The organism is Adlercreutzia faecimuris (assembly GCF_022669055.1).
Classification (GTDB): Bacteria; Actinomycetota; Coriobacteriia; order Coriobacteriales; family Eggerthellaceae; genus Enterorhabdus; species Enterorhabdus faecimuris.
Genome location: NZ_JAJMLW010000002.1, coordinates 1 through 57,671 on the forward strand (window position 1 = coordinate 1; position 57,671 = coordinate 57,671).

Consider the following 57,671-nt stretch of genomic DNA (forward strand, 5'->3'; position numbering starts at 1 on the left):
ATGAGCGGAACCATGGAGGGGGGGATCACCCGGTCCCATTCCGAACCCGGAAGTTAAGCCCCCCATCGCCGAGAGTACTGCGGGGTAGCCCGTGGGAGGGTAGGGCGTTCCGCTCATGGGGGGTGCTTCCGCGTGCATGCCGCCCGACGGGCGGCCTTTTTGCCTTCGGGCCCAGCCGCCCGCGCCCGCCGCCCCGCTCGCGCCGCCCAGGGGGCGGCTTCTTTGTTTTCTGGGTCTTTGGTGGGCTGGGGCCCTCGGAGGCGCCCTGCTCTTCCCCTGTACTAGAATACTGTCTGCGGCCCTGGGCCGCCTGCTCAAGATGGGGAGAGGGAAACTCGGCACTCATGGGAATCTCGGTTCTGATATCGGTGTACAGCGGGGCGAACCCCGCTCATCTCCGCATTGCCCTGGACAGCATCGTCGGCCAGACGCTGCTGCCCGACGAGATCGTCCTCATGCAGGACGGGCCCCTGACGCCGGAGCAGGAGGAGGTCGTCGCCGGGTATGGCGAGAGTCCCTGCGTCGTCGACCTGTCCGTCGATGAGGACGCCGCGTCCATCGCCTCGCGCCGAGATCGGGTTCTCGCCTCTGGCTCCCCTGTCTCGCCGCAGCTGGTGATAGGCCGCTTCGCCCAGAACGTCCAGCTCGGCCGCGCGCTCGCCGCCGGGGTCGCGCTCTGCCGCAATCCGTACATCGCGCGCATGGACGCGGACGACATCGCCGTACCCGATCGTTTGGCCAAGGAGCTCGCGTTCATGGAGGCCCACCCCGACGTGTCCGTCCTGGGCGGCGCCATCGAGGAGTTCGATGGAGACGTCACCAAGGGCACCAAAACCATCCCCGGGGGCGACGACCTGCGCTCCTACGCGAAGTTCCGCTGCCCGGTGAACCACATGACCGTCATGATGCGCCGCGCGGACATCCTTGCCGCGGGGAACTACCATCACTTCCCCGGCCTGGAGGACTACGAGCTGTGGAGCCGGGTCCTGGCCCAGGGCTTCGTGCTCGACAACATCCCGGACGTGCTGGTGCGCGCCCGCTGCGACAGCGGGTTCTACGACCGGCGCGGCGGCGACGACTACGGGCGCCGCTACCTGGCGCTACGGCGCATGCAGCGGGAATGGGGGCTCCTCAACCCGGCGGAGTACCTCCAGGCCTGCGCGGCGACGGCGGCGATGGTCTACGCGCCCCGGTCGCTGAGGAAGGCCTTCTACAAGATCCTGCGGAGGAGGGGCTGAGAGGTGGAGAAGCTGCTCACGGTGATCGTCCCCGCCTACAACGTCGAGCGCTACCTCGACCAGTGCCTGACGAGCTTCGCGGAGTGCCCTGCCCGCGATGACCTGGAGGTCATCGTGGTCGATGATGGCGCCACGGACGGGTCGCTGGCCCTGGCCCAGCGCTACCGCTTCCAGCATCCGGACCTCTTCCGCGTCTTCCACAAGGACAACGGGGGCCACGGCTCCGTCATCAACTTCGGCGTCGAGCAGGCCCGGGGCCGGTACCTGAAGGTGGTCGATGGCGATGACTGGGTGGACGGGGAGGCCCTCGCGGGGCTGATCGGCTTCCTCCGCTGCGCCGACGCCGACCTGGTGGCCTCTGACTACAACTGCATCGAGGACGGCACCTACCGCCTGATCGAGCGTCGGCACGCGGCGCGGGACGCGGGCCATTACGGGCGAAGCCTCGGCTTCGACGTGGCCGCGGCGGAGGAGGTCATGAAGATCCACTCCCTCACCATCCGCACGGCGCTCCTGCGCGAGAACGGCATCCGCCTCACGGAGAACTGCTTCTACGAGGACGCGGAGTACGCCCTGCTGCCCATCCCGTTCTGCGAGACGGTCGCCTACGACGACCACTGCGTGTACCAGTACCGCCTGGGGCGGGCGGGGCAGAGCGTCGACATCCAGTCGCTCACGGCGCGCCGGGGCGAGCACCTCCGCATCCTGGAGTCGCTCTTCGCCCTGAGCGACCGCTGCGCGGACGCGGATGCGGGGCATCGCGCGTACCTCGACCGGGGCATCGCCCTGTTCGTGCAGAACCAGTACCAGATATACCTGGCGCTGGGCTTCAAGGAGGGCGCCTTCGCCGAGATGCGGGCGTTCGACCGCCGCCTGCGCGCGGAGCAGCCGGGCGTCTACGGCGCCGTCTGGAAGAAGAGCATCTGGGTCATCCGGAAGACCGGCTACCTGGCCTACCCCCTCGGGGTGGCGGCTTACCGGGCGGTGGCGGCGCTCAGGGCCGCACGGGGACGCTAGGGCGGCCCTGAGCGCCTAGCGCCGCGCGTCGCCGTTCTCCTGGCGGGCGCGCTCCTCCTCGGCCCTGCGCGAGGCGAGCTGGTCGGGCAGGTAGTCCTTGCGGCCGCGGGGATGGTAGTGGTGCAGCAGCACCGGGTCGAGCAGGCGCAGCTTCACCACCATGTAGATGGTGATCCCCAGGATGATGAGCATGAACGGGATGCGCATGACGCCGGTGGTCTCGGTGATGAAGATGCCGCAGAGGGCCAGGATGAGCGTCCAACCCCACATGATGAGCACCGTCTTGCGCTGGCTGAAGCCGGCCTGGAGGAGGCGGTGGTGGATGTGTCCCTTGTCGGCCGCGTCGATGGGCTTGTGGGCCCGCACGCGGCGGATGATGGCGAAGGCGGTGTCGAGGACGGGGATACCGGCGGCTAGCACGGGCACGAGCAGCGACATGAACAGCGCCGAGCGGGCGATGGCCATGAGCGAGACGATGCCAAGGGCGAAGCCGAGCGTGAGGGCGCCCGAGTCGCCCATGAAGATGGACGCCGGGTGGAAGTTGTAGCGCAGAAAGCCGATGCAGGCCCCCGCCAGCGCGATGCTGAAGACCGCCGCGTCGTAGCGGTGGGTGATGATGGCGAAGATGAAGATGGTCGAGGCGCTGATGGCGCAGATGCCCGCAGCCAGGCCGTCGAGGCCGTCGATGAGGTTGATGATGTTCGCGAAGGCCACCAGGTAGAAGATGGTGAGCGGGTAGGCGAGCCAGCCGAACTCGATGAAGCCGGGGCCGAAGGGGTTGTGGATGCTCGAGAGCAGAAGCCCCGACGCGGCCACGATGGTGGCGGCGACGACCTGGCCAGCGAATTTGATGCGCGGGCGCAGGCTGATGACGTCGTCGACGAAGCCCACGGCGAACATGAAGAGCACGCCCGCGAGCATCACGAGGTAATTGATGGGCATGCCCGGGTAGGACACGAACGGGGTGCGCCACCCGGCCCAGCGCATGCCAACGAACAGCACCAGGAGGCAGACGAACAGGCCTCCCAGGATGGCCGCGCCGCCGAGGCGGGGGATGGGGCGGTTGTTGACACGCCGCGAGCTGGGGTAGTCGATGGCGTCAAGGCGCACGGCCAGGCGCTTGGCCAGGGGAGTGAGGGCGATGGTTGCGATGAGGGCGACGGTGAAGAGCACCCCGCATTCCAACCAGTCCATGAAGAAGGTCTCCTGTCGTTGAGCGGCCGAGGGTCGCGAGCCTGTGTCGAAACAAGCATTATACTCTATCAGGCTGCCTATTCCGCGCGGCCGCGGTATACAATAGAGCAATTCGGCGACGGCCCCGGATGCGGGTGCCACGGATGAACGGAAGACCCCTCGATGCCCCTGATTTCCCTGGTTGTTCCCTGCTACAACGAAGAGGAGAGCCTGCCCGCCTTCTTCGCGGAGGCTGCCGCGGTGATGGCCGGGATGCGGGAGGAGCATGGCGACGCGTCCTTCGAGGTGGTGCTCGTCGACGACGGGTCGACCGACGGGACCCTGGGCGCCATGCGGGCGCTCGCCGCCGACGGCGAGGCGGGGGCTGAGGTGCGCTGGGTGTCGTTCTCGCGCAACTTCGGCAAGGAGGCCGCCCTGCTCGCGGGCCTGCGCGCCGCGCGCGGCGACTACGTGGCAACCATGGACGCCGACCTGCAGGATCCGCCGGCCCTGCTCCCCGAGATGTACCGCATCCTCCTGGAGGAGGACTACGACAACGTGGCCACGCGCCGCGTCGACCGGGCGGGGGAGCCGCCGGTGCGGTCGTTCTGCGCGCGGGCCTTCTACCGCATCATCAACCGCCTCTCCGACGCCGACATCGTGGACGGCGCGCGGGACTTCCGGCTCATGCGCCGCCGCATGGTGGACGGCATCCTGGAGCTGGGGGAGTACAACCGGTTCTCGAAGGGCATCTACGGCTGGGTGGGCTTCAAGACCCGCTGGCTGCCGTTCGAGAACGTCGAGCGCGTGGCGGGCGAGACGAAGTGGAGCTTCTGGGGCCTGTTCAAGTACTCGCTGGAGGGCATCGTGGCGTTCTCGACGGCGCCGCTTTCCATGGCGTCGCTGGCGGGGATCGTCCTGTGCATCCTCTCGCTCGTGTTCGCGCTGGTCATCGTCGTGAGGACGCTTTTGTTCGGCGATCCGGTGGCCGGCTGGCCGTCGCTGGCGTGCATCGTGCTGTTCGTGGGCGGGCTGCAGCTGTTTTGCCTGGGCATCATCGGGCAGTACCTGGCCAAGACCTACCTGGAGGCGAAGGGGCGGCCCCTCTACCTGGTGCGGGAGAGCAGCGACGATGACGGCTGCTAGGGCGCGGGGCGTCGCGACGGCCGTGGGCTGGGCCGCGCTGGGCTTCGCGCTGCCCGTGGCGATGCTCGCGGCGCTGAGCGCATGGGGCGGGGTGTACCCGTTCGGGCCGGCCTCGTTTCTGACCGAGGACCTGCTCTACCAGTACGTCGACTTCTTCACGTGGTTCCGCGCGGTGCTCTTGGGCGACGAGTCGCTGCTCTACTCGACGGCCCAGGCGCTCGGGGCGAACACCTGGGGGCTGTACAGCTACTACCTGGCGAGCCCCTTCAACCTGCTGGTGGCCCTGTTCCCCGTGGAGGGCGTGACGCTGTTCACCTGGGTGATCACGGCGCTCAAGCTGGGATGCGTGCAGCTGGCCATGACGTGGTTCCTGCGGCGGCGCTTCGGCCTTTCCCGCGGAGCGGCCCTGGCCCTGGCCCTGGCGTTCACCTGGTCGTCGTGGACGGCGACCCAGCTGCGCAACCCGCTGTGGCTCGACGCGCTCATCTGCCTGCCGCTCATGGCGGCGGGCGCCTGGGCGCTCGTGCGCGAGGGGCGCTGGCGGCTGCTCGTGGGGGCGACGGCGGCCTCGATCATCGTGTGCTGGTACACCGGCTACATGACCATCCTGTTCTTGTGCTGCTACGCCGTGTTCGAGTGCTATCTGCGCTGCGTGGACGAGCCGGGGTTCGGCTGGCGGGGCGTGGCGCGCACGGCGGCGCGGTTCGCAGCGGCCATGGCGGGCGCGCTCGCGCTGGCGGCGTTCACGTTCCTGCCGACCGTGCTGGCGATGACGGGGGACGTGAGCGGCCGGATAGCCGGGGAGGCGGCCGCGGGCGGCGTGCGCTGGGCGACGGCGCTCAAGCTGGGTGGTGCGATGCTCGCCCTGGCGGCCGTCGGCGTCGGGGCGGCCCTGGCGGCGCTGCGCTGGACGCGGGCGCCAAAGCGCCGGCGGCTGCGCCCGCGGCTGGCGGCGGGGCTTCTGGCCCTGGCGGCGCTCGCGCTGGTGGCGCTGGCCAAGACGCACCTGCTGGGCGTGACGTGCGCCTTCGGGGAGCTGCTGGCCGGGCTCTTCACGGGCGGCTGGCGGGTGAGCGAGGTGCCGCAGGTCTCGGCGGGGGCCGCGGCCCTGGTGCTGGCCGTGGCCTTCCTCGGGTGCCGCGCGATTGACCCGCGCAAGCGCGTGGCGGCGGCGTGGCTCGGCTTCGCCCTGCTGGCGAGCGTGTGGGTGACGGTGCTCTACTGCGTGTGGTGCGGCTTCAGGGCGCCTAACGGGTTCTACAGCCGCATCGGGTTCTTCTTCGTGTTCCTGCTGGTCTGGATGGCGGCCGCGGCCCTGGCCGAGGGGCGCGCCGGGCGCCTGCCACGTGAGCGGGTCTGGGTGGGCGCCGGGCTGGTGGCGGCCCTGTCCGCGGCGCTCGCGGCCGCGGGGCAGCTGCCGGGAGACGCGGCGCTTATGGACGTGGCGTCTGCGGCCTTGGTGGCGCTGCTGGCGTGCGGGGGACTGCCCCCGGCGCGTCTCGCCTCCGGCGCCGGGGATGGCGGGGCGCCTGCTCCGGCGAGGCGGCGCCTCCTCGCCGCGGGGCTGGCCGTCCTGGTCGCCGCCGAGCTGCTCTTCGGGGCGCATTTGGCCTGGAGCCAGCTCTACGGCGTGTTCTCGCAGGAGGGGCAGGACGCCTACGCGGCCGACTCGCGCTCGGCCCAGGCGGCGCTCGCGGCGGAGGACCCGGGGTTCTACCGGGTGTCCAAGACCTATACGCGGGCCATCGACGTGGCGCTCAACGAGGGGCTCGCCACGGGCTACCGGGACCTGTCGTCCTACTGCTCGGCCCATGACGGTGCGGCCATCTACTTCCTGAACTCGCTGGGCTACAGCCAGGAGGGGCAGTTCTCCACGCGCTATGCCGAGCCGATCCTGCCGAGCGACGCGCTTCTGGGCGTGCGCTACGTCTGGTCGGAGACGGAGCCGGCCGGCTTCGTGCCCACGGCGCAGACATCTGCCCTGACCGGCGCGCGGCTCTACCGCGACCCCTACGCGCTGCCCCTCGGCTACTTGGTGAGCGCTGACGCCGAGGGCTTCACCTTCGATGAGCTGGGCGACCCCTTCACGCGGCAGAACGCCTTCGCGAGCGCGCTCGTCGGCCGGCCGGTCGAGCTGTTCCGCCCCTGCGAGGCGGTGGAGGAGGCGGCGGCTGACGGGACGCGCCGGTGGCGGGCCCAGGTGCCTGCGGGGGCCATCGGCTACGCCTACGTGGAGGCGTCGCGGCGCGCGGGCGAGTGCGAGCTTTCCGTGGACGGAGGCGAGCCGGTGCTGGAGAACGCGCGGTTCCAGCAGTCCGTCCACGCGCTGACGGGGGTGACCGAGGAGCCGGCGGAGGTGTCGGTGGCGCTCGCCTTCACGAACGAGGGCGAGGGCCTGGCGGGCGACGCGGCCGAGGCGCGGCAGGCCCAGGACGCGGCGACGTGCCTGCTGTGGTGCCTGGACCTGGAGGCCCTCCAGGAGCTCGTGGGCGAGCTGGGCGCCCATCCGCTGGAGGTGGAGGCGTTCTCCGGCGCCGGCATCGCCGGCACGGTGGACGCGGGCGCCGAAGGCGGCCTGCTCATGGTGTCGGTGCCCAACGACCCGGGCTGGACCGCGCGCGTGGACGGCCAGGTGGTGGAGACGGCGGACATCGCCGGCGGCGCGCTCACCGGCGTGCCGGTTGGACCAGGGGAGAGCCGGGTGGAGATGACCTACCTCACCCCGGGGCTCGTGCCGGGCTGCGCGGTGTCGGCCGTGGCGCTCGCGGCCGTGGTGACGCTGGCCCTTCGGGGACGGCGGGGTGCTAGATCATTGTAGACGCGGCCTTTGCGAGGATCTCCTTGTCCAGCTCCTGGAAACGCGTGTGATCCCCGAGGAAGGTGATGTGCTCTACGTGGGCGGCCATTCTCTCGGTGTAGTCGATGGCCCTCGCCACGCTATCGAGGTCGCCGGGATCTTCCAGAACGATGAGGGAGTCGGATGCGGCAGCATAGGGGCCCGCGGTGAGCGCATCAAAGGGGTTCCAGATTGAGGAGACGATGAGGTTGCGCGCTGGCTGGGTTCGCTGCGTGATGATCCAATCGTCAATGAGCCCATTTGCGTCGTAGGCGTCTTTACCGCAGAATCGGATGATCTCAAGTCCCGCTTCGCGCAACGGTTCAAGGCAGCTGTCGGGGAAGGACACGTTTCCTCCGAGGACGATGAGGCTCCGGAATGCGCCCGAGGTGAGTGCTGTAAGCGTATCGGGGGCGATAACGCCGTTTCCCTGGTTGAAGAACAGCGGTGCTCGTCTATCCTGCGAGAAGGGGAGGAGCGAGATGATGTCGCCAGTGCAGCCGTCCCAGGTGATGACCGCTGTGTCCCCCCATTGGTTGGACGCGCGATGGGCGGCTAGCGCTAGGCTGTCGATGGATTCTCTGCGCAGAAGCGTGATCTCGTGTTCGCCGTTCTCTCCCTCAAGGCTAGCCAAAACAGCAGGGGAGAGATGCTCGCCACGGTCGAGGGCGATGATGCGCTTCGCGTCGTATTGGCGCAAGGCATGGGCGGTCACGTCGGGAAGGGCCTCGCCGCGGGTGAGCAAGAGCGGGGCGCCGAGAGCACTCCCGAGGCTCGCCCCGATGAGGCAGGCGGAGGCATCTTCACCGGCACAGAGAACGATTGTGTCGCATGGCCCCCCGTAGCAGAGCTCCGCAAGTTTAACGGCGCTTCCGTAGCGATCGTCGGCTGAAAGAGTTTTCACCAGATCTTTGCGAGGGGCCACATCACGGTCGAGCATGTCGAAAACACGTTGCTCGGAGGCCGCAGAGCCGGTGTGTCCTCCGAGCACCCGGTAGATTCGACAGACATCCTGGGCGCTGCCCATCAGGCGGGGGTGCCCCTTCTCGATCCAGATGGCTTTGTTGCAGAGGCGCTCTATCTGATCATTATTGTGGGAGACGATGAGGACGGTGACCTCATGCTCCTTGATGAGCTCCTGGATGCGGCGCTCGCATTTCTGCTGGAACATGAAGTCGCCGACGGAGAGCACCTCGTCAACGATGAGGATCTCCGGAACGATGATGGTGGCAATGGCAAAGGCGATGCGTGCTACCATGCCGGACGAATAGTTCTTCATGGGCATGTCGAGGAACTGCTCAACCTCTGCAAAGGAGACGATGTCGTCAAAATGCTGCTCGATGAACTTCTTCGGATAGCCAAGGAGGGCTCCGTTGAGGTAGATGTTCTCCCGGGCGGTAAGTTCGAGGTCGAAGCCCGCGCCGAGCTCGATGAGGGGGGCGATGTTGCCGTTGATGACGCAGGTCCCCATTGTCGGCTCGAGTACTCCGGCGACAATTTTGAGCAGAGTGGACTTCCCTGACCCGTTGGTGCCAAGGATGCCGAACACATCGCCTTTCCGGACTTCGAGCGACACGTCGTCGAGGGCCTTGAGCTCCTTGAACCGCAGTTCATGCTGCGCGAGCGCTATGGCGTACTCTTTCAAGTTATTCAACTGCTCGCTTGCCATGTTGAACACCATGGACACATGGTCGACCGAGATCATGACGGGGCGCCCTGTCTCTTCCATCGGCGGATGGGAGAGGTCTTGGAGGGAGGTGGTGTTGATGTTCTCGGCCATTTTTCTTCCTGTGCTCTAAACGTAGAGGATGAACTTCTTCTCGTTCTTCTTGAAGATCACGAGACCTAGGACGAGCATGACGAGGGCCATGCCAAGGCAGATCAGGTTTTCTCCCAAGCCGGGGGTGTTGCCCCAGAGGGCGATGTCTCGGAAGTAGGTGACATAGTGGTACATAGGATTGAACTTCTCGAATGCGAGCATCCAGTCTGGAAGAATGTCGATGGGGTAGAACAGAGGCGTGGCATAGGTCCAGGCGGTTATGATGACGCTCCAGAAGTGCAAGACGTCGCGGAAGAACACGGCGAGGGTGGCGAGGATGAGCCCGATACCCGCGCTGAAGATGGTCACGTAAACGATGAGCAGGGGTAGGAGGAGGAGGTTCCACGTGGGGACAATTCGGAAGAAGACCATGACGAGGGCGACCGCGATAAGAGAAATGACGAAGTTCACGAGGGTGAAGAGCACCTTCTCGATGGGGAAGATGAGCTTCTCGATGCGAATCTTCTTGATGAGGGGTGCGGAGTCAATAATGGAGCTCATGGCGCTGCTGGTGGAGTCCGACATGAGCGCGAAGATGGTGTTGCCGAGAATGAGGTAGAGGGGAAAGTTCTCGATCTGGAAGCGGAAGAACGTGCTGAACACAGCGGAGAGCACGCACATCATGAGCAGGGGGTTGAGCACCGACCAGGCGATGCCCAAGACGCTGCGGCGGTATTTGAGCTTGAAGTCCTTAGTCACGAGGGACGTTATAGTGAACCAGTTGCGGTTAAGCGCCGCCTTGTCTGTTGCCGAAAAAGCCATGGGCTCCTCAATGGGTCGAATTGGGTATCGCATTCCATTCTATCGCAGCTCATGGGAAAGGTGCCTATTTCGAGAAAAACAGCAGGGGAGGAGCAATGCTGGTATCCTTAAGAGAAACAAAGGAACGAGAGAGATGAGGAGGAGCGGTGGGCGTCGTGCAGTCTGATGATCGTTCGTCTCCCAGGGTAAGCCTTCTGGTGCCCGTCTACAATGTCGAACGGTACCTGAGGGAATGCCTGGAGTCCGCGCGTACGCAGACACTTGAGGAGATTGAGATTATCTGCGTGAACGATGGCTCGACGGACGGCTCTCGCGCCATCCTCGAGGAGTTCGCCGCCGCTGATTCGCGCTTTCGCGTCATCGATAAGGAAAACTCGGGCTATGGGGCGTCCATGAATCGAGGACTTGAGGTGGCTCGTGGCGAGTTCGTGGGTATTTTGGAATCCGACGACTTTCTCGACCCCGATGCGCTTGAGATGCTTTACAGGTCGGCTCGAGATACGGATGCCGAGGTGGCTAAAGCCGACTTCTACCTGCATTGGTCGCAGCCCGAGCCGCGCGATGAACGCTTTGGCTGGGTTGGGCCTGAAATGGCTGGCATGGTCGATCCTCGTGATTGCCTAGAGGTGTTCTTCCTCAAGCCCTCCATCTGGTCAGCGCTCTACAGACGCTCCTTTCTGGAGCAAAACGGCATTCGATTCCTCGAGACGCCGGGAGCCTCGTATCAAGACTCCGCCTTCAACTTCAAGGTATGGGCCTGCGCTCGACAGGCGGTCTTGGTCGATAGGGCCTTTCTCCACTATCGGCAGGATAACGAATCGTCGTCGGTGAATGCGCCGGGTAAGGTGTTCTGTGTGTGCGACGAGTATGAAGAGATGCTGCGCTATGTGGAGGAGCGAGAGTTTGACGCGGGTTTTTTCCTGCCGGTTCTTGCCAAGATGCGCTATGACTCATATTTGTGGAATTTCGACAGGCTGACGCCTGCTCTGCGTGAGGAGTTTGCCCAGCGCATGGCGGAGGACTTCCGCCGCGAGGATGAGGCGGGTGTTGTGGACTTCTCCTTGTTCGAGCCGTGGAAGATCCCCGAGCGACAGGCGGTAATCGATGATCCATCTGCTTTCTGTCGGCGTCGTGCATCGGGCGGTCGTGACAGCAAGCTGACTATTCTCGCTCGCTGTTGGCGCGCGGGTGGACCATCCCTGGTCGCTCATGTGCTTAAGAGTCGGTTGAGTCGTAGGTAGGGTGTGCCGTGCCGCTTCTGTCCGTCGTTATTCCCGTCTATGGCGTTGAAGACTATCTGGCGCTCAGCGTTGCCTCGGTACGTCGGCAGACGCTCAGTGATATCGAGATTATTTGCGTGAATGATGGCTCTCCCGATGGGTCGAGGGACGTCCTCGCCCTTCTTGAGTCCGTTGATTCGCGCGTCGTGGTGATTGACAAGCCAAATGGCGGCCCCTCCTCCGCGCGCAACGTTGGCATGAAGTATGCAACAGGGGATTACGTGTGCTCTCTCGATGCAGATGACCTCATGGACGAGCGAGCGTGCGAGACGATCGCCGCAGCCTTCGATCACACTGACGCTGACGTGGTGGTGTTCGGCGGTGAGGCATATCCGTCGTTTAGGGGCTATCCGTGGCTGGACCGTGTGCTCAGTCCTCGTGCTGCCGAGTACGAGGGTTTCGATCCCAAGATGCTTTTCGAGGAAGAGACTCATCCCTTTGCCTGGCGTGTTGCGTTTCGCCGAAGCCTTCTCGGGGAGTTCGGCCTTGCCTATGACGAGCGTCTCTCTAACGGCGAGGACGAGGTGTTCCTCTTCTCGCTGTACCCCCGTTCGCGGCGGACAGTACTTTTGGCGGATAAACTGGTGAAGTACCGCATCCAACGTGAGGGCTCGCTCATGGATCAGTACTTCCGGTCTGACATTGGGCAGGTTGGCGACCATCTTTTCACGGTTGAGCTTATCTTCGATGACTGGGCGAAGGGGGGGTTCGTAGAGCGCTGGCCGCAGGAGCTCTTTGATTGGTCAGCTGAATTTCTGCTGCTTGACTTGGCAAAACTTCCTGAACCACATCGCACGGAGGCTGCAGCGCGACTTCGCGACTTATGGGCAAATGCTTTCGGCGAGGAGGGCTCGCGTCGTCTTGCCGCTTTGTCGCGCTTTCATGTTTTGGCGAGGCCGATTGCCTTCGCTGGGGTTCCTCCGTCAGGGGGGCGTCTGGCGAAGATCCGCTACTATCTTAGCCGCTTGACTCTTGCCCGGCTTGCCAAGGTTCTTCATGAGCGGCTGCTTGGTCGGGTGGGGCCATCTGTCGATGCTGCCGATCGGGATTCATGGGAGAAAGAGGACGCCGGGCGTCGCCGTGAGGCGTTGGAGTCGCTTCGGGCGGAGGCGGGGGAGGGACAAGGACGGTGCTTATGAGGGGAACGCATGATCCGGGCTTTGATGTGGTGCGGGTTATCGCAATGATCTTTGTCGTGGCTGTCCACACGCTTTTCGTGGTCGATGTTGCAAGCAGGAGCGGGTATGTGTTCGACTTGACGGGAAGAAGCCTGTTCCTATCGGCTAATGCGCTCTTCTTCCTGCTTTCGGGCAAACTCAATATTCGGGTGATTCCTGATGAGAAGATCGGCGCCTACTACTTCAAGAAAGTGCGAAACATCCTCATTCCCGTCCTTGTGTTTTTTCTTGCCTTCACGCTGTACTCGAGCTATCCGGCATATGACATCGTTGCCACGCTCAAGGCCTTTCTCGTTGGTGCTTTGGGCGGTTATGCTGGGATGGCTTACTGGTTTATGTTTTCGCTTGTGGGCTTTTTGCTCGTGGCTCCCTTTCTCGGGAGGGCATTCGATCGAATGGGGGATCGCACGCTCGCGGCTTTCATCATTCTGGGCTTCGGGTTCTCTGTTGCGCGGACAATAGCAGGCAACATAGGAATTGGCTTTTCCTGGGGTTATCCCTTCGAAGGCTTCTTCTTCACTTTTTGCCTCGGCGCCGTTCTCGATCGTATCATTAGCACGGATCGACGGTTTTGGCTCCTCATGGTTCTGTCGGCCGTCTGCTTCTTGGCGAGCGTTCTTCTCGTTGCGGGAGGATATGGCGTAGGGGCCTACGACGTCTCGCCTCTCTATACAATCTACAGTGTGGGTCTCTTCGTGCTTATAGCGAGGACCGGACGGCGTGTTCTGGAGCGGTTTCCGCTGGCTGAGAGGGCGTGTGCTGTTGTTGCGAAAAGATCGTTTAGCGTATACATGGTGCATGTCATGCTGCTTGTCCCCCTTTCGGCTCCTTTCGTCGGCTATGGTGGCATCGTCTCTATTTTTGCTCAGATGGGCTTCACGATCGTCACCCTGGCTGCGTCCTTGGTGCTCTCGGTGCTTGCCGATCTCCTGGTTGTCGGGCCCCTCCAGAGGTTGCTCGATAGGGCGAGGCGTAGGGCTGCGGTCTAGCGACGCGTTGATCGCGATGTATTACAGACGAGGAAGGGCATGTGCTGGTGTTTGACGCGATAAAAAGATTGTTACCGGTGTCCTCACGTTCGTTTCATGCATTTGAGGAGCATGTTTGCAGAACGCTGGACGAGGAGGGTAGGAGGGAGGCCGATTTCCGCCGTATGATCGCGGAGGAGATTGGCACTTTATCGAAGCGGATGGATGGTCACTCCGAGCGTCTTGATGCCCTCTATGCCCGCGTTGAGCAGGCGGATTATGGCATAAATGGAAATATCGACTACAAGTTCGAGGAGCGCACCCTCCCCGTTCTGCGGAAGGTGGAGGGAACCCTTGATGCCCATGATGCGTTTTCGTCTATGGTGCTCTGGGACGGGTATCGACGAGAGGGGGAGACGCTTCTTGATGCAAAGAAGCGTCTTTTCCGCGAAATGCCACCGGCTACAGGGGGGCTGCGTCTGCATCAGCTCGCCTCTTCGCAGTTGCTGCGGGAGTTCGATGCGCTCTGCCTTGCGGGCGGTATCCGATATTGGATAGCTTTCGGGACGCAACTCGGCGCCGAGCGCCATGGTGGCTTTGTTCCGTGGGATGACGATCTCGATGTGGGAATTCTAAGGGATGACCTGGCCCTTTTGCGGAAGATGGTGGAAGAGGATTCTCGTTACCGCATAACTGACGTCTTTGACGTGTATGTGCACTGCCATCAGATCCGGTTCTTTTTCGCCGATCCTGCCATCCCTTGCTTCATCGATCTGTTTGTCTACGATCTGACGAACGACGTCTCGCGTGAGGTCTTTGACGCGCAGGGTGCTCTGCGTCGTAAGATGGTGGCGGAGCTGGAGTCCGATGGGGGCCTGGCTAGATGGCGTGAAGTCGGCTATCTCCCCGCGGCTGATCCTCTCATGGAGGGGGTGAGCCTGCGCTTCGAGCAACTTGTGGAAGCCGTGCGCGATGTGGGCGTCGGCGTTGACGAGAGGTCGGCGCGAGGAATCATCTGGGGCGCGGACAACATGGACGATCCTGCCCGTGAATGGGTATGTCCCTACGAGGATGTTTTCCCCTTGAAGCGCGTCGAATTCGAGGGGGTGGAGTGCTATGCTCCCCGCTGTTCCCTGAAGATGCTTGAGGAGGGGTACGGGGATATCTACGCATTCCCGGCGGATTTGAAGACGCACTCGGCTCACGTCTCCCGCGAGGCCCTCGGGGATCCCGCCACGCGGGCTCTCATGGAAAGGTTGGCAGAGGAGGGCTCCGCGAACCCGTCTTCGGCGGGCATGCGACCAGAGGAAGAGGGCGGCCTGTGTCAAAGCCAGTAGTTTCCATTATTGTTCCGGTTTTTAACGTTAAGGACTACGTGCGCCGATGTCTCGATAGCCTGAGAGGTCAGACCCTTAGTGATATTGAGGTCATTTGCGTTGACGATGGCTCGTCGGACGGCTCGTCTGACATCTTGGATGAGTATGCGGCGAGTGACGGGCGATTTGCCGTCATCCACAAGGCGAATGCCGGCGTCGCCGCGGCGCGTAACGACGGCATGGCTGCAGCCCGTGGCGAGTTCGTTATGTTCGTGGACTCCGATGACTATATCACCCACGATGCGTGCGCCCGGCTTGTCGAGGCGGCTGCTCGAGAGAATGCCCAGATCGTCGTGTTCGGGGGGAAGTCGTTCCCCTCCTCGTTTTGGGCAGATCGTTGTTTTGCCAAGAATGATCGGGTGTATCGTGGCGATGCGGTGACGGCGCTTTTCTTCGAGGCGGGCAGTCATCCCCTCATGTGCAACAAGATGTACCGGCGCTCCCTCCTTGTCGAGGGGGGGTTGCGCTTCAATGAGGAACTTATTCTGGGCGAGGACAATGCCTTCCAGTTCTCGGTGTTTCCCCGTGCCGATGTTGTCGCCTTCGTTCCTGCGCCGTTCTACTTCTATCGTATGCGGGAAGATTCGGCTATGGGAACGACGGCGGAAGATCACAACCGGCGGATGTGGCTGCACCTCGACTTGGTGAAGCACGTGTGGGGCCTGTGGAGTCGTGAGGGGTGGGCCGCCCGCTGGAAGACAGATCTCGTGTCATGGGGGGTTCCCCTTCTCTACGATGAGGCGGAGCAGGTGTGCTTCGATGAACGTGAGCGGTTGGCTCCCCTCTTTCGTCGGGAGCTCGAGGCCGTTCTGGGGGACACCGACTTGGCTGACGTCGATCTTGACCCGCGTATTGGCCGTCAAGTCAGCTTCCTGCTCGATGCTGAGTCTGCAAGGTCGGATGACCCCTTGGTCACCGTTCTCGTCGAGGGCGGAGGCGGCGTGGGTAAGGCGACGCTTACGTCGATATTGGGGCAAACCATGCAGCGAATAGAGGTGTTCGTGCTGTCGGACGGCGGTCAGATTCCCTCCTGGGCCGAAGGGCTTGCTCGGTCTGATCAGCGCATTCGTCCTGTTGCGTCCTGTGACATGGCGAGCGTTCTCTCCGAGGCTCGAGGGCGATACGTGATAGGCGTTTCCAGCGCGGTTTCCTATGAGCCGCGAGCTTTTGAGCTCTTGTTGGGATGCGCGGCTGTTCTCGACGATCCTGCTGCGCCTAAAGATGGGCGATCCCGGCCCACTCCTGACCCGGATGTCGTGGCGGGTGCCGACTCAGCTGGGTTGCTGCACGCCTGCGATCCCTTCTGTCGCTTTGAGCCCGATCCTGAGGTTGGAATTGAGGAGAAGGCGGTTTTCTCGGCTGAGGAGCTGCGGGGAGCTGCGATCCTTTCCTGCTCAGCTGCGCCGTTCAACAAACTTATCCGCATCGACTTGGCGAGGGAATGCGCCGGGACGCTTCAATCGTGCGCCGGCTATCAGGCCGTTGCCCTGCTGGCGATCCTTAGAAGCCAGCGTTTGATGCAGACGATGATTCCGTTCGTGACAGTTCTTCCAATGCGTCTTGACGCGGATGCTGCCTTTCGCTTGGTTGATCAGGTCAGTTCGGGAGCTTGCGCTGTCGTTCGACCAAACGCCGGCGCCGACGGTGATCTCCTTCAAGATGATGCTTGTCGTGCGGTTGTTCGCTACCTTATGCTGGTGACGGGCCTTGTCTTTGGCGACGCCTCGCGTCGGGCGGCCTATGAGGCCGCTCGTGGCTTCTGCCTCGCTGGGGCCTGCGCGAGTCTCGATGGTGAGGAGGGTCGTTGGGCGCGTCTGCTGTCAGAGGAAGACTACCAGGCTCTCGATGAAGAGCACGGTGCCGATCTTCTGGAGACGGTGCTTTCCACGAACCAGCGCAACCTTCTTCAAGTGGGCGATGAGGCTGCCGAAGTGGCGCTACTCAACCGTCGTCTCGATCACTTCAACAGCTCCGTGAGCTTTAGGGTGGGCAGGGCCGTCACCTGCATGCCTCGAAAGGCCGTGGCCTTTCTGAAGGAAAGACGAGCCAGGCACCGCTAGGCGGAGGGCTTGCGTGCTGGGCTAACAAACGAAAGGAATCGACAGTGTTTTCTCGCAACGGTCAATCTCCCAAAGTCTCGGTGCTCGTTCCCGTGTACAACGTGGAGCGCTATTTACCGCAATGCCTCGACAGCCTTCTTGCTCAGAGCCTCAAGGACATACAGATCATCTGCATCAACGACGGCTCGACGGACTCGTCCCCTGATATTCTGCGCGACTACGCTGCTCGCGACGCTCGAATCGAGGTGATTGACAAGGCAAACTCCGGTTACGGCGCCTCCATGAATCGTGGCCTTCAGGCGGCAAGGGGAGAGTATGTGGGCATTGTGGAGTCGGATGACTATGCGAGTCGTGATATGTTTCGGTCGATGTACCGGTTCGCTCGGCGGCACGATTGCGATGTAGTCAAGTCCAACTACTTCGAATTCAGCGATGAGGCCGGGGATTTCTTCCAGGAGCCCTTTGCGGGATTTCCCTATCGGAAGGTCTTTGACCCGAGGTGCGACAGAGGTATTCTGAACACCATCCCCATTATATGGGCCGCCATCTATCGGCGCTCTCTGATTGAGGAGAACGGCATTCGCTTCAACGAGACGCCGGGTGCCTCCTACCAGGACACTTCTTTTGTCCACCAGGTTTGGATGTCTGCCCGGCGTGTGGCGATACTGAAGAAGGGGTTCCTCCATTACCGAGTGGACAACAGCGGATCCTCTGTTAAGTCGGCGGCGAAGGTATTTGCGGTTTGCGACGAGTATGCTCTTACCGAGGATTTCATGGCGCGCGATCCTCAGAGGGCGGAGGCGTTTGCCGATACGCTCAATTTGGTCAAGTTCTGCACGTATCGATGGAACTATAACCGCTTGACGGGAGATGCCCGTCGTGAGTTCGGCGCTAAGATGGCGGCCGAGTTCGCCCGCGCCCGCGATGAGGGGACGCTCAAAGAGGGATTCTTTTACCCTGAGGACTGGCATATGCTCGGAGTGATGATGGACGACTACGAGACGTTTTGCGATGGCTACCTCGAGAAGGGCATGTGATTTCAAGCGCCTTTTCCCATGGCGATCGCTGACTTTAGGAGAGACATGACAAATCCCTCGCTTTCCATTCTGATTCCCGTGTACAACGTGGAGCCTTATCTGCGACAGTGCTTGGAGAGCATTGTCGCTCAGGCCTTTGAGGACTATGAGGTTCTGTGCGTCGATGACGGATCCACTGATGGCTCGGGCGCGCTTCTTGACGAGTTCTGCGCGCTTAACGAGCGCTTCGTCGTTCTGCATAAGGAGAATGGGGGATACGGCGCCGCCGTTAACTATGCGCTTGATCGCGCTAGGGGAGAGTATGTCGGCATCGTTGAGCCCGACGACTACCTTGTTCCGAACGCATACGAGCTTCTTATGGACGCTGCCCGGCAGACGGGTTCGCCGGATATTGTGAAGGGCGCCTATTGGCGGGTCTTGCCGGCAGACGCGGACGGCAAATGCGCGCTGCTGCCGGCTAATTACCTGCACTGCGTCGAGAAGGTGGGGGCGCCTTTCACCCTCAAAGATGACGCTGAGTTTCTCTATCATCATCCAAGCATCTGGTCGGCTGTCTATCGCAAGGACTTTCTCGTCGGCAAGGGAATCAGGATGAGGGAGATTCCGGGTGCTGGCTGGGCTGACAATCCCTTTTTGATCGAAACCCTCGCTCAGGCGAAATCCATCGTCTATGTGGACGAGCCGGTCTACTGTTATCGTGAGTTCAACGTGGGGTCTTCGAGCAACGTGAAGGATCCTTCGATCATTTGGAATCGCTGGTTCGACATGGATGAAATCTTGGCGAATCTCGGTATCTCAGATCCGAAGATCCTGGAAGGGCACTACAATCGCGGCTTGTACTATGCGCATATGCTCGAAGAGGAATTCGGTGACGACCCAGTGGCTCGGCAGGCCATAACGAATATGGTCAAACGCATGGACTACAATGCAGTGACGCGTTCGAGCAAGATAGGGGTCGATCTCAAAGAAGTGATGCGCCGAAACACGGGTGTGGTAAGACGAGCCTTATGCAAAGTGCTTCGAGTTTTCGGGTAGGCCTTGCCGCCGAGAAGCTAGTTCGGCAAATGGGCTGACAAGAGGGAGGACGGCCGTGTGGCTTAACTTTGCGCTCTGCTTTGCGGCGGGCGCTTTTATCCTGCTGTTGCCGGGGGCGTTGATTACGCGCTCATTTCGCTTTCCGTGGGTGTATACTCTTGCGATTGCGCCTGGCTGCTCAGTTGCTCTCTATACTCTGATAGGGGCCGTCTTGCCGCTGGCGGGTGTCTCGGCAAATGGCTTCGTCGTTGCCGGTCTCGCCTTTGCGATTGGGGTGCTGTCCTTCGTCGCTTCACTTTGCCTTGCTTGGAGGAGAGGGGAGCTCTCGTCGTTCTGGGTCGATCGTCGGCTCCAGGGCTCTCTGCCTTCATGGGAGATGGCTGTCTATCTGCTACTCGGTTTCGTTGTTTCCGTGGGGCTGCTCGTGAGATCCTTCGATGGTCCCGAGTCGCTTACGCAAACCTATGACAATGTTCTCCACTATGGTGCGGTAAGGGCGTTTCTCGACTCGGGCAACTGGTCTTTTCTGTCCATGGGGCAGTACGGAACGGGTGAGGACGCCGCCCTTGATCCCTTAAGTACCGCGGGTTTCTATCCTGCGGCGTGGCATGTGATGGCGGCGTTGGTTTCCGATGTGACGGGAGCTTCCCCGGCTTTGGCCTCCAACGTGGTGAATACGGCTTTCTGCTCGCTCGTGTTCCCCCTGGGCATGTTTGCGCTTCTGTCGGCCCTGTTTCCTGAGAGACGTCTCGTTGTTTTGTCGGGGGCGTTCGTCTCGGCGGCGTTTGCCGCTTTTCCTTGGGCGCTTTACATGAGTTGGCCCCTGTTTCCCTACGGTTCGGCTTTGAGCGTCGTTCCCTCCGTTGTCTTCTGTTTCGTGGGCTTCTTCTCTCGATTCGCTCAGGTGAGAAGAGCTGGCTATCTTGTGGTCTTTCTAATCTCGTGCGTGGCCGTTGCCTTGCTCCAGCCAAGCGGCATTTTCGTCGCGGCTGTACTTTTGGCTCCCTACTGCGTTTGCCTGGCAGTCTTTGCGGCGGGCAAGATCAAGGTTCGAGGTTGGCGTCTTTGCGCTCTGAGATTGCTGGCTGGGGTGGTGGCCACTGCTTTCGTAGCGGGCATCTGGGTTGCTCTCTACAAGGCTCCGTTCCTGCAAGCGGTGGTCAACTTTCAGTGGGTGACCACGCTTGAGCCTTCGCGCGCGGTTGCGGACGCGTTGTTGTTTGCGGTCGAGGGAAACCCCCCGCAGTGGATTCTCTCGGCACTTGTTTTTCTGGGGATGGCCCGATCGCTGTGTGATTCCTCATTGCGCTGGCTGCCGTTCTCCTTCATATTCGCGGTGGTCATTTTTGTGGCGGCTGCCTCCCTGGAGGGGGAGGCGCGGCATCTCCTCTCAGGCTTCTGGTATACCGATCCCTATAGAGTAGGTGCCTTTGTTGCCCTTGGCGGAATGCCGCTTGCTGCGCTTGGGGCCGCTGTGGTGGCTAAGGGGCTTGCTCTTGCCATTCCCCGTAGGAAGGCGGTCGGTGCGACCCTCCTCGCCTTCATGGTTGGCGCTGCCTCCTGCGCCGGCGCTTATCTGGTTTCTTTTCAGGGGACGACGAACTACTCCTTCCTTCTCGAGCAGGGGGAGACAAATGCGTCGACAGGCGACGACCGTCCCTTTGGCGAAAAAAAGAGGCTTTTCGTGGAGAAGGCAAAGGCCATCGTGGGTGATGACGGCCTGGTACTCAATAACCCCTTCGACGGATCTATGTACGCCTATGGCGCGACGGGGTTGAGAACCTATTATCGTGACATGGGAGGGTACGGGGCCACGTATGAATCGCCGAAGAGCCTTGCGATCCGAGAGCGACTTGCAAGGATCGGCTCTGATGACGACGTTGCCGAGGCGGTTGAGGCGCTTGGCGCCCGGTACCTCCTCGTACTTAACGACGAGGCGCCTATCGGCTGGTTCTCTCCGGTATATCTGCCCGTCCAGTGGGAGGGGCTGACGCAAATCAACGACGAAACGCCTGGGCTCGAGGTTGTTCTGGCGGAGGACGACATGAGGCTCTATCGTTTGTCGAGAGATAAGGGAGGATCGGACGATGACTGAGGGCTGCCCGGCGGCGCAGGTTTCATCTCAGAAGAAAGTGCGGCTCGGTTACATGGACGTCGCGCGCGGCATCGCCATGGTGTGCATCGTGGCGGGCCATTTCGGCATCGCGACGATAAACAGGGTCGTCTATACCTTCCATGTTCCTCTGTTTTTCCTCATGAGTGGGTTCTTCTTCTCCGTGAAGGGAACCTGGCCTGAATTTCTGCTCGGCAAGGCCCGGCAGCTTCTTCTGCCATACTTGCTGGGATGCACAGGCATACTCATTGCGTCATTTGCCTATTTTGCAATTGTGGGTTGGCTCCCTGAGTTTCCCGCCCGGGCTGTCTACATCATCAAGGCTTCGCTTTGGGGGGCGGGAACCTATCATGGGGAGCCGCTGGTCGTTCATCAGATTGGCGCCCTGTGGTTCCTGCCTGCGCTCTTCTTCGGCTACTGCGTGCTCAGGGGTGCTTTGAACACTCGCTTTCCGTTAGCCGTCATCCTTGCCGTTTCTGCTGCGGGCTGGCTTTCCTCCCGCTTCGTTTGGCTGCCCCTCTCCTTGCAGCCGGGTATGTTCTGCTCGCTCTTTCTCTACCTGGGATACGTCGTGCGCCAACGCCAGATGATCGAGCATCTGGCGTCAAGGAAAGGGTTGGTCGTGGGCGCGGTTGCCTTCGTTGTCTGGATTTACTGCATCTATCAGGGCACGGCGGTAAACGTGGTGGAAATTGGGATAAACGGGGGGGCGCTTGCCTTTGCGGGCGCCTTCGCGGGATCGTATGTTGCCGTAGCCGCGTCCTTTGGCCTGGAAAGGCTCATGAGGCCAATTGCTCGATTCTTCAACTATTATGGCCAGTTGACCTTGGGCATTCTCGTTTTTCACGCGATGGCGGACTTCGTGTGGCCATGGGGGCACCTCTACGCGTTTCTCGAGGCGTTTGGATGGGTTGGAGCGCCGGCCCATCTGGTTGTGCTCGCGATTAACGTGCTCTGGCCCCTAGCGGCTCTTGCTATCGTGCGACTTTTGATTCCTCCTGTCTATCGGGTTCTGGTTCCGCGTGAGCCAGCCCCTCTGCCTTTGCGTGCAGGGTGATCTGAGGGCGAGACGAGGCGAGCGTGAGTGTGGGCTGAATTCTTCTTCTGCTTCGCTCTGGGGGCGGCGCTGCTAGCAGCTCCCGGAGCGGTGGTATGTCGTGGCGGGCGAATGCCGTGGCCCTATGTCTTGGCGACGGCGCCAGGATGCTCTATTGCGCTCTATTGCCTCGTGGCACTCGGTTTTTCGCTGGCCAAGGTTCCTCTTTCGGGCGCTCTGCTGTTGGGAGCTGCCATGATCCTTGCGGCAACCTGCCATGGGCTGCTGCGTCTTCTCTCTTGCCGCGGCCTACTGGGTGTTGGCGCGTGCTCGGCGGCACGCTTGCCGTCATCGGCAGGCTGGGAGTTGGGTCTCTACGTGACGTTTGGTGTGTTGGTCGCTACTCTCATCTTGGTGAAGCCGCTTGCGGATCCGGCGATGCCCACCCAGGCATGGGATAACGCGTTTCACTTCGGGGCAGTACGTGCTTTTCTTGATTCTAAGGATTGGTCGTTTCTCGATGTGAGCCAGTACAAGACATCGGCTGATCTGTCGGCTGACCCTTTCCCCGGCGGTGGGTTCTACCCCGCCGGATGGCACGTGGTGACGGCTCTTGCGTCTGATATCGCTGGAGTGCCGGTAGTTGTGGCGGCGAATGCCGTCAATGCGCTTTTCGCTGGTGCGGTGTTTCCGGCTGGAATGTTCGCATTGATGCGCGCTCTTTTTCCTGGCCGTGATTCGGCGGTGGCTTTGGGGGCGATGTCGTCCCTGTGCTTTGTCGCTTATCCATGGGCGCTCTATACGAGCTGGCAGCTGTTTCCCAATGGAGCCGCCACGGCGGTCATGCCCTCCCTCGCATTCTTGTTCCTGACGGCTGCTGAGCGGCAGGATGATCTTCACCGACGCCAGCTTGGCGTGCCCTTCGCCCTGTGCCTCGTGGCCGTCGGCGTCCTCCAGCCGAATGCCGCCTTTTCCGCAGCGGTGTTCTTGGCGCCATATTGCGTGTGGTTCGTCGTGCGAAGAGCGGGAAGCCTTCCTCTTGATGGGGCGATGCGGGCGGCGATCCAGGGTCTTGCGGGGGTTGCGGCTATTGCGGCCATCGCGGGCATCTGGCTGGCACTCTATGGCGCACCGTTTCTGCGGAGCGTGGTGACGTACCACTGGGCCTCCTATGCGACGGTGGGCGAGGCGGCATATAATGCCCTCACCCTCTCTCTGGCCTTCAATCCGCCTCAGATCATCCTTGCCTTCCTCGTTCTTGTCGGTGCAGCATGCGCGTTGCGTCGCGCGCGTACTGCATGGCTTGCGGTATCGTACGCCCTTGCCTTTGTTATCTTCGTTGTGGCAACTGCTACAGATGGCAATCTCAAGCAGGTGCTGGCTGGCTTTTGGTATACCGATCCCTGTCGAGTGGGCGCACTCTTGGCCTTCGCGGCCATGCCGCTCGCGGCGCTCGGCCTGTCGGCGACCTACCGCCTGCTCACCTGCCGGGCACGTGGCCGCCTTCGCCCGGTGGTGCGCTTGGGCTGCGCCATCGCCCTGGGGATCGGCTGCTTCTGCGGCGCCTACTTCGTGCCTGAGGAGCAGGGGAAGGGGAGCGACCGGCATCTGGAGACCCCCTTCGAGTACCTGGAGAAGCAGAACGAGCCGCCGGCCTCTGAGGACGAGGCGGAGTGGCGCCGTCCCTACGGTGAGGACAAGGCGGCCTTCGCCGAGGAGGTGAAGGCCATCGTCGGCGATGCGGTGGTGGTGAACCAGCCCTACGACGGATCGCTCTACCTCTACGGCGTGGACGGCCTGCACCTGCTCTACCGCTACATGAGCGGCTACGGAGAGGATGAGGGGGAGACGGAGGCCAGCCGCGTCATCCGCGAGCACCTGAACCTCTACGCCAGCGACCCGGCGGTGCAGGAGGCGGTGCGCCAGACCCACGCCCGCTACGTGCTGCAGCTCAGCGCTGACGGGCGGGGCGTGGGGCGTTTCGGCCCCGCCTATTATCCCGAGCGCTGGGAGGGCATCAGCTCCATCGGCCCGGGAACGCCGGGCTTCACGCTCGTGCTGGCCCGTGGCAACATGCGTCTCTATCGCATCGACGGTGCGGCGGCGCTCGAGGGCGACTCGCTGCTCAAGGCGGTTGATGAGGTGATGACGGAGAGCCCTTCTGAGGATCCTGCGGGTGAGGGAGAACCTGAGACTGTGGAAACCTCCCGATGACGCCATGGATGGGTTGACTGTCATACTACAATATAAAGTCGGCGTCTTTTGGCGCCTCAGTCCTGATGTCTGCGGGGTACGGGGAACACATGGAACCGAGGATCTTGGCGATCATTCCGGCCTACAACGAGGAGGAGAACATCGTCTCCACCGTTGAGGACCTGCGCGAGAACGCGCCGGGGGTCGATTACGTCGTCATCAACGACGGGTCGAAGGACTCCACGGGCGAAATCTGCCGGGAGCGCGGCTACAACTGCATAAACCTCCCGGTCAACCTAGGGCTGGCCGGCGGGTTCCAGACGGGCATGAAGTACGCCCTGCGCCACGGCTACGACTACGCGGTCCAGTTCGACGCGGACGGCCAGCACTCGGCCGCCTACGTGCTGCCCATGGTGCGCCATGCGCAGGAGACGGGCTCGAACATCGTCATCGGCTCGCGGTTCTGCGCCCAGAAGAAGCCCTTATCGGCCCGCATGATGGGCTCGGCGCTCATCACGGGCATGATCCGCCTCACCACGGGCGAGCGCATCCAGGACCCGACCTCGGGCATGCGCCTGTTCGATCGTGCGATGATCCCCCTGTTCGCCAACGAGCTTGACTACAGCCCCGAGCCGGACACCATCGCGCTCGTCGCCCGCAACGGGGCAAAGGTGTCCGAGGTCCAGGTGGAGATGCGCGACCGGGTGGCGGGGGAGAGCTACCTCAACTTCACCAAGTCCATCTCCTATATGCTGCGCGTGTGCTTCTCCATTCTGCTCGTCCAGTGGTTCAGGAAGGATCCCAGCTAGTGCTTACGTTGCTCCTGGTGGCCGGTGCGGCCCTCACCCTGGCCTTCGTCATCCTGAAGGTGCGAAAGTCCGAGATCAAGACGTCGGACACGGTGTTCTGGTTCCTGTTCGTCGCGTGCCTGCTCCTGCTGGCCATCTTCCCCCAGATAGCCTTCTGGCTGTCTGATGTGTTCGACGTGCAGTCTCCGGCCAACCTGGTGTTCCTGGTCATCGTGGCCATCCTGCTCATCAAGGAGTTCACCGCCTCGGTGGAGATTGCCAGGCTCCGCAGCAAAGTGACCTACCTGGTGCAGGAGATAGCCTTGATGAAGGACGAGGAGAAGGGCGTGGAGGATCGATGATCGGCGTGCAGGGGGTCGCTCCGGCGTGCTTCCCCGTGTCCTCGGAGGTTTTGAATGGATAAGGGCTTTAAGGTTCTTTCTGCTTCCGTGAAATCGCGGGACAACAACCTTGACTTCATCCGCTTTATTGCGGCGCTTGCCGTCATATTCTCCCACTCGTTTTCCATCTGCTTGGGACCGAATTCCCATACCCCTCTCTCGGGGCTGACTGACGACCGCCTGAGCGAAGGTGGTCTTGCCGTGGGTGTATTTTTCTTCATAGGAGGGCTTCTCATTGCCAAGAGCTGTGAGTCTCACCCTCATGCGGGGCGTTTCTTCCAGCTGCGACTTCTTCGCATCATGCCTCAGCTCGTCTTTGTTGTTCTGGTCTTGGCCCTTATAGCTGGCCCCATATTGACGACGTTGTCTCTCAGTGATTATTTCGCAAACGAACAGACCTATCGCTATCTTCTTAACGGCGTGTTTGTGCTGCAGCATGATCTGCCGGGCGTGTTTGAGGCGAATCCCTACGGGCCGGTCGTCAACGCACCCCTCTGGACGCTCCCTGTTGAGTTTGCTTGCTACATCCTCTGTTTTCTCTGTTTCAGGTGGACGCGGTTCACCAGGCGTTCCTTTGCCATTGCCTCCCTTCCCGTGGCAGGGCTTGCCATAGTTTATTTCGCGTTTTTCGACTATTACCAGCTGAGTGTCGTGCGAGCGATCCTCCTCTTCTATCTGGGCGTCGCCTGTTACGTATATCGAGATGACATTCGCATTACGCCGCTGCTTGGGTGGCTTTCGCTGGCTCTGTTCGCGATTCTCGTCGCCGTGGGACTGGATGTGCTCGCCATGCTCCTGGCATTCCCCTATGCTCTCCTCTGGCTTGGCTACGGACTCAAGCCCCGCATGGCCAACTTCGCCAGACGCGGGGAGTACTCCTACGGAATCTACCTGTGGGGTTGGCCAATACAACAAGTACTCGTCATGCTCCTTCCTGCCTCAATGGCAGTGCCTTGGATCAACGCTCTCCTCGCTTCGATTTTGGCTATCGGGGGGGGGTTGCTCAATTATCGGCTGATCGACCTCAATGTGAGTCGGGTGCTAAGTCGTCTGAAAGGACGAAGGGATCGAGAGCTGGCGAAGGAGGTTGCGGAGCCCTAGCGCTCTCGTGGTGCCTTCTTCGTTGATTTTGACGTTGGAAAGGAAGAGTAAGGTGCGGGAATACGATCAAGAGACGCTTGAACATGTGCAGGCATGTGAGCTTTCCATTCTTCGAGACTTCATGGACGTTTGCGATCGCTACGATCTGGAATGGTTCGCTCTTGCGGGAACGGTGCTCGGGGCGGTTCGTCACCAGGGGTTCATCCCTTGGGATGACGACATCGACGTCGCACTGCCCGCGGAGGATCTGGATAAGCTGCTGGAGGTCATGGAGGCTGAGTACCCTGGCAAGTACGTGGTTATGAACGCTGTTCATGACATTGAGTATCCGCTTGCTACTACGCGGCTCATGCTGCGGAGCACGGAGTTCAGGGAGGAGCCCCTCAAAGACATACCGTGTGATTTGGGAATCTTCCTGGATCTCTACGCGCTTGATGCCGTGTCTGACGATGAAAGGGCATATCGAAAGCAGGCGTGGGATGCCTGGTTCTGGTCGCACGTGCGGATCCTGCAGAGTATTCCCAATCCGGTCATACTCCAGCGGGGTTGGAAAGGCTCCGTTATCCGCATGGCGTGCCGCGCCGCTTCGGTCGTGCTGCGAGTTAGCGGGTTGTCGAAAGAGCGAGTTTTTGCGAAGGAGCAGGAGGCTCGCAACCGCTATCGTGATCAGGATACGAAGAGGTTCGCCTACCTATGTGACACGGATCGATTCTCGACGACCTTCGTTCGAGACGAGGTGCTGCCCGCGGCGAAGCTGCCGTTCTGCGGCATCGAGATCAACGTTCCCGCGAACTATCTGGAGCACCTGACCGTTCAGTTCGGGGACTATATGACCCTTCCTCCCGTCGAGCAGCGAAAGAACCATTTTCCCTTCCGATTGGATTTCGGCCCTTACTGAGAACCTGGCTGCCCGTTGCTTTTCAGGCCCTGCGCGTAAAGGAGGTTGATGGCCTTTGCGATGGGGGAGGGCCAGAATCGCCTGAACATGGCAAGATCCTCCTGAGTGCGGCCGTCGTTTTCGATGAGGCGTGTGGTCTCCGACTCCTCATGAATGCGATGGGCCATCAGGATCCTCGGATTGTAGATGAAATCGCCCGGCTGGTCGGCCAGGTCGGCCCATGCTTCCCAGTCGAGGTTTGACTGGAGATCAGAGAGGAAGATGCCCGGGTCGGTCTTTGCCTTTACCAGAGTGACCGACGGGCAGCAGATGGGGGAGCCGAGGGAGAGCGCGCGTCGGCGGACTCTGCGACTCCGCCACCGATCGGGATTCTCGAGTGGTTTGAGCATGCGCCTTTTCACGCTTAGAAGCCGGTTCTCTTCCACGAAGACTCCGTTTCGCAGTTCGGAGTAATTCGTGAAGTAGAGAAGGGGGTTGCTCGCCTGGTTTACCTTGGCAAGCATTTCCGCCAGATAGTCGGGGTGGTACCAGTCGTCCTGGTGGGCGATCGTGACCAGCGGCTTGTCGGCACTGGTCAGCGCGAAATTCCAATCTACCCCGATCCCTGGTGCCCCGTCGCGGACGAGGAGGGGGAGACGGTACTCGTTGGCAAGTTCGGCAATGTGGTCATTGGGGGTGGCCGTCGCAATGAACGCCGATGCGCCGCCATCTTGGGCAAGGAGCGACTCGATGCAGCTCCGCAGATAGGGGCTTGTCATGTAAGCGCAGATGGCGAATGTGTGATCAGCTGGAGTAAACATGGGTTCTTCCTGTATGGTAATAGGGTTTAATCCCATCCATTGTATAGGCGCGAGCCCAAAAGGGGAATCTTCGTGAACTATAAAGAGTATGAAAAGCCCGAGGAGCTTCGAAAGTTGCAGCAACTTTCGATCGAGCTTCTCGCAGAGCTTGATCGCGTTTGCCGAGATTTGGGTATTCCTTACTTCGCCTATGGGGGAACCGCTATAGGCGCTGTGCGGCACGGGGGCTTTATTCCCTGGGATGATGACATAGACATCGGTTTTTTGCGTGCGGATTTTGAGAGGTTTCTTTCTGAGGCTCCGGCTTTAATCGGGCCGCGGTTTGAGGTGGTAAGTTCGCGTTCGGAAGAGTTTTTTCCGGCATGCAACGCCAATCTTGCCCTCAAGGAGACGCTTTGCGTGCCCGAGGAGTTCCGCGACTGCCCTTATCAATATGCGATTGGCTTGGGACTCTACCCCTTTGACGTTCTGGTTGACGACGACGCCGAGCTGCGAAGCCAGTGTCGTGCCACTTGGCTGTGGGGACGCCTCAAGTTTCTCTGCGCTACGCCCTGCCCTCACGTCTCTCTTACAGGATGGCGTCGTGCGCTTGTGCTGTCGTGCTGCCGCGTAGCCCATGGGATGCTCCGGCTTTTCCGAGTCTCTCCGCGCTGGATTCAGGGTCGTTGGGATCGTGCGGCGATGCGTTTTGACGATTGCCCGACGGGGCGCGTGGCGGATTTTGCTGATAGGGATCCGCGACGTTGGTCGGCTTCTCTTGAGGAGCTCTTCCCTCTGGTGGAGAGTGATTTTGATGGGGTCAAGGTGTTTCTTCCCCATGACTACGATACGCTTCTTCGCCGTGGCTACGGGGAGTATATGGAGTTGCCGCCCATCGAGGAGAGAAAGAACCACTACCCAAGCTCCCTTGACTTCGGGCCTTACCGCTAGGTGACCATGACTTCGTCAGCGCAGCTTAAGAGGGATTACATTTGGAACACGCTTGGAAGTGTCATGAATGCGCTTGCAAGTGTTGTTCTTCTCATTCTGGTAACACAGATTCTCGGGGCATACGAGGGAGGCGTCTTCTCTATAGCATTTGCGATCGCCCAGCAGTTTCAAATCGTGGGACATTACGAGATGCGTCCCTATCAGGCTACCGATGTGGAGGAGCGCTTCTCGTTCGGAGTGTATTTGGCCTCGCGAATCGTCACGTGCTCTCTCATGATGGTCGGCGTCTTTCTCTATGCATTTTACTCGAATGGACTCTCGTTCGAAGCAGTGCTTTTAGCGCTCCTGGCAAGCCTGCGGTTCTTTGATGCGTTTGAGGACGTGTTTCACGGGATGTTTCAGCAGCAGGGCAGGCTTGACATTGCTGGCAAGGCGTTTTTTGGGCGCGTTTGTGCCATGCTCGTCTCCTTTGCGGTGGTGCTTCTCGTCTCGCGCAATCTGCTCATAGCCTGCATCGCGTCCCTCGGCGCGTCCCTCATCGCCTTTATTGTGCTTAATGTCCCCGAAGCTAAAAGGCGTTCCACTCTCAGACCCGTTTTCTCCGCATCGGGCATAAAGAGCCTGCTTGTTGCCTGCCTCCCGCTTTTTCTCGGATCATTTCTCCTGATGTATGTGGTAAATGCTCCACGCTATGGCATAGAGAGCGCGATGTCAAAGGAGTTCCAGACCTTCTATTCCATTCTGTTCATGCCGGCCATGGTCATAAATCTCTTGAGCGGATTCGTTTTCAAGCCCCTGCTCAACACGCTTGCGTCTCTTTGGGCGAGGGGTGATCGCCGGGCGTTTTTTGGGATATTGGCGAAGGGGCTGCTCGTGGTGATAGGAGTTACTGCAGCGGCGCTGCTCGTCGGGTACTGGCTGGGCATCCCCGTGCTCTCGTTCATCTATGGCATCGATCTTGGCGGATACCGCCCCGAGCTCATGGTTCTCCTTGTGGGCGGGGGATTTAACGCCGCTGCGGTTATCGGGTACTATGGCTTGGTGACCATGCGGTGCCAGAAGGCTGTTCTGGTGGGCTATGGGGTCACGGCCCTGATGGCGTTCATGGCCGTAAGACCGGCGATCGTGGCAGGCGGTCTCTGGGGAGCTTCGGTGCTCTATACCTGTCTCATGGCCCTCTTGGCTCTCATTCTCTTCGCTCTTGTCGCATTTCTTGCGCGGCGGTAGCCGGAGGAGGGTCTTGTAAGGGCTTTCTGCCTTTTGTCGAACATGGTTTTTCCTGATCAAAAGAAGTTTTATGATATCTAGTGTTGATGAAAGTTCACTGCTGAGAAAGCGGAGGCCATGAAGGGAATCATCCTCGCGGGCGGGTCGGGCACCCGGCTCTACCCGCTGACCACGGTCACGAGCAAGCAGCTGCTGCCCGTGTACGACAAGCCCATGATCTACTACCCGCTGTCGGTGCTCATGATGGCCGGCATCCGGGACATCCTCGTCATCTCCACTCCGGCCGACCTGCCCAACTTCGAGCGGCTCCTCGGCGACGGGTCCCACCTGGGCATCCGGCTCTCCTACGCCGAGCAGCCCTCGCCCGACGGGCTGGCCCAGGCGTTCATCATCGGCGAGGAGTTCGTGGCGGGCGACCCCTGCGCGCTCGTGCTCGGCGACAACATCTTCTACGGCAACGGCCTGGGCCGCCACCTGCGGCGCGCGGTGGAGGACGCCGAGGGCCGCGGCGGCGCCACGGTGTTCGGCTACCACGTCGACGACCCCGAGCGCTTCGGCGTGGTGGAGTTCGACGGGGACTTCAACGCCGTGTCCATCGAGGAGAAGCCCGAGCGCCCCAAGTCCAACTACGCGGTGACGGGCCTGTACTTCTACGACTCCCGCGTCTGCGAGATGGCCCGCCGGGTCGAGCCCTCCGAGCGCGGCGAGCTGGAGATCACCTCCCTCAACCAGATGTACCTCGAGGACGGCTCGCTCAACGTGGTCACCCTCGGCCGCGGCTACGCGTGGCTCGACACCGGCACCATGGAGAGCCTGTTCGAGGCGAGCGAGTTCGTGCGCGCCGTCGAGCGCAGCCAGGGGCTGTCCGTGTCCGTGCCCGAGGAGATCGCCTACGAGAACGGCTGGATCACCCTCGCCGAGCTCGAGGAGGCCGCCGCGCGCTGCGGCAAGAGCGAGTACGGACGCCACCTGCGCAAGGTGGTCGAGGGCCGCATCGCCCCGCACCGGGAGCGTGGGTAGCGTGGGCGCCCCGAGGATCCTCGTCACCGGCGCCCGCGGCCAGCTCGGCAACGAGCTGAGGCGCTGCCTGGAGACCATGGGGGCCGAGGCGGGCCCCGTGCCCGAGGCCTGGCGCGGCGCGGAGGCCGACTACGTGGACTACGACGCCCTCGACATCGCCGACGCGGCCGCCGTGGACGCGTGGTTCTCCGCCCACGGCCCCTACGACCTGGTCGTCAACTGCGCGGCCGTCACCAACGTGGACGGCTGCGAGGCCGACGAGGAGGGTGCGTGGCGCGTGAACGCCCTCGGCGCCCAGAACGTGGCCCGCGCCGCCGGCGCGTGCGGGGCCAAGCTCGTCCACGTGTCCACCGACTACGTGTTCCCCGGCGACGAGCCTGGCGAGCGCGTCGAGGGGGATCCCACGGGCCCCGTCTCCGCCTACGGCCGCACCAAGCTCGCCGGCGAGGAGCTCGCGCTGGCCGCCTGCCCGCGCTGCTTCGTCGTGCGCACGGCGTGGCTCTACGGCTACGTGGGCCGCAACTTCGTCAAGACCATGCTGCGCCTGGGCGCCGAGCGGCCGAGCGTGACCGTCGTCGACGACCAGCTGGGCAACCCCACCTCCGCCAACGACCTGGCGCTCAACATCCTGAGGCTCGCCCTCGCGGAGGACTACGGCGTCTACCACGTCACCAACAACGGCACCTGCTCGTGGGCCGACCTGGCCGAGGCCGCCCTGTCCGGCGCGGGGCTTCCCTGCGAGGTCGTCCGCTGCACGAGCGAGGAGTACAAGGCCGCCAACCCCGCGAGCGCCGACCGCCCCCGCTTCTCGTCGCTGCGCAACGCGCACCTGGCCGAGGCCGTGGGGGACGGGATGCGCCCCTGGCGCGAGGCCCTGGACGAGTACCTGAGCAAGCTCCCCGAGCTGGAAGGATAGCGACATGACCGACGAGTTCAAGCCCAAGCGCATCATCGTCACGGGGGGCGCCGGCTTCATCGGCTCCAACTTCGCCCACTGGGTGGCGAACAACACCGACTGCCACGTGACCGTGCTCGACAAGCTCACCTACGCCGGCAACCCGGAGAACCTGGCCGGCCTCGACCCGGCCCGGGTGGAGCTCGTGGTGGGGGACATCTGCGACGAGGCCCTGCTCGACGAGCTGGTGCCCGCCGCCGACGCCGTGGTGCACTACGCCGCGGAGTCGCACAACGACAACTCCATCGCCGACCCCGAGCCGTTCCTGCGCACCAACGTCGAGGGCACCTACCGCCTCCTCGAGGCGTGCCGGCGCCACGGCAAGCGCATGCACCACGTCTCCACCGACGAGGTGTACGGCGACCTGGCCCTCGACGACCCGGCCCGCTTCACCGAGGAGACCCCGTACCGCCCCTCGAGCCCCTACAGCTCCTCCAAGGCGGCCTCGGACATGCTCGTGCGCGCGTGGCACCGCACCTACGGCCTGCCCGTGACCATCTCCAACTGCTCCAACAACTACGGGCCCTACCAGCACGTGGAGAAGTTCATCCCGCGCCAGATCACCAACATCCTCGACGGCGCGCGCCCCAAGCTCTACGGCGACGGGCGCAACGTGCGCGACTGGATCCACACCGAGGACCACTCCAGCGCCGTGTGGGCGATCCTCACCCGCGGGCGGGTGGGGGAGACCTACCTCATCGGCGCCGACGGCGAGCGCGACAACGTCACCGTCCTGCGCGACATCCTGCGGGCGATGGGGCGGCCCGAGGACGACTTCGACTGGGTGCGCGACCGCCCCGGCCACGACCGGCGCTACGCCATCGACGCGGCCAAGCTGCGCCGGGAGCTGGGCTGGGAGCCGGCCCACACGGACTTCGCCGAGGGGCTCGCGCAGACCATCGCGTGGTACCGCGACAACGAGGCCTGGTGGCGCCCGGCCAAGGAGGCCACCGAGGCCAGGTACGCGGCCCAGGGCCAGTAGGCGCGGGCCGGGAAGGAGCGAGGCATGGCAGCCGGAGACACCGTCGAGAGCGGCAACTTCACGTTCACCGAGACCTCCATCGAGGGGGTCGTCATCGTCGACGTCAAGAGCCACGGGGACGACCGCGGCTACTTCATGGAGACCTACAAGCGCCCCGACTTCGAGGCGGGCGGCATCACGTGCGACTTCGTGCAGGACAACCAGTCCTCCTCGGTCCGCGGCGTGCTGCGCGGCCTCCACTTCCAGATCGAGCACCCCCAGTCCAAGCTCGTGCGCGTGGTGTCGGGCGAGGTGTTCGACGTGGCCGTCGACCTGCGCCCGGGCAGCCCCACCTACGGGCGCTGGGAGGGCGTGGTCCTCTCGGCCGAGAACCGCCGGCAGTTCTTCGTCCCGCGCGGCTTCGCCCACGGGTTCCTCGTGTTCAGCGACGAGGCGGAGTTTTGCTACAAGTGCGACGACGTGTACCACCCCAATGACGAGGGCGGCCTCATGTGGGACGACCCGGCCATCGGCGTGGAGTGGCCCCCGCTCTCGGGCGACGAGGCCTTCGACCCCGCCAAGGTGATCCTGAGCGAGAAGGACAGGCACCACCCGCCGTTTGAGAGGTAGAAGAGGGGATCAGCGATCTCGTCCTGAAGCCGGAGAGCAATCTCCGGCTTTTTTGTTCATGATTATATTTTGTAGTGCAATATCGTGAACATTGGTATAAGATGACGTTCATAGTTTTCTATAAAAAGCTTATTCGTGAACAACTAGTGATACTGATTTGTTCACGGAGAGCAACAGGGCACATCTCTACGGAAGGGTATCTGTTATGCGTAACGCTTTGGTGCAGGCGGCTGTGGCCAAGAGGCTTCTCATCCTCCTCCTGGGCGCGCTCGTCGCGGGACTCATGGTGTTCATGCCAGGCTGCTCATCCTCCTCAAATGAAAACACGGTTGTTATCTATTCGAGTGCGGAGGGCATGCGCAATGAGGCCATTATGGCTGCGCTTCATGAGGAGTTCCCCCAGTATGACATTCGCCTCCACTATCTGCCGACGGGCAACAACGCGGCTCGTCTTAAGACGGAGGGAAAGGATTCCGAAGCCGATATCGTGTTCGACCTTGAGGGCGGGTATACGCGGCAGGTGTCTGATTCCCTCGCCTCGCTGTCCGGTGTTGACATGAGCATCTATGCGGAGGATCTGATTGACGCTACGGGCAAGTCGGTTCCCTTCGCAAGGGAAAGCGCTTGTATCGCGGTGAACGATGAGATTCTCAAGGAGAAGGGCCTGCCTGTTCCTCAGAGCTACGAGGATCTGCTTGATCCCCAGTACAAAGGCCTCATCTGCATGGCCAACCCCAAGACCTCGGGTACAGCCTACAACTTTCTCAAGAGTCTGGTAAACGCATACGGCGAGGAAGGGGCGCTTGCGTACTTCGACAAACTGGCAGAGAACATCTATCAGTTCACGGCATCAGGCTCGGGCCCCATCAACGCCCTGGTTCAAGGCGAGGCGGCCATCGGGTTGGGTCTCACCTTCCAGGCGGTGACGGAGATCAACCAGGGCGTTCCTCTCTCCATCCATATTTTCGAGGAAGGCTCGCCTTGGGATGTGTATTGCATTGGCGTCATCGAGGGGAAGCAGCACAAGCAGGCCGTCATGGACGTGTTCAACTGGCTTGCTACCGAGGGTGTGAAGCTGGATAACGCTAATTTCAGCGCCGATCAGGTTCTCCGCGACTTCAAGGGGGAGATTGAGAACTATCCGAGCGATATTGTCTATGCCGACATGGAGGGCATCATGGATCTTGAGGAGAAGGAACGTCTTTTGAAGGAGTGGAAGTACTGATGGAGACATTGACCCCAAAGCTGTCTGTCCGCGGGCTCAAGAAGGATTTCGACGAGAAGGGAGTGCTTCGCGGTATCGACTTTGACGTCCTTGACGGCGAGTTCCTCTCCATCCTCGGCCCTTCGGGTTGCGGAAAGACCACCACACTGCGTATTCTCATCGGTTTGCTCGAGCCTGATGCCGGTACCGTCTCGCTTGACGGTGTAGACATCACGGACGCTGCTCCAGACCGGCGATCCATGGGCATCGTCTTTCAGAACTATGCTTTGTTTGAGAACATGACGGTGCGTGGAAACGTGGAGTACGCGCTTAGGTTCGACAATGAGCGGAAGGGCCGCCGTCGAGAGATTGCGGAGAAGGCACTCGCGCAGCTCGGTCTGTCCTCGCAGATCGATAAGCCGATCCACGAGCTTTCGGGCGGCCAGCAGCAGCGTGTATCGATTGCCCGTACCCTTGTGCTGGAGCCCGAGATCATCCTGTTCGACGAGCCTATGAGCGCCCTTGACGTGGAGACGCGCCTGTCTATGCGTGCCGAGCTCAAGGACATCCAAAAGAGGCTTGGAACGACGATGATCTACATTACCCATGACCAGGAGGAGGCATTCGCGCTCTCTGACCGAATCATGGTGATGGGGGGTGGGGAAATTCACCAGCTCGACACCCCGGAGCAGATCATCTCACATCCGGCTGATGAGTACGTGGCGGATTTCGTGAACAAGAACCTGCGGATCAAGATGGATTCCCTCGCCCGCTTCATGGGCAGGTAGGTGCATCATGGGAATCTCAAAGGGAGTCGGTCTGACTCGTATCACCTTGGTGCTGTTCTTTCTTGTTGCTGCGGTGCTTCCTCTCTGCGGTCTCCTCGCTAACCTGCTCAACCCGGCGGCGTGGGAAGTGTTCAGCTCGCCCCAATTCTTGCCTGCTTGCCTCAACTCTGCAGGCATTGCCCTTATCGCCATGGTTCTGTCGCTTAGCATTGCCCTGCTGGTTTCCTGGGTGTTCTGTCGCACGAACATTCGGGGGAAGGGCGTCTTCGCCGTGCTGATGACGCTGCCCATGCTCATTCCCTCGCTGGGTCTTGGCATGGGCCTGGTCTTTCTCCTCGGGTCTAACGGCATTATCACCAACCTGCTCGGGCTCGATGTCTCCATCTATGGCTTCTGGGGGATTGTGGTCGGCGCTGTGCTGTACTCTTTTCCCTCGGCGTTTCTGCTGGTCTATGACGTACTTAAGAACGAGGATGCCTCGCCCTACGAGGCAGCTGATGTGCTGGGCATTCCCAAGTTGAGGCAGTTCACAGGCATCACGCTTCCTTATCTGCGCAAGCCGCTCATATCTGCCGCCTTCGCAACGTTCACCCTCGTGGTGACAGACTACGGCGTGCCCCTTATGGTGGGCGGCAAGGTTATAACGCTCCCCGTGCTCATGTACCAGGAGGTGATTGGCCTTCTCAACTTCGATACAGGTGCCTCTATCGGCTTCATCCTGCTGATGCCTGCCGTGGTGGCCTTTCTCGTGGACGTGCTGAACCAGGAGAGGGGTCGGCTTGGCTTTGTCAGGAAGGAGCGGGTCATCCGTGACAATCCCCGGCGAGACTGCGCCGGATACGTGGCGGTAGGGATCGTTTCCATGGCCATTCTTCTGCCGATCTGCGTTTTCGTGCTCGTGTCGTTCGTCACGAAGTATCCGACGGATCTTACTTTCACTTTGGGTAATATAGCACGCTCGATGAACCTGAATGCCGGATCCTATTGGCTCAACTCGCTTGTCATAGCCTTGACTGTGTCGGCCATCGGAACGGTGCTCGCCTATCTGGCTGGTTACATCACCGCGCGTGTGGGCGGCAAGTCTGCGCGCGTGCTGCACCTGGCGTGCATAACCACCCTGGCTATTCCCGGCATCGTGCTCGGCCTCTCCTACGTGTTCGCCTTCAAGGGGTCGTTCCTCTATGGTACGCTTGGCATCCTCGTGCTTGTCAACATCGTGCACTTCTTCGCCTCGCCCTATCTTCTCGCCTACAACGCGCTCGGTAAGGTGAATCTCAATCTTGAGGCGGTCGGCGCGACTATCGGCGCGAGTCGCTGGCGCATCCTGAAGGACGTCCTTGTCCCCCAGACCGCGGGAACCATTCTAGAGATGTTCTCGTTCTTCTTCGTGAACTGCATGGTGACCATCTCGGCCGTAGCGTTCCTCGCCACTACCCTGGATATGCCCCTTGCGCTGCTGATCACCGATTTCGATTCCCAGCGCCTTACTGAGTGCGCTGCCTTCGTGTCGCTCCTCGTGCTTTTGACTAATATCGTTTTCAAGGCACTTTTCGCCGTCATAAAAAAGCTGCTGATGCGTAGGGTTGGGTTGTCCCTGTCTGCCTGAAAGGAAGAAAAATGAGCGGAAATCTGACCGCAAAGGAGTTTAAGCTGCTCGAGCTAGTGGAGGGCCGCGCGGGGGAGAAGCTTACCCAGCGTGACTTGGCGACGGCCACGGGCTTTTCGGTTGGTTCTGTCAACAAGCTGGTCACATCCCTGACCGAGGCCGGATTCTTGGATAAGATGACGCTGACGGAGGAGGGGAGAGAGGCGCTCGAGCCCTACCGAGTGAAGCGAGCCGTCCTCATCGCCGCCGGCTTCGGTGAGCGCATGGTTCCCATCACGCTTAACACCCCCAAGCCGCTGGTACGCGTAAGAGGGAAGCGGATCATCGACTCGCTTCTCGATGCGCTCGAGGCGGCGGGCATCGAGGACGTCTACGTCGTCCGGGGGTATCTTGGCGAACAGTTTGACCAGTTGCGTTACCGCTATCCCCACGTTAAGTTCATCGAGAACGAGATCTACAACGAGGCCAACAACATCTCCTCGGCTCTTGCCGCCAGCGGACTGCTCGAGAATGCCTACGTGATGGAGTCGGACATCTTGCTCGCAAATCCGCAGCTGATCACGAAATACCAGTACGAGACAAACTACTTGGCCTTTCCTGTGGAGCGAACCGATGACTGGTGCTTCCATGTGAAGCATGGGATCATCGATTCCCTGGCGGTCGGTGGGCTCAACTGCCATCAGATGTGCGGCATCTCCTACTGGTCGGAGGAGGATGGGCGCAAGCTTGCTGAGGACATCCCCAAGGTGATCGATATGCCAGGCGGCAAGGAGCGCTATTGGGATGAGGTGGCCCTGCGCTACTGTAAGGATCGTTATCGGGTTGCCATCCGCGAATGTCGGCGAGAGGATCTCGTGGAGATTGATACGTTTCGCGAGCTGCAAGAGCTCGATCCATCGTATTGCGTGTAAAAGAGGGGGGGGGCGAGCTTAATGCGTGCCCCCCCCCTTGTCCCTAGAACACGTACACCTTAGTGCCACGGGGGATGTTGTCGTAGATCCACTTGGCGTTTTGGAGCTCCAGGCGCACGCAGCCGTGAGACAGCTGCATGCCGACGCGGTTGTCCTGGGGGGAGCTGGGGGTCGGGCGCTTGTTGTAGAGCGTCGAGTGGAAAAGATAGTTACCGCGGAACTGCGTGTAGTAGAAGCAGCGTGAGGCGCCGGAGTCAAAATAATAGCCCTTGCCGCCAACGGTGAAGTACCCCTTGATGGTGGGTGTCGAGGGCGCGCCAGGGGCGCAGAGCCAGCTATGCTGCAGTGACCAGCGGCCCTGGGAGCCGGAGTAGACGTTCACGCGGGTGTTGCCAGTGTCTACCAAGATGAGCCAGGGCGTAGCGCTCGCGATACCCTGGGCTTTTGCGTTCATAGCTGCTGAGGGATCGATCCACGCGCCGCTCGGAGTGAAGTCGCACCACGTGCCGTCGATGTACTGTCGACCCGTCACCATGGCGCCCGACCCGCTCAGGTAGTACCAGGTGCCGCTGAGGTTGATCCAGCCGGTGGCCATCGCGCCGCTGCTGTGCAGGAAATACCAGGTTCCATCGATGTTCTTCCATCCGGTGGCCATGGCTCCCGAGGGGGGCTCAAGCCAGTACCAGCGTCCGTCTATGTTCATCCAGCCAAGGCGAACGACATGCTGGGCATCGGTCCAGTACCAGGTTCCCTCCACCTGTATCCAGCCGGTGGAAAGCCGCCCGCCCTTGGCGGGGTCGGCGTAGAATCGACGCCCGCCCAAGCTCTGCCAGCCGGTGAGAGCTTTACCGTCCTTGTCCTTGAAGACGATGCATCCGTCTTTCAGGCGCTCGCCTCCTTCTAAAAGCGCGCCGGAGCTGGTGGCGAAGAAGTTCTTGTCCTCTTTGGCTACCCAGGTGTTTTGGGCCATGGCTCCGGATGCATCAGAATAATAGGACTCTCCATTTGCCTGGTAAAAACCAGTGGCCATCTCGCCATGCTTGGCGGGGTCGAGCCAGTACCAGAGACCCGCATGGTAAAGCCAGCCGCTTCGGACGGCGCCAGACGAGTCTGTCCAGAACCACTTGGCGCCTACGGGCGACCATCCGCCCATGCGGCAGGCGCCGTCGGGGCCTGCGGTGTACCACTGGCCGTTCGCCTGGTAGAGGCCAGTGGCCATCTCGCCATGTTTGGCGGGGTCGAGCCAGTACCAGCGACCGTTGGGACGAATCCATCCTGAAACAGTGGCGCCTGAGACGTCGGTCCAAAACCATTTGTCGCCCACAAGAGACCATCCGCCCATGCGGCAGGCGCCATCAGGGCCTGAGGTGTACCAGCGGCCCTCAGCTTGGTAGAGTCCTGAAGCCATGGCGCACTCACTGGAGGGGTCAAGCCAGTACCAGCGGTGTCCAAGGTGAAGCCAGCCGCGGTGCATCGCGCCGGAGTTGGTCAGGTAATACCAGCGGGAGTCAATAAGCGCCCAGCCATTCCGCTGCATGGCACCAGAGCCGATGGAGTAGTACCAGTTACCCGTCGTGTCCTGATAGCGGCCAGTGCGCATGAGGCCGCCCTGCGCCGGGTCGAGGTAGTACCAGATTCCCCCATCGTTCAGCCAGCCGGTACGGGCCTTGCCGTCAGCGTTGCCGTAGTGCCACTGGCCCTTGACGTCTTTGCTCCAGCCCGGCTTGTAGGTGATGGGCTTCTCGGGCTCCGGATCGGGCTTGGGCTTCTCCTCGGGCTTGGAGCTCGGCTTGTCAGCATCGACGGCCGGTGGCGTGGCGGGATCCTTGTCAGCCTCGCCCTGCGCCGGCGGCTTCTGCGTTGCGTTGGGCTTGGTCGGGGCAACGCTCGCATCCTTGCCCTCTTCGGTCGCGACGCTTGTGTCGCCGGTAGCCGTCTGCGCGCCGGCGTCGGCGCTGCCCGCCCAGGCCTGGAGGACGTTGGGCGAGGCGAAGAGTGCGCCCCCCATCAAGAGGAACGCGAGCGCCGTTTCCAGGGCGTGCGCGTGCAGCGAACTTTTGTTCAACATGCCGATCACCTGCTCTTAGAGACTAACGATTCGATGACGTCATTCTACTCCTCGTTTCTCCGGTGCTGAGGAAGGAAGCGGGGAGGGGTCAGCCGACCATCGCTCCGCTGGGTGCGAACACGTAGGGATGGCCGTCGATGATCTGACGTCCTGTTAGCATCGCGCCTGAGCCGTTCAGGTAGTACCACGTGCCGTCAAGTTGCAGCCAGCCGACGTGCATGGCGCCAGAGCCTGGCTGCAGGTAGTACCACGTGCCACCCAGGTTCACCCAGCCCTCGGCCATGGCGCCCGAGCCGTGGAGGTAGTACCACGTGCTGCCGATGCGCTGCCAGCCGGTCAGCATGGCGCCTGACCCATTGGCAAGGTACCACGTGCCGCCGACTTGGAACCACCCGGTACGCATGACGCCGCCTGCTCCCAGGTGGTACCAGGTGCCGCGGATGTTGCGCCATGCGTTCTCAGCCATGGCGCCCGATGTGTCAAGCCAGTACCACGTGCCGCCGATGTTGAGCCAGCCGGTCTGCATGGCGCCGGATGCGTCGGAGAAGTACCAGGTGTCATCGATTTGGTACCAGCTGATGGCCATGGCGCCACTGCTGGCCAGGTAATACCAAGTACCTCCTTCGTTTAGCCAGCCGGTCACCATGGCTCCAGACGGGGCAAGGTAGTACCACGTGCCGCCGATGTTGAGCCAGCCGGTCTGCATGGCACCCGATCCGTTCAGGTAGTACCAGGCGCTTCCATCATGGGCCCAGCCTACGGCCATGGTTGCGCTCTCGGTCAGGTAATACCAGATGCCGCCCCTGTTGAGCCATTGGCTTTCGGTTGCGTGAGTGCTGTTTTCGAACCAATACCAGTTGCCATTGTGGAAGACCCATCCGAAAAGGGGTTTTTGCCTTCCGTTGGCATAGCTTGTGAGGAAGGGAGACGTCCATCGTTGCCGAAGGGTGGCCGGGGAGCCGGCGACGTTGGTGCTGATGCCGTCCTTCCCGAAGGTGACAACGATAGCCCCCTTACCGCTGGCGATCGCCTCGAAGGTAAGGTAATGCGCGGCATGTAGGCTTTCCAGCGTGTTGATGAGTTCGGACGGGCAGTGGGAGAACGGGCCTGTTTGCAAGACGAGAGGAGCGGCGGATCCGGCAGGCGTTGCCAAGATGGCGCGGAGGTAGGGAATGGAGTTGGAGCCGGAGACGCCATGGTGCCCGAGCTTAAGCACGTCGATGTGGCCGAGCGTCTTTGCGAGGGCGTCTTCGTCTCCTTGGTAGTTGTTGATGTCGCCGGAGAGGAAGGCGCTCTTCCCGTGTGCGGTGACCTTCACGCCCCAGCAGAAGTCGTTGGCATCGGTCGTCGGGGTGGTCTTGTAGCCTTCGTCATAATTAACGATCTCGATATGCATATCGTTTCCGAGACTAAAGGAGGCCGAGCTTGGGCTGAGGCTTTGAATGAGCTCGGATCCAGCGCGCTCGGACGCTGCGATGAGCTGATCGTAGACATAAAGGTTATCCCAGAGGTAAGGGTGCTTCTCCCAGCTTGCGGTGATGCCGTTCTCGTCGACGTAGGGCTTTATGTACTCATCCTTGTATTCGGGTGTATAGACGCGTTTGGGTTTAAACGTCGAGATGACGGTGTCGGCGCCACCGATATGATCGCTGTGGGGGTGGGTGCCGATGAAGAAGTCGAAATTGTCCTCAGTGACGCCAGCGCTTCTCAGGTAAGCGACGACCTCTTTCTCCACGCCTTGGTCGGCACTGCTGGTGAAGGGGCGATTGGCGGGGTAGCGGGGGTTGCTTCCGTCGGGGCGGTCGGTATCTTCGCCTGCGTCCACCATGCCGAACCGGCCATTCGATTCAAGAAGGATCGCATCGCATGATACGCCCGCAAAGGCAAGCACGTGGATGCGCGTAGGACCGTTGGTGGTGAGTGCCGCCGGGGCCGGATTGCCCGACTTTGCCGATTCGGCAGCTGGCGGTTCGGCAGCTGCTGCCGCCGCAGGCTGCTGAATCGGCGTGTCGGTAGAGGGGGAGGACTCGGGCCGGGCGTTAAACTTGGATTCGATGAGGCTGCTTGCGGGGCTATCCTGCGTAGACGGTAGGGGTTCTGAGGCGGCTTCTTCCGCAGGGCTTGCTTGCAAGGCGTCTGCCGGGGCGTCTTGGCTTGAACCCGCTGCGTCTTCGGTGGACGTGGCGGGCGTCACTGCGTCCACCGAAGACGCAGCCAGGGCGGCGGTGGGGAGGGTGAGAGTCGTGGCGAGGGTGAGTGCGAGGGCGATGCGGAAGGTGCGCCAGGCGGCGGTTTCCTTAGCGATGGGGGTGTTGCGATGCATGGCGAACGTTCCTCCGAGACGTCTTGTCGATCTTACGTTGTTTTTCGATGCTCGATTGTATCAAAACCGTTGCGGTCGCAAAGCTGTTCGTAGCGGCGCTGGGATCATTTGTCCACTCTGTGTATAAGCAAGCTGATGCGTTGGGGAGAGGAGTGCGTGGGGAGCGAATATCGCGGCTTCTTCACACACGTAAGGAGGAAAGATGCTATGATCGGCGCACCGAGGGGGTAAAACGTTGTAGCCGACCAAATGCAGTCCGCCCCCGCTTGCTTTGCCGCGTCGGGCTTGTGCGTCGCGTCTCCCCAGGAGTCACGCCGGTTTCCTGCTTGGCGCGGAGAAGGGTAGTCTCTCCATGGATTTTGCCATCAGACGAATCCCTCGGATGCTCTTTGCGATCGTCCTCTCCTTGTCCGTCGTGCCCACGGCGGCCCTCGCCGTCGAACCCGATGTGGCTCCGGATGCATCCGATCCCAATGCCGACGTTCCCAACAGCTGGCGCTACCAGGACGGCGAGCCCGTTGCCGTGGCAGGTGACGAGGCGCCCATCATGGCCCTCAGCGCTGACGCGCGCTCCCTCGCGCCCTGGTCTCAGGGGCCAGACGGCTTCGTGAACAGCCGAGGCGAGGTTATTCCCAACGCCACGCGCAAGGGCGTCGACGTGAGCGAGTGGCAGGGCATCATCAACTGGGAGAAGGTCAAAGCCGATGGCATCGACTTCGCCATCCTGCGCGTGGGCTATCGGCGCACGCTGCCCATGGTCGACAAGCAGTGGCTGCGCAACGTGGCGGAATGTGAGCGCCTGGGCATTCCCTACGGCGTCTACATATACAGTTACGGCAAGACGGTGGAGGATGCGGCGGCGGAGGCCGAGCATGTCATCGCCCAGCTTCAGAAGGGCGGCCACAAGCCCGTCTATCCCGTATACTTAGACCTGGAGGAAAGCTCGATGGCCTCCACGTCCAACCGGGTGCTGTTGGGGCAGATGGCCAAGGCGTTCTGCGAGAAGGTGGAGGCGGCGGGCTATCGTGCCGGCACTTATGCGAACCTCTACTGGTACAACACCTTCCTCACCGATTCGGTGTTCGATCGCTGGACGCGCTGGGTGGCCCAGTACAACGTCAAGTGCGACTACAAGAAGCCCTATGACATGTGGCAGTGCACGAGTCAGGGATCTGTCGACGGCATCGTCGGCAACGTCGACCTCGACTTCCAAATCGGATCCAACATTGGTAAGCCGCTCGGCTGGCATGCGGAGGGCGGTGCCTGGTACTGGTACCAGCAGAACGGCGAACCCTTCAAAGGTGCTGCCGGCAAGCCTGCCTGGCTCTACGTGTCTGGTCGCTGGTATCTCTTCGACAAGGACGGCAAGATGCTCACCGGCTGGCAGGATGTCGAGGGCCAGCGCTACTACCTGAGCAGTTCGGGCGCCATGGAGCTTGGCTGGCTCAACCTGGGCGGGACGTGGTACTACCTGAGCAGCTCGGGTGCTATGGCCAAGGGCTGGCAGACCGTCAACGGATCCCGCTATTACTTAGGAGATGACGGCAGGATGCGCGTCGGCTGGGTTGAGGTTGGCGGCGACTGGTATTACTTCGAGTCATCGGGCGCCATGTTCACCGGCTGGCTGAATCGCGGTATCTGGTACTGGCTCGACTCCCAGGGCAAGATGGCGAAGGGGTGGTGCAGCCTGGACGGCAGCTGGTACTACTTCGCGTCCTCGGGTGCTATGGCCACCGGTTGGGTGCTCGATGACAAAACATGGTACTGGTGCGAGGCCTCTGGCGTCATGCGTGCGAATGGCTGGCTCAACGTAGGCGGCACCTGGTACTGGCTCTACCCCTCCGGCGCCATGGCTACCGGGTGGGTCAACCTGGGCGGGGCGTGGTACTACCTGCGGGATAACGGCGCCATGGCCACCGGGTGGCTGTTGCTTGGGGATACCTGGTACTACCTGCACGGCTCGGGCGCCATGACCACGGGCTGGGTCAACCTGGGCGGGACGTGGTACTACCTGCACGGTTCCGGCGCCATGGCCGCCAACACATGGGTGGGGGACTACTACCTGACCGCATCGGGAGCAATGGCGGTCAGCACGCAGATCGGCCCGTGGCGCGTCGGCGCCGACGGGCGTTGGATTCGCTAAGGGAAAAGAGGAACCGGTGCTCTGTCGTATAGCTCGCGGCGCGCTCGCAGCTGCGCTCTTTTTTCTAATGACCTTGGCTGTTCTAGCTGCTCCGGCGCCTGCCGCATGGGCGAGCGAGGGCTCCGAGCCCGAGGATCCGGGCGCTCGGGTTGTCTCCATGTCCTCGGCGCGCATCAGCGACAAGGCCGCCCCGGTCAGTGCGCGCGACGCTGCGAGGGAGGGGGAGAGCGCTGGCGGGGGTGACTCCAAGGGCGACGTTGATGGAATCTTCACCATCGCGCTCGATCCGGGTCATGGCGGTCGCGATCCTGGCGCGCTCGGCAATGGCCTCCAAGAGAAGGATCTGAACTGGAAGATCGCCTTGGCCTGCAAGGCCGAGCTCGAGCGGTCCTATGACGCCCGTGTGGTGCTCACGCGCTCCGAGAACGAGTGCCCTTCGCTCTCGGAGCGCGTTGACCGCGCCCTTGGCGCCGATGCCGACGTCTTCGTGAGCCTCCACATCAACAGCGGAAGCGTGACCGTGCGCGGCGCCGAAGTCTACCATCCCAACAACGCCACCTTCCACCAGGGGCTCTACGCCCAGGGCCAGGGGCTTGCCCGCGGCATCCTCGCGGAGCTGTCTACGGTGGGCCTGCCCAGCCGCGGGCCGAAGATTCGCAATACCGAGGCGGGCGGTCGCTATCCCGACGGGTCTGCCTCTGACTACTATGGCGTCATCTACCATGCGCGCATGGCCGGCATGCTCAGCATCATTGTCGAGCATGCCTTCATTACCAATGCAAGTGATGTCGTGCTCCTGCGCAGCGATACGACGCTGACGCGCATCGGCCAAGCTGACGCGCGCGGCATAGCCGAGTTCTACGGTCTGACCGTTGCTCCCGGGTGGAAGCAGGTCAATGGCAAGTGGAAGTACCATGATGGCACGAGCTACGTTGCGGGCGGCTGGCGAGAGATAGACGGTGCGCGGTACCTCTTCGACGGTGCGGGCTTCATGCTTACCGGATGGCAGAACGTGGGCGGTACCTGGTACTACCTGACGAGTTCGGGCGCCATGCTCACCGGCTGGCTCAACGACCGTGGAACCTGGTACTACCTGACTCCCGCCTCCGGAGCCATGGCCACCGGGTGGGCCAAGGTGGACGGATGCCTCTATTACCTGACGAGTTCGGGCGCTATGCTCTCGGGCGGCTGGCACATGCTTGGGGGGCACTGGCATTACCTTCAGCCGAGTGGTGCGGCGGTTACCGGCTGGCTCAACGACCGCGGCACGTGGTACTGGCTCGACAGGGAGACGGGCGTCATGGCCACCGGCTGGGTGCTCGACGGCAAGACCTGGTACTGGTGTGACGGGTCGGGGGCCATGCTGCACAGCCAGTGGCTCAACCGCGGGGGCACATGGTACTATCTGACGGGTTCCGGTGCCATGCAGACCGGCTGGCTCAACCAAGGGGGCACCTGGTACTGGCTTGACAAGGAAACCGGAGCCATGGCCACGGGCTGGGCTCACGATGGGAGCAGCTGGTACTTCATGGAAGGATCGGGTGCCATGCGTCGTGGCCCGGCATGGCTCAACCAGGGGGGCACCTGGTACTGGCTCTACCCCTCCGGTGCCATGGCCGAGGGCTGGATGAGCGATCGCGGTACGTGGTACTACCTGAGGCCAGGCTCTGGCGCTATGGCCACCGGGTGGGTGACAGTGGATAAGCAGCGCTACTACCTGGCGGGATCCGGTGCCATGCAGACTGGCTGGCTCAAGCAGGACGGCGCCTGGTACTACCTCGAGTCCTCAGGCGCGGCAGCGCGCGGCCTGCGCACTATCAGCGGGATCGAGTACCGTTTCGACGCTACGGGCTTATGGGTGGACGATCCCGATCTGCCTGAGGCGCTCAAGCCGTCCCTCACCGGTATCATGGGCGCGGCCGAGGTGAAGCCGGCCGACCTGGCGGCGCTCTACGAGGCCAAGGTGAAGGCAAGCGGCGGGAAGATCGCCTACCCGTCCGAGGCCCTGGGGCGTGGCGGCGCGCCTGACATCGCTACCTTCTGCGCCATCGTCACGGAGGAGGCGGCCGCCGAGGGCGTGCGCGCTGATGTGGTGTTTGCCCAGATGATGGTGGAGACGGGCTGGCTTCGGTTTGGCGGCGACGTGAAGGTGGAGCAGTTTAACTTCGCCGGTTTGGGCGCCACGGGCAACGGCGTGCCCGGCAACTCCTACGCAGACGTGCGCACCGGCGTGCGCGCTCAGGTGCAGCACTTGAAGGCCTACGCTTGTGAGCAGCCTCTCAAGCAAGACTGCGTCGATGAGCGCTTCAAGTACGTCACGCGGGGATGCGCGCCCTACGTCGAGTGGCTCGGCATCCCCGACAACCCCGACGGAAAGGGCTGGGCTGCCGATGCAGGTTACGGAAAGAAGCTCCTGGCCGTGATGGCTGAGGTGGGGTAGCGTCGCCTCCGGGGCGTTCGGGCTCCTGTTGGAAGAAGCCGCCCGTTGACGCTCCTCGTCATGATGGCTCTCGATGCGGACAAGGCCGATGACAGGTAGGCGTGCACGTTGTACAATGCCGTCAGCTAATCCCCCCCGAGTACTACGGAGGACAACTGATGACTCGCTCTGCGTCTCGTGCGATGCGCGGCCGCTCTACCCCAAGCCGGTTCGTCCGCCTGTTCTTTGCGTTGGTTGCGGCCTGCGCCCTTGCCGTCCCCTTCCTTGCGTTCGCAGCGGATGAGGGAACGACGGCTGCTCCTTCCTATCGTCCGGAAGGCATAACCGACGCGAACCGCCACCAGCTTGTCTTGGTGGTGCGCTTCGCCGGGGATACGGTCGGCGAGGACGACACGGGGCTCAACGCGCCCTATTCCTATGGCAGCGGCACCGATTGGAGTTACCGGCTCGGCACGGTACTCAATGGCGTTCCCGCTAGCAAGTACGTCAGCCCTACGCTCTACAGCTATCTCAAAGAGGTCTCAGGAGGACAGGTGCGCCTGGAGACGCTGAGCCCCCAGACCGATGAGGGTACGGGAAGGGTGTCCTACCTCACCCTTCCTCAGTCACGCTCCTACTACGAGGGCCTGGGCGCCGGCGGCGCTGAGGTGCTTGCGGCCGATGCGGTGGCCGCCTTCAACGAGGCGTACGGCTCGTTTGACGTAAGCGTCCTCGATGCAGATGGTGACGGTTACGCCGACAATATCCTCGTGGTTCCCGACATGAATGGCGTTGCGCCCTCAAGCGGCTCGAGCCCTTTCTGGCCGCGGCGCTCCGACATCAGCACTCCGACCTATTTGACTGGCGGCGGAAAGAGCGTGCAGGCGGTATGCTTCACGGTGGTTGACACCACCCATCTCTCGGCGCCAGGCACCGTCATCCACGAGACGCTTCACGTCTTTGGGGCGAAGGATCTCTATCGTGCGGGCAATGCGGTCGAGAGCCGCGGCGGCAAGCCGGTTGGCGTGTGGGATATCATGGCCGAGCATGCGGGGTCTCGCCTCATGAGGCCGCTTGCCATCACGCTCGAGGATTGCGGTTGGACCTCCATCGAGGAGGTGGGCGAGGGCACGTTCGTGCTCTATGCGCCTGGATCCGGCAAGCGCCAGGCGGTCATGTTCAAGTCTCCGCTATCCGACTCGGAGTACTTCGTCGCGGAGTACCGCAAGGCTAACACCGATACGACCGACCTTTCCGCCCTCGATACCACCATGGCGAATTCGCCGAGCACCATCGGCGGATCCGGTTTGCTGGTGTACCGCGTGAATCCGCCCATGAAGACGAATGGCAACGGCAACAAGGGCGACAAGGACTACGTCTACCTGTTCCGCCCTGGTGAGACCACGGCGAACGACGGCGTGCGCGGCGACGGCGCGGGGGATGTGCGCAACGCTCAGCTGAGCGCGTCGGGCCGCAAGAGCCTCGGCACCGCCGATATGGACAAGGGGCTTGCAGACGGGGCCATCACCTACTCGAGCGGCCAGAACTCGGGGATTGTGGTGACGGTGAAGAGCCAGGCCGCCGATTCGATCACCTTCGAGGTGGCCTACCCCGACTACGATGCGTCGGGCATCTGGCAGATGGTGACGAGCGCCGACGGCTCCAGCCCGCTGCCGACTTCGGGCGTCATCGGGGCGCGCATTGCCTCCGACGGCTCCAAGGCCTATGTGCTCACCTCCGTGGGAGCGGTGAACAGCTCCACGACCCGGGTCTTCGCCTATGACGGCACGAGCTGGGCGAGCCTGGGCGTGGCTGCCCAGAGCCCTGACGCCTACGGTCTCTGCGTCCTGAACGGCGCGCCCCACGTGCTGCTTTCTGACCATCGTAATCTGATCGTGAAGGCCTACTCGGGCGGTGCGTGGCGTGAAGTCGCACGCGTGGCCGCGGCAAGCAGCACGCCCGCCATCGGCGTTGCGGGCGGCAAGGTCTACGTCTTCGCCGATCAGGCTGATGGCAAGTCGCGTCTCTACGTGCTTGAGGGGTCGAACCTGCGTGAGCAGGCCGGTGGCGCGCCCTGTGGTCACCCGACGAACCCCGTCATCGCCGAAGTGGCTGGCAAGCCAACTGTGATCTGCGGAAACTTTGCCATGAACGAGGCTACCTCGCAGAAGACCGGTGCTTGGACGTACGAGGGCGGCGCATGGATCCTCAAGACTCTGTGGGATTCGTCCGCCACCTCGGTGAGCGCGGCGGTGAGCGGCTCGGCCACCTATGCGCTCCTGGCGAATCAGGACGGCGATACCGCGGTGATGTCGCTTGTCGCAGGCGGCGGTAGCAAGGCGATGAATCTGGGCGACGCGCTCCCCAAGACCATGATCGCCTCGCTCGCCACGCGCGGCGGGGAGCTCTACGCCGCCGTGACGGAGCGCGGCTCCTCCAACCCGGTGCGCGTCTTCCATGCTTCGGCAGCCGATTGCGCGCGCTGGACGCCGCTTGGCGCGAGCGTGGCGGCGAGCGCCTCGGGCGCGGATATCGCGCTGCTCAACGACAAGGTCTACTGCTCTGCTTACGACACGGCTGGCGGAACGGCGTCCCTGCGTCGCTATCAGGCGCCTGACGCTACGGTGCCTTCGTCTGTCGACATCGGTTCTGCTGCGGTGACGGGCGTGATGAGCAAGGTGTATGACGGCACGCCCAAGACGCAGAGCATCGCTGTGACGGTGAATGGAGTGAAGCTGGTCGAGGGATCCGACTTCACGGTGTCCTACGCGGATAACGTCAACGCGGGCACTGCACGAATGACGCTGAGGGGAAAGGGCCGCTATGTGGGCACGAAGGAAGTGTCCTTCGCCATAACCCCAGCGAATCTCAAGGCTGCCGCCATCGCCGCCATTTCCGACCAGAAGCACACGGGCTCGGCCATAAGGCCGGCCGTCACGGTGACTCTGGGCGGGAAGCGGGTTGATCCCTCCAACTACATCGTCTCCTACACGAACAACGTCAATGTGGGAATCGCCACGGTGACGGTGAGCGCTGGAAATGCGAACTATCAGGGCTCTTGCCAGGCCGCGTTCAAGATCGTGTCTTCGTCGGTGGTGAAACCCCCCGATCCCGTCAAGCCGATTGATCCCGTCGTTCCGACGACGCCTACCACTCCGACCGACCCCGCTACGCCCACTACGCCGAGCAAGCCTCAGATGCCCGCCTGCGCGCCGGGTTGGCAGAAGGTGGGCGGCACGTGGTACTACGGGACGCCGGCCGGCGTGCGCGCCACCGGCTGGCTGAACGTCGGCGGCACGTGGTATTACCTGGATCCCTCGACGGGCGCCATGCGCACCGGCTGGGCCAACGTCGGCGGCATCTGGTACTACCTGCATGGCAGCGGCGCCATGGCAACGGGCTGGCTCAACCTGGGCGGCACCTGGTACTGGCTGGAAGGCTCGGGCGCCATGGCAACGGGCTGGCGTTGGATCGGCGGGGCGTGGTACTACCTGCATGGCAGCGGAGCCATGGCTGTCGGCTGGGCCAACGTCGGCGGCACCTGGTACTACCTTCACGGATCCGGCGCCATGGCCACGGGCTGGCTCAATCTAGGTAGTATCTGGTACTACCTGCATGGCAGCGGCGCCATGGCCACGGGCTGGCTCAACCTGGGCGGTACCTGGTATTACCTCTACAGCTCCGGTGCCATGGCTGCCAACACCTGGGTGGGGGACTACTACCTTACCGGTTCGGGTGCCATGGCCACCAACACCTGGATCGGCCCCTGGCGCGTGGGTGCTGATGGCCGTTGGATTCGCTAACCAGCAGAGGAACGAGGGCTCTGGCTAACGCCGGAGCCCTCGTGCATCACGACCCAGAGTCGGCCGGCTGACGGGGGAGCGCCTGACGGTTGCTGGATCCCCGGTACTTGCCCCGGCCCGGCGGTCATCTCGTCTGGGCGCGTTGGCCGAAAGGGCTGCCCTTTCGCCAAGAGGGCCCCGGCGACTGCCGGGGCCCTCTTGGGTCAGACGGATGTCTTCGGCTTGCGCTAGGCCCGAGCTGGACGGCTGAAGAGCTCCTTCCAGTCGCTCGCAGCCAGCACCGTGCCGCAGAGAATGGCGATGCAGCAGAAAATCTCAAGGGGGCCGGGGATGGCGCCGAGCAGGACAACGCCGAGGAGCACCGCCCATGCCGAGTAGGAGATGTTGAGCGCCATGCCCTTGGCGGCGCCGATGACTGCGATGCCCTTGTAGTAGAAGAGGTACGACGTGGCGCCCGCCAGGCCGGCCAGCGCCACCACGCCCGTCGCAAGCGACGGTATCACGCTCGCCGTCCAGGCCCATGCGCCGAACAGGGGCAGCACCACCAGGCAGTACACGATGGCCGAGGTGGTCTCTCGAATCTGCAGGGCCGTCTCATTGTCCACGGCATCGTCGCGCATGCCCCAGGCGCACAGCACCGCCTCGGATCCCCAGCCGATGACGCAGGCGGCCGCGCCGATGAGGCCGAGGAGGGGGTCGCCGCTCACGGTCGTGTCTGCCGAGAGGTAACCCATGGTGATGATGCCGGCAAGCGCTACCATGAGGGCGGCCACCTGCTTGGCAGCCATCTTTTCCTTGAGCAGCAGCACGGCCATCACCGTGCCGAAAGCGGGATAGAACGACGAGATGATGGCCGTGTAGCCCGCGCCGATGTTGTTGATGGCCGTCACATAGCCGGTCATGCCGATGGGTCCGCCAAGGAGCGCGCCGAGGATGACCACCTTGCCGCTGCGCGTCTTAAGCGCGGCGAGCGTATCGCCGAGCCTCCCGCGAACCGCCATGTAGACGAAGAGCCACAGTGCGCAGAACACGTCGTGGAGTGCTGAGCTCACGATGGCGGCGAGCGCTAGCGCCTCGACTGTGCCGATGTAAGGTGACATCCCCAGGGCGATTCCCAGGATCACCGTGTCCAGGCCCCAGAGAAGGCCGCTCGTCAGTCCGTACTTCATAGGTTACTCCTCGCTGATCATGGCCTCGGTGTCGTACCACCGCAGAACCTTGTCCATGTACTTGCGCGCGTAGTCATAGTAGATGTAGAGCCATTCGCCAACGAAGTCTCCCTCGGCCTCTTTCACGAGCGACCAGACATACCAGCACCAGCCGGCCAGCGCTACGAAGGCGAAGTTGTGGCGCATCTCCTCGAAGGTGGGCTCGCGGCCGAAGTAGTGGCGCAGGGCGGCGAGCGCCTCGACCTCGTCAAGCTCGCAGCACACGGTGAAGGTGCCGAAATCGTTGGCGTAGTCGGCCATGCCCGCGTACTCCCAGTCGATGAGCGCCAGGCGATCCTCTGCGTCGAAGAGGAAGTTCAGGTAGAAGAAGTCGTTGTGGGTGAGGCAGCGCAGAGCCTCGTCACCAGCGGCGAACTCTCGCAGGCGACGGGCCTTGGCGAGCATCTCCTCGTAGCCGGGCACGTCCACCGGCCCGTGCTCGCGCAGCAGCGCGTCATAGCGCAGCCCCTCTTCGAAGAAGTCGAAGGAGCGCTCGACGGATACATCCCAGCTGTGGATCTCGCGTGCCACGGCCATGGCGCGGGCCAGCTGGGCGTCGTCGTGGGGATCGAGCTGACGGGCGTTGGGGATGAAGTGAGAGATCTTCCAGCCCTTCTGGGGGTCCTCGTAGATGAAGGTGTCGTCGATGCCCATCTTCTTGGCCAGATTGAGGGCTGCGACCTCGGCCGAGCGGTCGATGAGCTGCTCGGTGCCTACGCCGGGATGGCGGTAGACGAACTCGCCGCCGTCGGTGCGGAAGTGACAGGAGAGGTTCGTGAGGCCCTGTTTGAGCGGGTAGACGTCGCGAATCTCGGTCTTCGTGCAGCCGAGTACGTCGACGATGTTGTCGAACACCTCTGAGTCGACGTTCTCGAGGAACAGCGGGTCGAACTCGCGCAGCTCGTCAAGGGAGTCGAACTCGTAGATGACGCCAGGGGCGAAGCGGCGCACAACCATGTCGAGCTCGCGGATATGGTCGACGTAGAGCTCCTCCCACAGCTTGTCGGCCGTCTGCGGCAGGTCGTACTCGGCCTCGAGTATCTCGACGAAACGTTGCGAGAAAGCGCGATCGAAGTAGGCGTGGCCGATCATGTACCAGGCGTCCGCGCCGCCGATGGTGACGCCCTTGATGCGATCGCCTGATCCTATGTCGAGGCACCACTCCCTCGTGGGTCCCTCCTGGAAGGCCGCGGAGTAGCAGGCCTTCCACTGATAGGGATCGAAGGGGTTTTCGGTGAAGTAATCATCGGACGAGCAGACGTAGGTGCTGCCCAGGCGGTCGCGTACGGCCATGAGCGAGGAGTTGTTGTTGCGTGAGGCGTACTCGTTGTTGACGACGATGCTCACCCCGTACTTCTCCTCGAGGTAGAAGAAGTACTCCTTCTTGTAGCCCACGACGACGGTGATGTCGGCGATGCCCGCCTCGCGAAGCTGCTCGATCTGGCGTTCGACGAGCACCTCGCCGCGCACCCTGAGCAGTCCCTTGGGCTTCTCGTAGGAGATGGGGGCGAAGCGGGTGGACATGCCCGCGGCCATGATGACGGCGTTCTCCACGCGATAGGGAGCGAGCGCGGTGCGCCCCCTATCGGTGGGGGAGCCGTTCGCGGTGAGGCCAGATGCCTCGAGCGTCTTAGCCGCCGCGTTTACCGTTCCCACGGAAAGTCCCGTGCGCCGTGCCAGCTCTCGCTGGGATGCCCTCGGGTCGCGCTCAAGCGCGGCCAGAACGGCGAACTCGTTTTTCTGAAGCTCCCTCTCGGCCATGGGCCTCGCGTCCTCCTTTTGCGTGCTTTTCGCCAACGCATGTTCAATATTGGAAACAGTATTTGCCATTATAGGATGAAGTGTTCAAAAATAAATACAAATTTATGAAAATGAACGTTTGACGCCCATGAGCGGCGTGGGCTTATGGGTGGAGCCGGCCTTTCGGGAAGGCGCGGCGCGATTCGCGGTATCATGGCGCGGAGAGCGTTTCGCGATACCGCGCCCCGGCGCGGGGGACGAAGGAGGATCTATGGGGAGAAGACGGCTTACGGCCCTGCTGATGACGGCGCTGCTCGCGCTCGGGCTGTGCCCGGCATTGGCCTTCGCCGACGAGGCGCAGCCTGCGGCGGGCGGGGCGGATGTGGCAGCGAAGGTCGATGACCCGGTTGTCGACGCGGGCAAGGACGATGTCGGCGAAGGCGAGGGCGACAAGGACGGCGGGGGCGAGGAGAAGCCCAAGCCCGAGCCTGTGTCCCTGGCCGGCGCGACGCTCACCCTCGCGGGTGGCACGACGTTCGAGTACACCGGCCGCGTCGTTGAGCCGGCCGTCACGGTCAAGCTGGATGACCGCACGCTCGCGAAGGACGTGGACTACCGCGTCGACTACACCTCCAACCTCCTGCCCGGCACGGGCGTGGTAAGCGTGGTGGGCGTGGGCGACTACGACGGTATCAAGACGACCACCTTCGCCATCAAGCGCAGCGCTGGCAACGAGGTGGCTCTGCCGGGCTCGTGGGTTAAGAACGCCCGTGGCTGGTGGTACAAGAACAGCGACGGCACCTACCCCGTCTCCTGCTGGCGGGTTGTGGACGGCGCGCGCTACTGGTTCGACGCAAGCGGTTACATGGCTACTGGCTGGCTGTCGCAGAGCGGCAAGTGGTATCTGCTGGCGGGATCAGGCGCCATGGTGACGGGTTGGGCCAACGTGGGCGGCACGTGGTATCACTTCGGCGCCAATGCAGATGATGCCAAGACCTACGGTGTCATGGCAACTGGCTGGCTCAAGCTCGCTGAGGGCTGGTACTACCTGGCGCCCTCCGGCGCCATGACGTCCGGCGGCTGGAAGAACCTGGGCGGCGTCTGGTACCACCTGGGCAAGTCGGGCCTTATGACCACCGGCTGGATGAAGGATGGCGGCACCTGGTACTACCTCAAGGACTCCGGCGCCATGGCCACGGGCTGGGCCAAGGACGGTGACACGTGGTACTACCTGGAGGGGTCGGGCGCCATGGCCACGGGCTGGAAGACCCTCGGCGGCACCTGGTACTACCTCTATCCCACAGGCGCCATGGCCACGGGCTGGGCCAATCCGGGCGGCACGTGGTACTACCTCAAGGACTCCGGTGCCATGGCCACGGGCTGGCTCAAGCTGGACAAGGCCTCCTATTACCTGGAGCCCACAGGCGCCATGGCCACGGGCTGGAAGAACGTTGGCGGCAAGTGGTACTACCTCCAGGCCTCGGGGGCCCGGGTTGAGAATGCCTGGATCGGCAACTACTTCCTGACTGCGGACGGATCCATGGCCGTGAGTCGCTGGATTGACGACTACTGGGTAGGCGCCGATGGCAAGTGGGTTCCCAACCATGGCACGACGGGCTCGGGCTCTTCGACGGGTACTGGTTCGGGGGATGTGGGCTCCACCAAGACCGTCTGGTGGTCAGATAAGGATCATGTTGCCTATCACCTGGATAAGGGCTGTCAGAGCCTCGTCGGGGCCACGGGCCTCAAGAGCGGGGCGGCGGCCGACGCGCAAGCTGCTGGCAAGACGCGTCCCTGCAGCCTCTGCGCTCGCTAGGGCGGCGCGGCCTGAGAGAGGAAGGCCCCGGAGACTTGGTCTCCGGGGCCTTCTTGGCAGCTAGGGCGAAGACGGTCGCTACAACGTGCCGTCTCGTAGGGCCTCGAGTCCTTTGACGGCCAGCTTGTGAGCCTCCTCCACCTGGGGGAGGTGCTTCTCGGCGGCCTCGTACTCGCCGGCATGGAGGGCGTCGGACTCGAAGGTGGCGGCCTCGTAGAGGGCGCGCAGCGAGAGATTGCCGGCCACGCCCTTCAGGCTGTGGGCCTGGTTGTAGGCGTCGTCGAAGTCCTTGACCTCGAGCGCCGCCACGAGACCGGCGAAGTGGGTGTCGTTGAGGTACTTGAGCGCCAGGCGCTCGAAGAGGGCCTCGTTGCCCTCGAATCGCTTCATCGCGTCAACGTAGTCGATCCCGTAGGGGGCGAGCTTGTCTGCCAGAGTCTCGGTCATCGTCATCGCATTCCTTTCCCCGTAGGGGCGTCCGATGACGATCGCCTTCCGTCGACGGCGCCCCGCGCGGCGCCAAGGGCGCCTCCGCGTCGGCTCGTAGAACCTAGAGCATAGTTTAATTATGTCAGCTGTCTCGGGAAGAGGCTGACAGGCACCCGTTACCTTCTTGACGCATTCGGCGGTCGGCTGGCGGCCATCGGGGGAGGGGATCCCATGGCAAGGCGCGTTTTCATCTCGGCGGCCGTCGTGGTACCCTTAGCCGATGCGGAAGGCAGGCGCCTCCGCCCATCCGACACACGAAAGGGGCCGTCATGATAGACAAGTCGGCGTTCCGCTCCCTGAGCTACGGGCTCTACCTCGTCACCTCGCGCGAGGGCGATCTCAAGGTGGGATGCGTGGCCAACACGTTCCAGCAGGTCACCTCCGCTCCGCCGCGGGTCTCCGTGGCCCTCAACAAGGAGAACGCCACCGCCCAGGCCGTTCGCGAGACGGGCCGCTTCGCCGTCACGGTGCTCGGGGAGGAGGCGACGATGGACCTCATCGGGGCCTTCGGCTTCCGCTCGAGCCGCGAGTTCGACAAGTTCTCCGCCTGCTCGCACGAGCTCGACGTTGCCGAGGTGCCGTACGTGACCTCCGCGGGCGTCGCGCGGTTCTCCGTGCGCGTCGAGCAGGTCGTCGACGTGGGAACCCACCTCATGTTCATTGGCGAGGTCGAGGAGGCCGAGCGCCTCTCGGACGCGCCGCCGATGACCTACGCCTACTACCATACCGTGCTGCGCGGGAAGACCCCGCCGAGGGCATCGTCCTTCCAGGACGCCGAGCTCGCGTCCGAGCCCGCGGCCGCGGCCAAGCTCGAGCCCGAGCCCGAGCCCGCGGCCGAGCGCTGGGGCTGGCAGTGCACCCTCTGCGGCTACATCGAGGAGGGCTATCCCGACGGACTGCCCGAGGATTACGCGTGTCCCATCTGTGGCGTCGGCCGCGAGATGTTCGAGCGCGTCCGCCTCTAGGGCGGGGCGGCGCCTGAGGGCCGCGGGGCGCGTCGTGTGGAGGCTGAGGCCCCGCGGCGCGCCCCGCCGTGTTTTTTCGGCGGGTTGCCCCCGCGGCTCCCTCGTCACGGCAGGGGGCCGATATACTCTCAGGAGGACGAACGGCCGCCTGCGCGCGGCCCCTCTCGAAAGGATCCTCCATGCACGTCGAGCTCCTCTACCACACCCCCG

The 57,671-nt window shown here is 62.4% G+C and carries 43 protein-coding genes, 1 rRNA gene and 2 pseudogenes (1 of these 46 running past the window's edge); 37 read left to right on the forward strand and 9 right to left on the reverse strand.

Going from position 1 to position 57,671, the window contains the following annotated elements; translation table 11 throughout:
- Positions 1-2 precede the first annotated feature (2 nt).
- From rrf to LPT13_RS05235, 3 genes are all read left to right on the forward strand, one after another.
- Positions 3-116: ribosomal RNA gene (gene rrf, locus LPT13_RS05225) — 5S ribosomal RNA — on the forward strand.
- A gap of 228 nt (positions 117-344) precedes the next feature.
- On the forward strand, positions 345-1,238 hold the full coding sequence (locus tag LPT13_RS05230) for a glycosyltransferase (protein ID WP_242164309.1): 894 nt from the start codon (positions 345-347) through the stop codon (positions 1,236-1,238).
- A 3-nt stretch (positions 1,239-1,241) separates the two neighbouring features.
- On the forward strand, positions 1,242-2,255 hold the full coding sequence (locus LPT13_RS05235; protein WP_242164311.1) for a glycosyltransferase family 2 protein: 1,014 nt from the start codon (positions 1,242-1,244) through the stop codon (positions 2,253-2,255).
- Positions 2,256-2,270: 15 nt separating this feature from the next.
- Here LPT13_RS05235 and LPT13_RS05240 read toward each other — a convergent pair whose 3' ends face one another.
- The gene (locus tag LPT13_RS05240; RefSeq protein WP_242164313.1) at positions 2,271-3,449 is read right to left on the reverse strand and encodes a glycosyltransferase family 4 protein; all 1,179 of its coding nucleotides are present in this window, start codon (positions 3,447-3,449) and stop codon (positions 2,271-2,273) included.
- Positions 3,450-3,611: 162 nt separating this feature from the next.
- Here LPT13_RS05240 and LPT13_RS05245 point away from each other — a divergent pair, with 162 nt between their 5' ends.
- Positions 3,612-4,574, forward strand: coding sequence for a glycosyltransferase family 2 protein (locus LPT13_RS05245; RefSeq protein ID WP_242164316.1), 963 nt, complete (start codon positions 3,612-3,614; stop codon positions 4,572-4,574).
- Positions 4,561-7,392 (forward strand): YfhO family protein, encoded by a 2,832-nt coding sequence (locus tag LPT13_RS05250; protein WP_242164318.1) that lies wholly within the window; start codon positions 4,561-4,563, stop codon positions 7,390-7,392. Before LPT13_RS05245 ends, LPT13_RS05250 begins: the two co-directional genes overlap by 14 nt.
- Here LPT13_RS05250 and LPT13_RS05255 read toward each other — a convergent pair.
- Both LPT13_RS05255 and LPT13_RS05260 read right to left on the reverse strand, forming a co-directional pair.
- Entirely contained in the window at positions 7,379-9,190 is a 1,812-nt protein-coding gene (locus LPT13_RS05255) for an ATP-binding cassette domain-containing protein (protein WP_242164320.1), read from the reverse strand. The two genes, LPT13_RS05250 and LPT13_RS05255, sit on opposite strands and share 14 nt — an antisense overlap.
- A 15-nt stretch (positions 9,191-9,205) precedes the next feature.
- Positions 9,206-9,928, reverse strand: coding sequence for an ABC transporter permease (locus tag LPT13_RS05260; RefSeq protein WP_242164322.1), 723 nt, complete (start codon positions 9,926-9,928; stop codon positions 9,206-9,208).
- A 209-nt stretch (positions 9,929-10,137) separates the two neighbouring features.
- Between LPT13_RS05260 and LPT13_RS05265 the strand changes: the two genes are divergently transcribed.
- The 14 genes from LPT13_RS05265 (at position 10,138) to LPT13_RS05330 (ending at position 27,455) form a co-directional block, all read left to right on the forward strand.
- A complete protein-coding gene (locus tag LPT13_RS05265) occupies positions 10,138-11,232 on the forward strand; it encodes a glycosyltransferase family 2 protein (RefSeq protein WP_242164324.1) in 1,095 nt (364 codons plus the stop codon).
- A gap of 8 nt (positions 11,233-11,240) precedes the next feature.
- The gene (locus LPT13_RS05270) at positions 11,241-12,410 is read left to right on the forward strand and encodes a glycosyltransferase family 2 protein (protein ID WP_242164326.1); all 1,170 of its coding nucleotides are present in this window, start codon (positions 11,241-11,243) and stop codon (positions 12,408-12,410) included.
- On the forward strand, positions 12,407-13,438 hold the full coding sequence (locus LPT13_RS05275) for an acyltransferase (protein WP_242164328.1): 1,032 nt from the start codon (positions 12,407-12,409) through the stop codon (positions 13,436-13,438). Before LPT13_RS05270 ends, LPT13_RS05275 begins: the two co-directional genes overlap by 4 nt.
- Positions 13,439-13,479: 41 nt before the next feature.
- Entirely contained in the window at positions 13,480-14,754 is a 1,275-nt protein-coding gene (locus LPT13_RS05280; RefSeq protein WP_242164331.1) for a LicD family protein, read from the forward strand.
- Entirely contained in the window at positions 14,739-16,853 is a 2,115-nt protein-coding gene (locus tag LPT13_RS05285; RefSeq protein ID WP_242164333.1) for a glycosyltransferase family 2 protein, read from the forward strand. The genes LPT13_RS05280 and LPT13_RS05285 overlap by 16 nt, the downstream gene beginning before the upstream one ends.
- Before the next feature lie 44 nt (positions 16,854-16,897).
- On the forward strand, positions 16,898-17,890 hold the full coding sequence (locus LPT13_RS05290) for a glycosyltransferase (RefSeq protein ID WP_242164335.1): 993 nt from the start codon (positions 16,898-16,900) through the stop codon (positions 17,888-17,890).
- A gap of 45 nt (positions 17,891-17,935) precedes the next feature.
- On the forward strand, positions 17,936-18,925 hold the full coding sequence (locus LPT13_RS05295; RefSeq protein ID WP_242164337.1) for a glycosyltransferase family 2 protein: 990 nt from the start codon (positions 17,936-17,938) through the stop codon (positions 18,923-18,925).
- Between the two features lie 55 nt (positions 18,926-18,980).
- Complete coding sequence (locus tag LPT13_RS05300; protein WP_242164339.1) at positions 18,981-21,020, forward strand: DUF6541 family protein; 2,040 nt, start codon at positions 18,981-18,983, stop codon at positions 21,018-21,020.
- The gene (locus LPT13_RS05305; RefSeq protein ID WP_242164342.1) at positions 21,013-22,095 is read left to right on the forward strand and encodes an acyltransferase family protein; all 1,083 of its coding nucleotides are present in this window, start codon (positions 21,013-21,015) and stop codon (positions 22,093-22,095) included. The genes LPT13_RS05300 and LPT13_RS05305 overlap by 8 nt, the downstream gene beginning before the upstream one ends.
- Positions 22,096-22,122: 27 nt before the next feature.
- A complete protein-coding gene (locus tag LPT13_RS05310) occupies positions 22,123-24,288 on the forward strand; it encodes a DUF6541 family protein (RefSeq protein ID WP_242164344.1) in 2,166 nt (721 codons plus the stop codon).
- 104 nt (positions 24,289-24,392) lie between these two features.
- Positions 24,393-25,076: a glycosyltransferase family 2 protein gene (locus LPT13_RS05315; protein ID WP_242164345.1), complete on the forward strand. Its 684-nt coding sequence runs from the start codon at positions 24,393-24,395 to the stop codon at positions 25,074-25,076.
- Positions 25,076-25,417: a DUF2304 domain-containing protein gene (locus tag LPT13_RS05320; protein ID WP_242164347.1), complete on the forward strand. Its 342-nt coding sequence runs from the start codon at positions 25,076-25,078 to the stop codon at positions 25,415-25,417. Before LPT13_RS05315 ends, LPT13_RS05320 begins: the two co-directional genes overlap by 1 nt.
- A gap of 54 nt (positions 25,418-25,471) precedes the next feature.
- Entirely contained in the window at positions 25,472-26,557 is a 1,086-nt protein-coding gene (locus LPT13_RS05325) for an acyltransferase family protein (RefSeq protein WP_242164349.1), read from the forward strand.
- 52 nt (positions 26,558-26,609) lie between these two features.
- Positions 26,610-27,455, forward strand: coding sequence for a LicD family protein (locus tag LPT13_RS05330; RefSeq protein WP_242164351.1), 846 nt, complete (start codon positions 26,610-26,612; stop codon positions 27,453-27,455).
- On the opposite strand, the gene LPT13_RS05335 is transcribed toward LPT13_RS05330, so the two are convergent.
- Positions 27,449-28,255 (reverse strand): glycosyltransferase family A protein, encoded by an 807-nt coding sequence (locus LPT13_RS05335; RefSeq protein WP_242164353.1) that lies wholly within the window; start codon positions 28,253-28,255, stop codon positions 27,449-27,451. The two genes, LPT13_RS05330 and LPT13_RS05335, sit on opposite strands and share 7 nt — an antisense overlap.
- 72 nt (positions 28,256-28,327) lie before the next feature.
- Between LPT13_RS05335 and LPT13_RS11685 the strand changes: the two genes are divergently transcribed.
- From LPT13_RS11685 to LPT13_RS05385, 10 genes are all read left to right on the forward strand, one after another.
- Positions 28,328-29,185: a LicD family protein gene (locus tag LPT13_RS11685; protein WP_347263971.1), complete on the forward strand. Its 858-nt coding sequence runs from the start codon at positions 28,328-28,330 to the stop codon at positions 29,183-29,185.
- A gap of 6 nt (positions 29,186-29,191) precedes the next feature.
- Complete coding sequence (locus LPT13_RS05345) at positions 29,192-30,412, forward strand: lipopolysaccharide biosynthesis protein (RefSeq protein ID WP_242164355.1); 1,221 nt, start codon at positions 29,192-29,194, stop codon at positions 30,410-30,412.
- Positions 30,413-30,529: 117 nt separating this feature from the next.
- Entirely contained in the window at positions 30,530-31,432 is a 903-nt protein-coding gene (gene rfbA, locus LPT13_RS05350) for a glucose-1-phosphate thymidylyltransferase RfbA (RefSeq protein ID WP_242164357.1), read from the forward strand.
- 1 nt (position 31,433) lies between these two features.
- Positions 31,434-32,348, forward strand: a complete 915-nt coding sequence (gene rfbD, locus LPT13_RS05355) for a dTDP-4-dehydrorhamnose reductase (RefSeq protein WP_242164359.1) — start codon at positions 31,434-31,436, stop codon at positions 32,346-32,348.
- Positions 32,349-32,352: 4 nt separating this feature from the next.
- Positions 32,353-33,369 carry a dTDP-glucose 4,6-dehydratase gene (rfbB, locus tag LPT13_RS05360; protein WP_242164361.1) on the forward strand — a complete coding sequence of 339 codons (1,017 nt, stop codon included), beginning with the start codon at positions 32,353-32,355 and terminating at the stop codon, positions 33,367-33,369.
- Positions 33,370-33,393: 24 nt separating this feature from the next.
- Positions 33,394-33,978, forward strand: a complete 585-nt coding sequence (gene rfbC / locus LPT13_RS05365) for a dTDP-4-dehydrorhamnose 3,5-epimerase (RefSeq protein WP_242164363.1) — start codon at positions 33,394-33,396, stop codon at positions 33,976-33,978.
- Between the two features lie 205 nt (positions 33,979-34,183).
- A complete protein-coding gene (locus LPT13_RS05370) occupies positions 34,184-35,203 on the forward strand; it encodes an extracellular solute-binding protein (RefSeq protein ID WP_242164366.1) in 1,020 nt (339 codons plus the stop codon).
- Positions 35,191-35,970: an ABC transporter ATP-binding protein gene (locus LPT13_RS05375; RefSeq protein WP_242164368.1), complete on the forward strand. Its 780-nt coding sequence runs from the start codon at positions 35,191-35,193 to the stop codon at positions 35,968-35,970. The genes LPT13_RS05370 and LPT13_RS05375 overlap by 13 nt, the downstream gene beginning before the upstream one ends.
- Positions 35,971-35,977: 7 nt before the next feature.
- Positions 35,978-37,576, forward strand: a complete 1,599-nt coding sequence (locus tag LPT13_RS05380; RefSeq protein ID WP_242164370.1) for an ABC transporter permease subunit — start codon at positions 35,978-35,980, stop codon at positions 37,574-37,576.
- An 11-nt stretch (positions 37,577-37,587) separates the two neighbouring features.
- The gene (locus LPT13_RS05385) at positions 37,588-38,487 is read left to right on the forward strand and encodes an NTP transferase domain-containing protein (RefSeq protein WP_242164372.1); all 900 of its coding nucleotides are present in this window, start codon (positions 37,588-37,590) and stop codon (positions 38,485-38,487) included.
- Between the two features lie 43 nt (positions 38,488-38,530).
- Here LPT13_RS05385 and LPT13_RS05390 read toward each other — a convergent pair whose 3' ends face one another.
- Together LPT13_RS05390 and LPT13_RS05395 are read right to left on the reverse strand one after the other, a co-directional pair.
- Positions 38,531-40,555 carry a L,D-transpeptidase family protein gene (locus tag LPT13_RS05390; protein ID WP_242165329.1) on the reverse strand — a complete coding sequence of 675 codons (2,025 nt, stop codon included), beginning with the start codon at positions 40,553-40,555 and terminating at the stop codon, positions 38,531-38,533.
- Between the two features lie 88 nt (positions 40,556-40,643).
- Positions 40,644-42,878, reverse strand: a complete 2,235-nt coding sequence (locus LPT13_RS05395) for an MBL fold metallo-hydrolase (RefSeq protein WP_242164374.1) — start codon at positions 42,876-42,878, stop codon at positions 40,644-40,646.
- A 382-nt stretch (positions 42,879-43,260) separates the two neighbouring features.
- On the opposite strand from LPT13_RS05395, the gene LPT13_RS05400 reads away from it, so the two are divergent.
- From LPT13_RS05400 to LPT13_RS11915, 5 genes and pseudogenes are all read left to right on the forward strand, one after another.
- Entirely contained in the window at positions 43,261-45,021 is a 1,761-nt protein-coding gene (locus LPT13_RS05400) for a GH25 family lysozyme (RefSeq protein WP_242164376.1), read from the forward strand.
- A 73-nt stretch (positions 45,022-45,094) separates the two neighbouring features.
- Positions 45,095-47,461 carry an N-acetylmuramoyl-L-alanine amidase gene (locus tag LPT13_RS05405; protein WP_242164378.1) on the forward strand — a complete coding sequence of 789 codons (2,367 nt, stop codon included), beginning with the start codon at positions 45,095-45,097 and terminating at the stop codon, positions 47,459-47,461.
- A gap of 3,176 nt (positions 47,462-50,637) precedes the next feature.
- Positions 50,638-50,760, forward strand: a pseudogene (locus LPT13_RS11905) (N-acetylmuramoyl-L-alanine amidase family protein); the annotation flags it as partial.
- 9 nt (positions 50,761-50,769) lie between these two features.
- Positions 50,770-50,892: pseudogene (locus tag LPT13_RS11910) on the forward strand (N-acetylmuramoyl-L-alanine amidase family protein); the annotation flags it as partial.
- On the forward strand, positions 50,890-51,243 hold the full coding sequence (locus tag LPT13_RS11915) for a hypothetical protein (RefSeq protein WP_430622571.1): 354 nt from the start codon (positions 50,890-50,892) through the stop codon (positions 51,241-51,243). The pseudogene LPT13_RS11910 and the gene LPT13_RS11915, both read left to right, overlap by 3 nt.
- A gap of 227 nt (positions 51,244-51,470) precedes the next feature.
- Here LPT13_RS11915 and LPT13_RS05425 read toward each other — a convergent pair whose 3' ends face one another.
- Positions 51,471-52,412, reverse strand: a complete 942-nt coding sequence (locus tag LPT13_RS05425) for a DMT family transporter (protein WP_242164380.1) — start codon at positions 52,410-52,412, stop codon at positions 51,471-51,473.
- Between the two features lie 3 nt (positions 52,413-52,415).
- Positions 52,416-54,212, reverse strand: coding sequence for a winged helix-turn-helix transcriptional regulator (locus tag LPT13_RS05430; RefSeq protein ID WP_242164382.1), 1,797 nt, complete (start codon positions 54,210-54,212; stop codon positions 52,416-52,418).
- Between the two features lie 250 nt (positions 54,213-54,462).
- On the opposite strand from LPT13_RS05430, the gene LPT13_RS05435 reads away from it, so the two are divergent.
- Positions 54,463-56,007: a cell wall-binding repeat-containing protein gene (locus LPT13_RS05435; RefSeq protein WP_242164384.1), complete on the forward strand. Its 1,545-nt coding sequence runs from the start codon at positions 54,463-54,465 to the stop codon at positions 56,005-56,007.
- A gap of 78 nt (positions 56,008-56,085) precedes the next feature.
- On the opposite strand, the gene LPT13_RS05440 is transcribed toward LPT13_RS05435, so the two are convergent.
- The gene (locus LPT13_RS05440) at positions 56,086-56,454 is read right to left on the reverse strand and encodes an Hpt domain-containing protein (protein ID WP_242164386.1); all 369 of its coding nucleotides are present in this window, start codon (positions 56,452-56,454) and stop codon (positions 56,086-56,088) included.
- A 311-nt stretch (positions 56,455-56,765) separates the two neighbouring features.
- On the opposite strand from LPT13_RS05440, the gene LPT13_RS05445 reads away from it, so the two are divergent.
- Positions 56,766-57,461: a flavin reductase gene (locus LPT13_RS05445; protein ID WP_242164388.1), complete on the forward strand. Its 696-nt coding sequence runs from the start codon at positions 56,766-56,768 to the stop codon at positions 57,459-57,461.
- Between the two features lie 179 nt (positions 57,462-57,640).
- A protein-coding gene (thyX, locus tag LPT13_RS05450; protein WP_242164390.1) for an FAD-dependent thymidylate synthase crosses the window boundary here: on the forward strand, positions 57,641-57,671 show its 5' end (the start). Its footprint extends 650 nt past the window's final position; only the first 31 of its 681 coding nucleotides appear in the window; it begins with the start codon at positions 57,641-57,643; its stop codon lies beyond the right edge, outside the window.

What these genes read in the sequence shown, in the direction of transcription:
- LPT13_RS05230 (WP_242164309.1), top strand. Translation starts at nt 345, where the DNA reads ATGGGAATCTCGGTTCTGATATCGGTGTACAGCGGGGCGAACCCCGCT.
- LPT13_RS05240 (WP_242164313.1), bottom strand. Translation starts at nt 3,449, where the DNA reads ATGGACTGGTTGGAATGCGGGGTGCTCTTCACCGTCGCCCTCATCGCA.
- LPT13_RS05245 (WP_242164316.1), top strand. Translation starts at nt 3,612, where the DNA reads ATGCCCCTGATTTCCCTGGTTGTTCCCTGCTACAACGAAGAGGAGAGC.
- LPT13_RS05250 (WP_242164318.1), top strand. Translation starts at nt 4,561, where the DNA reads ATGACGGCTGCTAGGGCGCGGGGCGTCGCGACGGCCGTGGGCTGGGCC.
- LPT13_RS05255 (WP_242164320.1), bottom strand. Translation starts at nt 9,190, where the DNA reads ATGGCCGAGAACATCAACACCACCTCCCTCCAAGACCTCTCCCATCCG.
- LPT13_RS05275 (WP_242164328.1), top strand. Translation starts at nt 12,407, where the DNA reads ATGAGGGGAACGCATGATCCGGGCTTTGATGTGGTGCGGGTTATCGCA.
- LPT13_RS05295 (WP_242164337.1), top strand. Translation starts at nt 17,936, where the DNA reads ATGACAAATCCCTCGCTTTCCATTCTGATTCCCGTGTACAACGTGGAG.
- LPT13_RS05305 (WP_242164342.1), top strand. Translation starts at nt 21,013, where the DNA reads ATGACTGAGGGCTGCCCGGCGGCGCAGGTTTCATCTCAGAAGAAAGTG.
- LPT13_RS05325 (WP_242164349.1), top strand. Translation starts at nt 25,472, where the DNA reads ATGGATAAGGGCTTTAAGGTTCTTTCTGCTTCCGTGAAATCGCGGGAC.
- LPT13_RS05335 (WP_242164353.1), bottom strand. Translation starts at nt 28,255, where the DNA reads ATGTTTACTCCAGCTGATCACACATTCGCCATCTGCGCTTACATGACA.
- LPT13_RS05345 (WP_242164355.1), top strand. Translation starts at nt 29,192, where the DNA reads ATGACTTCGTCAGCGCAGCTTAAGAGGGATTACATTTGGAACACGCTT.
- rfbA (WP_242164357.1), top strand. Translation starts at nt 30,530, where the DNA reads ATGAAGGGAATCATCCTCGCGGGCGGGTCGGGCACCCGGCTCTACCCG.
- rfbB (WP_242164361.1), top strand. Translation starts at nt 32,353, where the DNA reads ATGACCGACGAGTTCAAGCCCAAGCGCATCATCGTCACGGGGGGCGCC.
- rfbC (WP_242164363.1), top strand. Translation starts at nt 33,394, where the DNA reads ATGGCAGCCGGAGACACCGTCGAGAGCGGCAACTTCACGTTCACCGAG.
- LPT13_RS05370 (WP_242164366.1), top strand. Translation starts at nt 34,184, where the DNA reads ATGCGTAACGCTTTGGTGCAGGCGGCTGTGGCCAAGAGGCTTCTCATC.
- LPT13_RS05380 (WP_242164370.1), top strand. Translation starts at nt 35,978, where the DNA reads ATGGGAATCTCAAAGGGAGTCGGTCTGACTCGTATCACCTTGGTGCTG.
- LPT13_RS05385 (WP_242164372.1), top strand. Translation starts at nt 37,588, where the DNA reads ATGAGCGGAAATCTGACCGCAAAGGAGTTTAAGCTGCTCGAGCTAGTG.
- LPT13_RS05390 (WP_242165329.1), bottom strand. Translation starts at nt 40,555, where the DNA reads ATGTTGAACAAAAGTTCGCTGCACGCGCACGCCCTGGAAACGGCGCTC.
- LPT13_RS05395 (WP_242164374.1), bottom strand. Translation starts at nt 42,878, where the DNA reads ATGCATCGCAACACCCCCATCGCTAAGGAAACCGCCGCCTGGCGCACC.
- LPT13_RS05400 (WP_242164376.1), top strand. Translation starts at nt 43,261, where the DNA reads ATGCTCTTTGCGATCGTCCTCTCCTTGTCCGTCGTGCCCACGGCGGCC.
- LPT13_RS11915 (WP_430622571.1), top strand. Translation starts at nt 50,890, where the DNA reads ATGGCAACGGGCTGGCGTTGGATCGGCGGGGCGTGGTACTACCTGCAT.
- LPT13_RS05425 (WP_242164380.1), bottom strand. Translation starts at nt 52,412, where the DNA reads ATGAAGTACGGACTGACGAGCGGCCTTCTCTGGGGCCTGGACACGGTG.
- LPT13_RS05430 (WP_242164382.1), bottom strand. Translation starts at nt 54,212, where the DNA reads ATGGCCGAGAGGGAGCTTCAGAAAAACGAGTTCGCCGTTCTGGCCGCG.
- LPT13_RS05435 (WP_242164384.1), top strand. Translation starts at nt 54,463, where the DNA reads ATGGGGAGAAGACGGCTTACGGCCCTGCTGATGACGGCGCTGCTCGCG.
- LPT13_RS05440 (WP_242164386.1), bottom strand. Translation starts at nt 56,454, where the DNA reads ATGACCGAGACTCTGGCAGACAAGCTCGCCCCCTACGGGATCGACTAC.
- LPT13_RS05445 (WP_242164388.1), top strand. Translation starts at nt 56,766, where the DNA reads ATGATAGACAAGTCGGCGTTCCGCTCCCTGAGCTACGGGCTCTACCTC.